Source organism: Undibacterium sp. RTI2.2, assembly GCF_035018705.1.
In the GTDB taxonomy this organism is placed as follows: Bacteria; Pseudomonadota; Gammaproteobacteria; order Burkholderiales; family Burkholderiaceae_D; genus Undibacterium.
The window spans coordinates 1-57,671 of record NZ_JASJXN010000021.1; the positions used below are offsets into that span (position 1 = coordinate 1).

Genomic DNA, 57,671 nt, shown 5'->3' on the forward strand with positions numbered 1-57,671 from the left:
AAAAAGCATCATTTTATTTTTTAAAAATTCAACCTTTGCTGAAACGGCTCTGATTAAGGCTGTCATGCAAAGGTCTCACAGAGACTTTTTAAAATCTATGACTCAATTTGCATTTGTTTTTCCAGGGCAGGGTTCGCAAGCCATTGGCATGTTAAACGGCTTTGCCGATAATCATATTGTGCAGCAAACAATTACTGAAGCGTCGGATGCATTGCAGTTCGATTTGGGTAAATTGATTGCCGGTGGCCCAAAAGAATTACTTGATTTAACGACCAATACTCAGCCTGTGATGCTGACAGCAGCGGTAGCTTGTTACCGCGCCTGGATTGCGGCTGGCGGTGCCATGCCTGCGTTGGTCGCAGGACATAGCTTGGGTGAGTATTCCGCTTTAGTTGCTTCCGGCGTGATCGCGTTTAAAGATGCAGTGCCATTGGTGAGATTTCGTGCGCAGGCCATGCAAGACGCTGTGCCCGTTGGTCATGGCGGTATGGCCGCTATTTTGGGATTGTCAGACGAAGATGTAATCGCGGCTTGCGCCGAAGCGATCATAGGTCACGCAGATGAAGTGGTCGAGGCGGTGAATTTTAATGCTCCGGCACAAGTTGTTATCGCAGGTAATATAGCTGCGGTTGAGCGGGCTTGTGAGATTGCAAAGACAAAAGGCGCAAAGCGCGCCTTGCCTTTGGCTGTTTCAGCGCCATTTCATTCTTCATTGCTGAGGCCTGCGTCTGATAAATTGCGGGATTGTATGGCAGGTTTGAATTTTTCTGCGCCGGTTATTCCTTTGATAAATAATGTCGATGTGGCGATTATTAATGACGTTGCTGCAATCAAAGACGCGCTGGTGCGTCAGGCAGCAAGTCCTGTGCGCTGGGTTGAAACAGTACAAAAAATTGGCTCTAGCGGATTGACGCATGTAATTGAATGCGGACCGGGCAAAGTGTTGACTGGTTTGACCAAGCGCATTAATGGTGAGTTGATTAGCGATGCAATCTTTGATCAGGCGTCGTTAGAAAAGGTGATGGAAATTTTAAAATGACACAACAATTAGTAAATCAGGTTGCACTTGTTACTGGTGCATCTCGCGGTATAGGTAAGGCCATAGCCATTGCTTTAGCTACAGCTGGCGCGCGCGTGATTGGTACTGCCACATCTGAATCTGGCGCCGCCGTGATTTCAGAATATCTTGCTGAAGTGGGGCCAAATGCAGGTAAGGGCGTCGCTCTGAACGTCAACGATGTCGCACGTTGCACTTCTTTGGTAGAAGAAATTCAAAAAGAATTTGGCTGCTTGTCTATCTTGGTTAACAATGCTGGTATTACCCAAGATCAATTGGCGATGCGTATGAAAGAGGAGGAGTGGGATAGTGTTATCTCGACTAATCTAAGTTCCGTCGGGCGTCTTTCACGCGCCGTATTGCGCGGTATGATGAAGGCGAAACACGGGCGTATCATCAATATCACCTCAGTCGTCGGTTCTGCTGGCAACCCTGGGCAAATGAACTACGCAGCCGCAAAAGCTGGTGTTGCCGGTATGAGTCGTGCGCTGGCGCGTGAAATTGGTAGCCGTAACATTACAGTTAATTGTATCGCGCCTGGTTTTATTGACACAGACATGACCAAATCGTTGACAGACGATCAAAAAGCGGCAATTCTGCAGCAAATTCCATTGGCTAGATTAGGGCAGCCGGAAGATATTGCAGCCGCAACTCTTTTTCTCGCATCACCTGCAGCGGGTTATATTACCGGTACAACGTTGCATGTTAATGGCGGGATGTATTTAAGTTAATTTCGATTAATTTAGTTTTATTGGTATTTATCGGGTTAATCGCTGCAAATAAGCGGAGATATGCCTGTAAAATGCTTACTTGCTTTTTTTGCGCGCAAACCTGCTAAAATGCGCGCACTTTCTGAAACCACTAATGGAGAATCACATGTCAGATATCGAACAACGCGTTAAGAAAATCGTCGCTGAACAATTGGGCGTCGCTGAAGCAGACATCAAAATCGAATCTTCCTTCGTGGATGATCTGGGTGCTGATTCCCTTGATACAGTTGAATTGGTCATGGCTCTTGAAGATGAGTTCGAAATGGAAATTCCTGACGAACAAGCTGAAAAAATTACTACTGTGCAACAAGCAATCGACTACGCTACTGCGCACGTTAAGGTCTAATATTGGCTTTAAGCCTTTTGAGTTGTCATGTAATCGTCTGCGGTCATCGCTGTATTGCCGCGACGAAATCTAAGCATAACCAGTTTTCAAGTCCAGGAGAAGCGCTTGAGCCGTACGCTTAAACGTCGTGTCGTGGTCACCGGTCTCGGTTGCGTTTCCCCAGTTGGCAATACTATTGCCGATGCATGGGGTGGCGTAACTGCAGGCAAATCCGGTATTGCCACTATTACCAAATTTGATGCAACACCTTTCTCTACGCATTTTGCGGGAGAGGTTAAAGGTTTCAATATCGAGGAATACATCCCCGCTAAAGAAGCTCGCAATATGGATACGTTTATCCATTACGGTGTGGCTGCTGGAATGCAAGCTTTCCGCGATAGTGGTCTTAACGTTACTGAAGAAAATGCTGAACGTATCGGCGTAATCGTTGGTTCTGGGATTGGTGGTTTGCCACTGATTGAAGAAACTAAAGATATTTTGACTGAGCGTGGCCCACGTCGTATCAGCCCGTTCTTCGTTCCTGCCTCAATCATTAATATGATTTCTGGTCACTTATCGATTAAGTTTGGCTTAAAAGGGCCAAATCTGGCGATTGTTACTGCTTGTACTACCGGCTTACATTGTATTGGTTCTGCCGCTCGTATGATCGAGTACGGTGATGCTGACGTCATGATTGCTGGGGGTGCGGAATCTACTATTTCTCCACTGGGTTTAGGCGGCTTTGCTTCTGCTCGCGCACTCTCTTCACGTAATGATGACCCAGCTACTGCATCCCGTCCATGGGATAAGGATAGAGATGGTTTTGTCTTAGGTGAGGGTGCCGGTGTCATGGTGCTGGAAGAATACGAACACGCCAAAGCACGCGGAGCCAAAATTTATGCAGAAGTGCTAGGCTTTGGTATGAGTGGAGATGCGTATCACATCACATCGCCATCAATGGATGGGCCTCGTCGCAGTATGGTCAATGCAATGAAAAATGCAGAAATCAATCCTGATCAAATTAACTACCTAAATGCACACGGTACGTCCACGTCTTTAGGTGATAAGAATGAAACAGATGCGATCAAAGCAACCTTCGGTGATTATGCTTATAAAATAACGGTCAATTCGACCAAATCGATGACCGGACATTTATTAGGCGGCGCTGGTGGTTTGGAATCTGTATTTACCGTTTTGGCGCTGCATCATCAAATTTCACCACCAACAATTAATATTTTTAATCAAGATCCAGAATGCGATCTCGATTACTGCGCTAATACGGCTAGAGAAATGAACATCAAATTTGCGATGAAAAATTCTTTTGGCTTTGGTGGTACAAACGGCACATTAATTTTTGGTAAAGTTTAAATCACTATTTTTGTAATTGATTTGCAAATCTAATTTGCCAGTTTAAATGAAATAATTCGGCACTTCAGTTCTTAGGAACGAAGTGCCGCTTTCTTTTGGTGACTCATGTCGATAAGCCTGTCTGCCACTATTGCACCATCACGCTGCTTATTATTAGCGACCGCCTGTATGTGTGTTCTGGTAACTGGTATCGTTGTGTGCAGTGTATGGTCGTTTGGGTGGCAACTAAGTTGGCATTTATTTTTTCGGTTGTTATTAATATTCGTAAGTCTAGTATTAATAGCTTATCGATTTATGGCATTCTTAAATAATCGTTTTTCAGTAAAAATAGATATTGCCGCTTCTGGCAGAATTATCTTGCGACGCTTTATAAAACAATCCGACGCATGGCAGTCATATGTGGTTACCATGACTGACGCAACTACTTTATGGCCGCATTTGTTACTGCTACATTTGCAGTCGCAAGATGATCAGGGACGGCGCATACATATTGTTCCCATTTTGCCTGACTGCGTTGATGCGCGCACCTGGCGTAAATTATCCGTAGCGTTGCGCTGGATTGCTATTCATCAGCAGGCGCAGAAAAATACAGCAGCACAACCTGGGAACTTTTAACCGGTGTATGTGATCTACACAGCATATCGCGTTTAAATTCTCCCGAAAATAGGAAACAGTGAGTGACGACAGAGCGCGAGATTGATCAACTACTTGTTGAGCGCGTCCAGCGTGGTGACAAAAAAGCATTCGAGCTATTGGTTTCTAAATATCAAAGGAAACTCATGCGGCTTGTGTCTCGTCTCGTCCATGATCAGGCAGAAGCTGAAGACGTGGTGCAAGAATCTTTTATTAAAGCTTACCGCGCGATGGGGAATTTTCGTGGAGATGCCGCTTTCTACACTTGGTTGTACAGAATCGGTGTGAATACTGCTAAAAATTATCTGGTGACGCAAGGACGGCGTGCACCAACTTCGACAGATGCTGATATCGAAGAGGCAGAAACTTTTGTCGACGCGGACGGACTAAGGGATATCAATACACCAGAGTCTTTGTTGGCCAGTAAGCAGATCGCAGATACTGTGAATAATGCAATGCTTGCCCTGCCAGAAGAATTGCGTAATGCGATTACTTTGCGTGAAATTGAAGGTTTGAGTTATGACGAAATTGCAGAAGTCATGTTGTGCCCGATTGGCACCGTGAGAAGCCGCATTTTTCGGGCAAGGGAGGCGATCGCTGAGAAGTTGCGTCCCATGCTGGGGACAACTCTGGATCAGCGATGGTGAAGCCAGACTAAGGCAGCGTCGAACACTGATAAGACAGACTGACAAAGTAGATTTGAATATATTAAGTAGTAAAAATTGCGGATAAGATCATGAAGACAGATACCACTAAACAAGAGCGCATTTCAGCTTTGCTCGATAATGAGCTAACTGATGCACAACTCGATATGGCGCTTGCCAGCCTGAGCGCTGCAGATCACGCGGAATCGAAAGAAGCATGGGAAATTTATCATCAGATTGGTGATGTATTGCGCTCTGATGATTTGTCGTTTAACTTAAGTGCTGATTTTTCTTCAAAAATGAAAGCGCTGCTAGACGCTGAACCTGTCGTCCTCGCGCCACAGTGCCAGCTAAGTCAAGTAAGTTCGACTCCAGCAGAGCCAACGCTGAGCTTCACCAATCGCTCGCGTTTTTCTCGCTACATGACAATGTCGGGTGTTGCTGCAGCTGTGTTGCTTGCGTTTGTATTAGTGCCGCAAATACCATCCAATTTAGGTGGTGATAACTTGCAAGCTAATCTCAATACTCAAGCCAATGTCGCCCAGATGAATGCGCCAGTCAATACGCCAAGCTCAGCGTTACAAAATTCATCTCTGACAAATGGAGATTTAGTACAGCTGGTTTCTAATACCACCGCACCGGAAGTAAAAGCTAAATTATCCGATCAGATAGAAATGTTGCGTGATCCTCGGCTGGATAGTTATTTACAGGCGCATCAGAAATTTTCTCCGCCTATAGAAAATGGTACGCAGTACGCAACCCGTGCTAACGTCCCTTATTCCAGTTCTGCAGCTCCCGCTTCTTTAGTATCGGAAAAATAGACACTATGCTGTTGCCGCGTTCAAGTTTTCCTTTATTTTTGCTGATTGCAGGTATTGCTGCGAGTCCTTTGCTATATGCGCAAAGTCAGGAAGCGCAGGACATACCAAGCCTGCTGCGTAAGATGCAAAGTTCAGCGCAAAAGCTTAATTATTCTGGCACCTTCGTATATCAGCAAGCGAATCAAATGCGCACCTCGCGCATTACGCATTTGTTGGAAGCCAATAACGAGCTAGAAAAACTAGAAATTTTGGATGGCAAGCCAAGAGAATACGTTAGACATAATGACGAGGTAACTTGTTATCTGCCTGAAAGTAAAACCATACAGGTTGAAAAACAAGTTACCCAAGAAGTATTCCCTTCTTTGCTCACCAGCAATGCACAATCCTTGCCAGAATCGTACTCGATTAAAAAAGCTGAACTTAGTCGCGTAGCAGGCTCCCAATGTCAGGTATTGAGCTTCGAGCCTAAAGATATTTATCGCTATGGCTATCGCTTGTGCATGGATCAGACCTCAGGTTTGTTATTACGTGCACAAACCGTTAATGCAAAAAATGAAGTTATAGAGCAAATTGCCTTCACCCAGCTTTATTTGGGTGATATCGATAAGAGCCGCGTTAAGCCAAGTTTTCAAAATACGGCACAATGGCATGTTGAAAACCTCACAGTACAGCCTAATATTAATTCTGGTTGGGTAGTCAAGGCTTTACCCGCGGGATTTAAGAAAAACCGTGAGATGAAGCGCTTGATTCCCGTGTCAATTGCACCAAATAGTTCAACTACGGCAGCGGCATCCGCTGCTAGTCAGCCTAAACCTCATGAAGTCATACAAATGATTTTTTCTGATGGCATTGCTGCGATTTCGGTCTTTATCGAGCCAGATACTCAAGGCCGGACTGAGGGTAGTTTGCAGCAAGGCGCGGTTACCATCATGGGTAAGCGTCATGGAGATTATTGGTTGACCGCTGTAGGCGAGGTACCATTTGCTGCAATTAAACAAGTCATAAACTCCATTGAATTTAAACCTAAGTGATGATGCCATGAAAATAACACCACGCTTTCCCGTCAAAAATTTTGTTTCCACCGTCATTTCCACTTTAACGATCAGTGCCTGTTTTGGCTTTATCGCCCCAACCGTGATGGGTGCGACATTGGCCGAGGCTACACCCGCATCTGCAACAGCTCCCCTAGTTACTGGCTTACCTGATTTTACGGACTTGGTAGATAAAACCAGTCCCGCCGTAGTGAATATCCGCACTACAGAAAAAATCCAGCAAGGGCAAATGGAAATGGGCGGGGATGACGAGCAGATGCAAGAGTTTTTCCGTCGCTTCTTCGGTATGCCCATTCCCAAGCAGCAACCTGCACCAACACCAAAAGGTCGTAAAAAAGCACCTCAGCAGCAAGAAGAAGAAATTCCGCGCGGCGTAGGCTCTGGTTTTATCATCTCGCAAGATGGGTACGTTCTGACCAACACCCACGTAGTTGAAGGCGCTTCAGAAGTCTACGTTAAACTCACCGACAAGCGTGAATTCAAAGCCAAAGTGATTGGCTCAGATCAACGTACTGACGTCGCCGTATTAAAAATCGAAGGTAGCAAGTTGCCACGTTTGTCGATTGGCGATTCAGACAAAATCAGAGCAGGCGAATGGGTACTGGCAATCGGTTCCCCGTTTGATCTGGACAACACAGTTACTGCCGGGATTATCTCTGCTAAGGCCCGTGATACCGGAGATTATCTGCCTTTGATCCAAACGGACGTTGCCGTCAATCCTGGCAATTCAGGCGGTCCGCTGATCAATATGCGTGGCGAAGTGATCGGTATTAACTCCCAGATTTATAGTCGCTCTGGCGGTTATATGGGCATCTCTTTCGCGATTCCGATTGACGAAGCTATGCGTGTCGCCGAGCAGTTAAAGTCTGGCGGCAAAGTCACCCGCGGTCGCATCGGTGTGCAGATTGGCGAATTATCTAAAGATGTTGCAGAATCTATCGGCTTGTCCAAAGCCCAAGGTGCTTTAGTTAGCCGGGTTGAGCCAGGCGCACCGGCAGACAAAGCGGGTATTCAGGACGGTGACGTCATCCTTAAATTTAATGGAGTAGCTATAGAAAAATCTAGCGATCTGCCACGTATTGTTGGCATGGTGAAGCCGGGTTCAAAAGCCACCATCTCCATTTGGCGTAAAGGTGCCGCACGTGAGTTATCCGTTGTGGTGGCGGAAGCAGAAGCTGATAATAAAGTCGCTGCGAAAACGGATAAAAAACCTAAGCGTGAACAAGCAACAAACGTCTTAGGTATTTTTGTCACCGACATGACCGACGCGCAAAAGAAAGAATTGCCAGGCGCCAGCGGTGTGGTTATCGATTCTGTTGAAGGCCCCGCAGCGCAAGCAGGTCTGCAACAGGGTGACATCATCCTGACCTTGAATAATGTCGATGTCAAAGATGCTAAGCAATTCGCTGCTATGGTCGCAAAACTTGATGCGAAAAAAGCTGCTGTCTTGTTAGTCCGCCGGGACAATATTTCTAAGTTCATCCCGATTCGTCCTGCTGCTCAGTAATTTGATTTTACGTTCGTCACCACATTAACAAAAACTGCCCGCACTCGTGTGGGCAGTTTTTTTGTAAGTGCTTGAACCCAGATTTTCCATTGGACCGCTACCACTTCGCAGAAGCGCAGACGGCGTGCGCTCTTCAGAGGGATAGCACCACCGCGATTTGAGTGGAAACGCTACAGCGACAATCGCACCTTTGGCGAACTGCCTGACGTTGTTGCTCCTCCTAGCAAGATGCAGCTTGCGTCGTCGTCGCGTCTAGCCAGTCAGTTCGCCAAAGGCAAACTTGTCGCTGTTCCAATGGAAAATCTGGGTTGAAAGACCTCTGTAGTAGTCACTTAGACCGAATCTATCCACTTATAATGACGTCAGAATTGTTTGGCAGTTTTTCGCCAGTTACATAATGATTGGCTTGAATGCTGAAAATATACTCTAGGTAAGTATATTTTAATTGTCCAATAGATCATTGGGTAATCTGGCGTATTGATAAAAATAATCGGGGAGTATAGGTAATATTCCTCTCAGATCAAAGTAAAATGACCGAATTCACCCTTTATTCCCGCAGTTATTGCCATCTTTGCGACGACATGCTGGCGCAGTTGCAAGCGTTTTCCAACGAGTTTAACTTCACCGTACATGTGCTGGATGTTGATGCCGACGATGCTTTACTCGCTTTGTATGATGAGTTAGTACCAGTACTCGTGGGTAAAAAAGCCGATGCGCCGGAGCAGCAGATTTGCCATTATTTTTTAGATCAAGCCAAATTGAAAGCATTTTTTGATGAGTAAAATCGACTCCACCTTCTCACTGTTTGATTATGAAGGCGAATTAATTTGTGGTGTGGACGAAGCGGGGCGCGGTCCCTTAGCTGGTCCTGTGATGGCTGCGGCAGTGATCCTTGATCCTGCGCATCCGATTGCTGGTTTGCGCGATTCTAAGAAACTGAGTGAGGCCAAGCGCGACCAGTTAGCGATTGAGATTAAGCAATATGCGCTGGCCTGGTCTATTGCCGAATGTTCTGAGCAAGAAATTGATGAGCTTAATATTTTGCAGGCCACCATGCTGGCAATGCGCCGCGCGGTAGAAGGTTTAACTATTCAGCCGACACTGGCACTGATTGACGGCAATCGTTGTCCTGTCATGTCGGTACGATCAGAGGCGATCGTCAAAGGCGATGACAAAGTACAAGCTATTTCAGCCGCCTCGATTTTGGCAAAAACGGCTCGTGACCACCGTCTGGCGCAATTGCATTTGCAGTATCCGCAATACGCTTTGGATCAACACAAAGGTTATCCTACCGCCTTACATTTGGCCTTGTTGCGTGAACATGGCGTCTCGCCAATTCATAGAAAATCTTATGCGCCGGTAAGAGCGTTGTTAAACTCTAGTTTCCAAAAGACTGCCCCCAATTTCTGACTCAATGAAATCAATTACTTCCCGCGATAATCCGCTCTTTAAAGAACTGAAGCTGCTTGCCACCAGCTCGCAAGCGCGTCGTAAGTCTGGCCGTACTTTGCTAGATGGCGTGCATTTATGTCAGGCATATTGGCAGCATCTGGGCGCACCGCAAATCTGTATTATTTCTGAGGGTAGCGTCCATCACCCTGAGGTGGAATCAATACTCTCGCTGTGTAGCGAAAAAGCGCAATGTATTTGCCTGCCTGATGCTTTATACGATGCGTTGAGCCAAGTTGAACACGGCATTGGCGTCATGTTTATCATCGCCACGCCTGATCCGGTATTCCCGGCACTGCTGCAAGAATCCTCAGTCTTGCTCGATAATTTACAAGATCCTGGCAACTTAGGATCGATCTTGCGCAGCGCCGCTGGCGCAGGTATTCGCAATGTCTTTTGTAGTCCCGGTACCGCTTTTGCGTGGTCGCCTAAAGTGATGCGGGCGGGGATGGGCGCACATTTTTTGCTAAATATTTTTGAGAATGTTGATCTGCACAGTTTGCTCAACAATACCCGCATACCGATTCTGGCAACCAGCTCGCATACGACACAGACGATTTATCAGGTGAATTTAAATCAGCCTGTCGCATGGCTATTCGGCCATGAAGGGCAGGGCGTAGCAGAGGATTTGATGGCGCTGTCAAGCCACACCGTTACTATTCCGCAGCGGGCAGAAATCGAGTCGCTGAACGTGGCTGCCAGTGCGGCAATTTGTTTTTTTGAGCAAGTCAGACAATCGCTGTAAATTGTAAGGTTACATAAAAAATAGAGCGCCAATTTCGCGCTCTATTTTTTTGATTTTTTTGATTTTTTGATCAAGACTACCTAACAGGCATCAAGGATGCAGCCGATACCAATAATGATAACAACGGCTAAACCCCAGTTTTTCATACACCCGGATGGCTGTTGCATTTGTCGCTACGACTTGCAGATAAGCATCGCTGGCACCGCCTGATTTACCCCATGCCATGAGTTTGCTGCAAAGTTGTTGTGCCAACCCTCGCCCGCGAAAATCGGGATGCGTGACGACATCAAATAATCCCAACTGTGTACCAGTGATCACGCCAAGTCCGCAGCAGACTATTTGGCCGCCTTCTCGCAATACCGCAAAAGCGCATTGACCTTGGATCGCTTGCAGCATTCGCAGATGGATTTTTTGTCCTACTGCCTCATAACCAGATAGTTCTTGGAAAGCGCTCAGCCACGGTTTTACCTCAATGAGGAAGTCCTGTTCATGAGCATCATCGCCCATATCGTTGATACGACTTTCAGCCAAATTGACTGTCATCACCAGCGACAAATCGGCAAACTGATAGCCTTGCTTTTCTAAGCTCTGGTCAACCTCGGGCGACGTACAAAAAGACGCCAGGCGGAAAATAGGTTTTAGCTTGCGTGCGTGGAAAATTGCTTCGATGTGCTTGATCTGTGTTTCTGGCAAGCTCGTGATCCTGACTAAGGCATTCGCAGAATTGGCGCGCTTGGTATACCCCTCAGAAAAACGCAGCCGCCAGCCGCCAAAGTCTTGTTGCTCCAGTGCAGGCCATGCGGCAAACGCCGCTTGTTCTATCGTGTGCATAAAAATATCTGTTTTTGGTTTTCTCGGCAGAAAATCAGCTACAGGTTTTCCTTTGATGATTTTTATACTCCCAGTGAGTACATATTAAGTGTCCATATAATCATTGGACACTGTGGCATATTTATTAAAAATAATGGGGAGTATATTGATTTGTGCCGGAATTTTTTGGTATTAAACCTACGAGTTGGCTTGAAAATGAGTGCGTAACGCAGAGGTACAAAGAACGCAGAGCTGATTTACTCCCTGCGTTTTTGCTTCTACTCAGCGCCATGATTACTTGACTTTAAGCTACTTAGTAAATCCTCACATCCGATTTAATCTCTTGCAAAATTGTGGTGGAGATTTCTTCGATTGACTTGGTGGTGGATGATAACCAGCGTATGCCTTCACGCTTCATCATCGCTTCGGCTTCGTTGACTTCATAGCGACAATTTTCTAAAGACGCATATTTGCTGCCAGGGCGGCGCTCGTTGCGGATCTCGGATAAACGCTCTGGCGCGATGCTCAAGCCAAAAATTTTTGCCTTATACGGTGGCAGGTTGGACGGTAATTTGCCACGCTCAAAATCATCCGGTATCAAAGGATAATTCGCTGCTTTAATCCCGTATTGCATTGCCAGGTAGAGACTGGTCGGAGTTTTGCCCGAGCGTGATACGCCGACCAGAATGACATCGGCTGCCGACAGATTTTTATGCGATTGACCGTCGTCATGCGCTAATGAAAAGTTGATTGCCTCGATCCGGTTTTTATATTCTTCCGAATCGGTCATGTTGTGGCTGCGACCTATGGTGTGGCTGGATTTCACGCCCAGCTCGTGCTCCAGTGGCGCGACAAAGGTCTGGATCAAATCCATATGCATGCCCTTGGATTTAAATACCACTTCGGCCAGATCCGTTTTAACCAGGGTAGAAAAAATAATAGGGCGATTGCCGTCAACAGCCAAAGCCTCATTAATTTTGCGCGCCGCGTCATGCGCTTTGTCTAAGGTGTCGATGAAGGGTAATCGAACTTGCTTAAACTTTAAGTCAAATTGGGTTAAAACTGAATGACCAAAAGTTTCGGCAGTAATACCCGTACCATCCGATACAAAAAATACGGTCCGGTTAGCGGGTGGAATGGGCGGTTGTAGTGGATCAGGCATGGAGTCTTTGCTCGGCTGGGTGGATGACTTGTTTGCACAGCGATTTATTTCGCCGCACAAAAATTCTTTCTATACTTATAACAAAAAAGACGCTAAATTCTAACTTTACGTGGGCAAATTAGCTGGCACTCCATGTAAAATGGCAGCCAGCAAGTTGCACGCAATAAGTACTTTTCTTTCAGCTCCTCTTTGTCTTCGCGCATTGATACTAAGAATAACAAAAAAATAGCGATGGACGAAGTAGTTTGCACTAAGTAAGAGCATTCAGAGCAGTAAAGACTCGTATCGATTAGCATGTCCCATGACTAGTACAGATTTCTTACCATCAAAAAGAGGTTGTTATGTCCAACGCAGCAATTACCGAGGCAACTTATGTCGCCTCGTTTGAGCATTTACGAATGACGGATGTTGAATCCGTCGGCGGGAAAAATGCATCTTTAGGCGAAATGATTAGCCAGCTGGCAACGGCAGGTGTCCGTGTTCCGGGTGGTTTTGCCACTACAGCACAGGCTTTCCGTGATTTTTTATCGTATAGCGAAAACGGCGGCGCACCATTGGCGCAGCGTATCGCTGATCGCCTCGTCAGTTTAGATATTGAAGACGTCAAAGAACTGGCAAGAGCGGGTGCCGAAATCCGTCAATGGATTATTGATACGCCGTTTCAGCCACGTTTGCAAAAAGAGATTGAAGAGTTTTATAACCGCTTGGTTGCAGACTCGGCGGCGGAAATGTCATTTGCTGTGCGCTCCTCAGCCACGGCAGAAGATTTACCAGATGCCTCATTTGCAGGTCAGCAAGAGACTTTCCTCAACGTGGTCGGCATCGACAACGTGTTAGAAGCGATGAAGCATGTTTTTGCATCGCTGTATAACGACCGTGCCATTTCCTACCGTGTACACAAAGGCTTTACGCATGCTGAAGTTGCCTTGTCAGCGGGTGTGCAGCGCATGGTACGTTCTGATCTGGGCGCGGCTGGTGTGATGTTCACGATTGATACCGAGTCCGGTTTTAAGGACGTGGTTTTCATCACATCCAGCTACGGTCTGGGTGAAACAGTAGTGCAGGGCGCTGTCAATCCTGATGAATTTTATGTCCATAAGCCGATGCTGGAGCTGGGTAAATTGCCAGTGATCCGCCGCAATATCGGCTCCAAGCTGATCAAAATGGAATTTACTGGCGAAGCCAAAGCAGGTCGCTCTGTTAAAACAGTCGATGTCCCTATCGAGCTGCGCAATCGCTATTCGCTCAACGATACTGAAGTGGTTGAGCTGGCCAAGTACGCTGTCATCATCGAAAAACACTACGGTCGTCCTATGGATATCGAGTGGGGCAAAGATGGTCGTGACGGCAAACTCTACATTTTGCAGGCACGTCCAGAAACCGTTAAATCACAACAAAAATCAACCGATGCGCAGCAACGCTTTAAGCTCAAAGGTACCGGCACAGTTATTACATCTGGCCGTGCCATTGGGCAGAAAATCGGCGCAGGTCGCGTCCGTGTGATCCATGATCCATCCGAAATGGAACGTGTACAACCAGGTGACGTATTAGTTGCCGACATGACCGATCCTAACTGGGAACCCGTCATGAAGCGTGCTGCAGCCATCGTGACTAATCGCGGTGGCCGTACTTGCCACGCAGCGATTATTGCGCGTGAGCTGGGCGTACCCGCGGTGGTTGGTTGTGGTGACGCGACAGAACTGCTGAAAGACGGCACGCTGGTCACCGTATCTTGTGCCGAAGGTGACGAAGGCAAAATCTACGACGGTTTGCTAGAGACAGAAATCACGGAAGAAATGCGTGGCGAATTGCCTAAGCTCCCACTCAAAATTATGCTCAATGTGGGCAATCCGCAATTGGCATTTGATTTCCAATCCGTACCAAACGAAGGTGTGGGTCTGGCGCGTTTAGAGTTCATCATCAACAACAATATCGGTGTTCATCCAAAAGCGATTTTGGAATATCCGAATATTGATGCAGATCTGAAAAAAGCAGTCGAGTCGGTTGCTCGTGGTCACGCTTCTCCAAGAGCGTTTTATGTCGATAAATTAGCCGAAGGTATCGCTACCATTGCCGCTGCGTTCTGGCCAAAAAAAGTCATCGTGCGTTTGTCTGATTTTAAATCGAACGAATATAAAAAGTTGATCGGCGGATCACGTTACGAGCCGGATGAAGAAAATCCGATGTTAGGCTTCCGCGGTGCAGCGCGTTATCTGGCAGGTGACTTTGCTGAGTCGTTTGAGATGGAATGCCTGGCAATGAAACGTGTCCGTAACGACATGGGACTGACTAATGTCGAGATTATGGTGCCTTTCGTCCGTACTTTAGGACAGGCCGAAAAAGTCATTAATTTGCTCGCCAAAAACGGCCTCAAGCGCGGTGAAAACGGCTTGCGCATTATCATGATGTGCGAGGTCCCATCTAATGCGATTTTGGCAGAAGAATTCTTGCAATTCTTTGATGGCTTCTCGATTGGTTCCAACGATCTGACTCAGCTTACGCTGGGCTTAGATCGTGATTCTGGTATGGAGTTACTGGCGGCTGATTTTGATGAGCGTGATCCTGCTGTGCGTGCTTTGCTGTCACGCGCTATTGCTGCCTGCATCAAATTGAATAAGTACGTTGGTATTTGTGGTCAGGGTCCATCCGATCATCCTGACTTTGCAGAATGGTTGATGAAGGAAGGTATAGAGTCGATTTCACTCAATCCTGATTCTGTCATTGATACCTGGCAAAAACTGGCGGCTGTGAGCAAATAAAAAACTCACCAATTTCAGTCGTCAGTAGCAAAATAAAGCGTGAGCCTGTATCAAAAACAGGCTCACGCTTTTTTGTTGGTGCGCCGCAACAAGACTGATTTTAGTGGTTGTAGTTTACGGAATTTAGACTAGACTACCGATGCCTTAACAGTAATAAAAATAAAATCAATACTCCAACAAAATTCATAAAAATAGCCCTCGCTGCCAAAAGGTAGCGAGGGCTTTTTTTTACAGAATTTGGTGAGTAAATTCTCAACGCGATTACCGATGACCGTTTGAAACAAATCGCGCAGAATACGACGATTCACCGATGTTGGCGATATTGAACCTGAATAGTGATGAAAAAAGATAAGGAGAAAAAACGACTATGAACGCATGGATGATGTGGCTGGTGTTGGCGGGTTTGGTGGTGATACTAGAATTGTTTACCGGCACTTTTTATTTGTTAATGATTTCTATCGGCATTGTGGCTGGTGCCTTGGTTGCTTTCTTCAATTTTGGTGTCTCCACACAATTGATTATTGCCGCTTTGGTGGGTGCGGTTGCTACGGTTACGCTGCACAAAAGTAAGTATGGTTTTACAAAAAACGTGGATGCGGCACGTGATCCGAATGTGAATATGGATATTGGTCAGCGCATACAAGTCGATGAATGGAAGGATGCTGGCAACGGTAAATTTAATGCACGCACCATGTATCGCGGTGCAATGTGGGATGTAGAGTTGCAGCACTCCGCTGGGTATCCTGGCGTATATGTGATTGATGAAATACAAGGAAGTCGTTTAATTGTAAAACCGTCGTAAAACACGGCAATGCCGTCGCAAATATTTAGTCGTAATGACTTAGTAGCCGCACTTGTTAGCGGTGCTTAGTAGCAATACTTAGTTGCTGTAATTAGTCACTATATTGAGTCATCTTAATTTGTCTGTAACCGATGTGAATTTTATGGAGTGTATATGGGTAGTTTTAGTGGTGTAGCTTTAATTCTGTTTGTTCTGGCAATGGTCTTTGTCATCAAAACCATTAATGTCGTGCCGCAACAGCATGCTTGGGTAGTCGAGCGTTTGGGTAAATATCATGCAACTCTGGGGCCAGGTTTAAACATTGTTGTTCCTTTTGTTGATCGCATAGCCTACAAACATATTTTGAAAGAAATCCCGTTGGATGTGCCACCGCAAGTCTGTATCACGCGCGACAACACACAGTTGCAAGTGGACGGTATTTTGTATTTTCAAATTACGGATGCGATGCGCGCATCGTATGGGTCTTCCAATTACATCGCTGCGATTACGCAACTGGCACAAACCACCTTACGTTCTGTCATCGGTAAGATGGAACTGGACAAAACATTTGAAGAGCGCGACCACATCAATACAACGATCGTGAATGCGATTGATGAGTCCGCCGCCAATTGGGGTGTCAAAGTCTTGCGTTACGAAATCAAAGACCTCACACCACCCAAAGAGATTCTGCATGCGATGCAGGCGCAGATTACTGCCGAGCGTGAAAAACGTGCCCTGATCGCCGCGTCGGAAGGTCGTAAGCAAGAGCAAATCAATATTGCAACCGGTGAGAGAGAAGCCTCCATCGCCAAATCAGAAGGTGAAATGCAAGCATCGATTAACCGTGCGCAAGGTCAGGCAGCCGCTATCCTCTCTATTGCAGAAGCGAGTGCAGAAGCGATTCGTAAAACTGCCGCTGCGATGCAATTACCAGGTGGCTCTGATGCCGCTAATCTTAAAGTTGCAGAGCAATATGTAGCGGCCTTTGCCAATTTAGCTAAGACCAATAATTCCATCATTATCCCAGCCAATTTGGGTGATATGAGCGGCCTGATCGCCACCGCAATGCAAGTCGTCAAGTCCCAAAAAGTCATCGCAACAGAAGTGCCGCGACGACCTTCTTAATCTTCTTATGGAGCGTGACAGGCTCCCTATTTTTCCACAAAAAAAGCAAACAGTAGTTCAGCTAGCGCTTATCCAGTGCTAGTCAGGCCGCTGCATTTCCAGAAAATCGGGATTCATAAAAAAAGGATTCATCATGCTTGAAATTATTTTGGCAGTCTCCGTACTTGCCCTCATTATTTTGGTGTACGCCAGCAATATGCTGGTGTATATCTCCAACGAAAAAATCGGTATCGTAGAAAAGAAATGGTCACTGTCAGGTTCCTTAGAACATGGATTTATCGCCTTAAGCGGTGAGGCTGGTTTTCAGCCCGAAGTCTTACGTGGTGGCTTCCATTTATTCTTCCCATTCCAATATGCGATTCATCGGCATGATCTGGTAACGATACAGCAGGGCACGCTGGCCTATGTATTTGCCCGCGACGGACAAGCGATGGCGCCGACACAAAATCTAGCCTGCAATAAAACGGCAAATGACTTTACGGATGTGCGTGGATTTTTGACCAGCGCAGGTCAAAAGGGCTTGCAAAGAAAAATTCTGCGCGAAGGTACTTATGCGATCAACCTTGCTCAATTCGTCGTCTTGAGTTCTGAAAAAGTCTACGCCTTGCCTCTGCCAGGCGACACCAATATCAATAGCGAAGGTCAGGTCGTTGGTCAATTGGCAGAAATGTTAAATGAACTAAGAAAGCGTAGCGGCTTTCAGCCTCTGGTGATCCGTGACGATAAACTGGCTGTCATTACTACGCATGAAGGCCAATCTCTGCCAGAGGGCACCATCGTTGCACCCGTGGTTGGTGCCGATCCCCATCACGCTGCCAGCTATCACCATGATTATCAAAATCCTGAAGTTTTTATTGATGCTGGTGGTTATAAAGGTCGTCAATTACAAGTCTTGGTGGAAGGTACTTATTATCTGAATGCACGTTTCGCCAGTTATGAAATCGTAGAGAAACGCGTGGTCGCAGTGGGCTATGTCGGTGTGGTTGTCTCTTACACTGGCAAAGCCGGTAATGATGTGACAGGTGAGGCGTATCGTCATGGTGAACTGGTGGGCAGTGATGAAAAAGGTGTACAAGCTGCGCCGCTATTGCCTGGAAAATACGCACTCAATCCCTATGCTAAACGGGTCATCGATGTCCCAACGACGAATTTCATTTTGAAATGGCAATCAGGGGCTGTTGGTTCGCATGAGTTAGATAAGCATTTGAGCGAAGTGTCCTTAATTACCAAAGATGCGTTTGAGCCTGATTTGCCATTATCTGTAGTCGTCAATATCGACTACAAAATGGCACCGCTCGTGATTCAGCGCTTCGGCGATATCCAAAAATTGGTTGAGCAAACGCTGGACCCGATGGTTGCTGCTTATTTCAAAAATATTGGGCAAGGCAAAACGCTGATCGAATTATTGCAAGAGCGTTCCGATATCCAAGAGCGCGCTAAAGCAGAAATGCGCAAAAACTTTGAAGGCTATAACCTGACTTTAAATGAAGTCTTGATTGGCACTCCACGCGCCAAAACAGGGGACACGCAAATTGAAGTCATCCTAAAACAACTGCGTGAACGTCAAGTCTCCAGAGAGCAATTAGAAACCTATAAAACCAAAGAAACTGCGGCAGTACAAGAACGTATTCTGCGCGAGGCAGAGGCCAAAGCGAAACAACAAACGGCCATTACCGAATCAGAATTAGCCGTCAAAATCGCCGAAAACCAAGGTAGTGCAGCAGTGCAGAAAGCGATCAAAGCAGCTGAAGAAGCACGTCAAACGGCGTCTGGTGCAGCGGATGCCAAACGGACTCTGGCCAATGCCGAAGCGTATCAGCTACAACAAGTCGGTGAGGCACAAGCAAAAGCAACTCGCTTGAATGTAGAAGCCTACGGCGGTCCAGAACTGCAATTCCAGCAAACCGTCTTACTGCGCTTTGCTGAGGCGATTGAAAAAGGTCACATCGCCATGGTGCCCAGCATACAAACCGGTGGCGCAAGTGCGTCGGCAGTGGATGCATTTCTGGCCTTGGCAGCGAAGGATTTATTGAATAAGTCTGAGAAAAAAGAAGCGATCATTATTTGATCACCTAAGCTCGATCTGATTGCAGTAGATCACAAAAGCACCGCATGACTTTGAAAAGAGTCATGCGGTTTTTGTTGTAATTCAGGAGTGAAAAAAATCACTGAGTGGTTCTCATACTTTGTGACGGAAACATCTTTCACTTAATACCACGAATAAGAAGAGTATTTAATATACTCCCTATCATTTTTATGAAATATGCCTCATTGTCCAATGATTATATGGACAATAAATTATACTAGCTGGGAGTATTTAATACTAGTCTATGGCAATGATATCTAAAACTTGGCTGAACTGATGCCTGAGACAGCAAATCAATTGACTTGTTTCTAATCTATTCACGATGTCTTGCCCACATTGATTGAAGCAAATTTTTGTCAAAAATATCATGATCTGACTTAAGATATGGCTTGATTGCAACTACACCATTCTTGTTTTGCTTTTCGGCCTTACAGCCTTACAGCCTTAGCAACTCAATCCAACTTTGCCGACACACGTAATTACTTCATGAGCCAATCTCGCAAAATTATTCTCGCCATTGCCGCCTTCGTTGTTGCGGCGCTGGTCGCATCAGGTGCTTATATTTTTTCTACCAGCAAGGCAACAAAGCCAGAGCAGGGGAAGGCTGATCTAGTTGATATCGCTCCATCGCAAAACAAGTTGCCGAAAGAGTTAGGCGATATTCTGGCAGCGTACAGAAAAGTGATCGTACTGCTCGGCGATGAAAAATCACTCAATGCCAAAGAGAAAACTGCTGCCAACCGGATTGGTCAAGCCTTGTTTCATGAAAATCTGGGGCGACTGGTTGCGGTCGATGATTATCTAGATTCATTAAAAAAACTCAAAGCGCCAGAGCGCGAAGCCGCGTATGACACGATACTGAACTTTATCGAGTCTGGTGAAGGTTTGTTCGATGCCGATCGCCTCGCTTTCCGCGAAGTCTTACTCAAGCTGCAAAAAGCGATTGCGACTGAACAGACTTTGCCCGCGATCAAATTACATAAACGCGTCGGTGACGATTTGGCTGCCTTAGACGAGATAGAAAGAGAATACGATAAAGAATTAAAAGATATTTTCTCCCGGTTTGAAACCCGCTCGATAGAGCTAAAACGGGAGCGTTGGGATGATTACCTCAACAAGCTGCGCAAACTTTATCCGCGTGAGCAGATCCTTAAAGACTATGGCGTGATCTTGCCTTACCCTGAGATTCCGGAGCCGGTTGATCCCGCCGCTGCCAAAGACAAGGATATTTTTGGGACTGGTTTGCCTGCCAAAACAATCGTCTTGACGTTTGACGATGGTCCACATGCGACATATACCGACGAGATCGCAGCGATACTCAAACAATACAATGTGCCTGCGGTATTTTTTCAGGTCGGGCGCAACGTTGGTACCGTTGATGCGCAAGGTAAGGAGAAGCTGAATAAAAATGCGGATATCAGCAAAAAATTATTGGCATCCGGGTATGCGATTGGAAATCACAGCTTTAGCCATGCCTTGCTCTCGAAAGAAAATGGCGATAGTTTGCACGCCGAGATCGCACAAACCGACCAGTTATTAAAAGCGATTGATCCCGCGCGCTCGTCCTTGTTCCGCTTTCCGTATGGTGCCAAAAATAAGGAAGGCATGCAGATCTTGTCCAGCCTTGGTTTGCGTTCAGTGTTGTGGAATATTGATTCCTTGGACTGGGCCGACCCCGTCCCCAATTCGATCGCGAACCGTGTATTGGCGACAGTCGATAAAGAGCAACGCGGTATTATTTTATTCCATGATATTCACGAGCGTACCGTCAAGGCATTGCCGCTGGTGTTGGATAAACTGATCGCCGATGGGTATCACTTTGCTGGATGGAATGGCAGCGAATTTAAGGTAGGGAAAGAAACTACCGCGCCAGTAGAAAAAATTAGTATTACGACCGATTATCAAAATAGCTGGGCAGTCGTCATCGGAATCAATGATTATGCTAAGTGGCCCAAGTTGCAGTACGCGGTACAAGATGCGAATTCGATTCGTGACATGCTGATTGGCCGTCTGGGATTTTCCAGCGACAAAGTCATTACCCTGACCAATGCCGACGCCACCAGAAACAATATCCTGAGCGTATTTCATGACAAGCTAGGTCATGGACAACTGAAAAAAGATGACCGTGTTTTTGTATTTTTTGCCGGCCACGGTGCTACCCGCAAACTGAGTTCCGGTCGCAATTTGGGCTACATCATTCCTGTTGATTCCGATCCTGAACAAATCTCCGTCGATGCGATCCCGATGACGGATTTGCAGAACATCGCCGAGAGCCTGAATGCCAAGCACATCCTGTTTGTGATGGACGCCTGTTACAGCGGCCTTGGCTTAACCCGCGGTGGCGGCACCAGCAGTTTCTTGCGTGAGAATGCCAAGCGGCTGGGTCGTCAGATGCTGACTGCCGGTGGCGCGGATCAGTTAGTCGCTGATGGCGGGCCAAACGGCCATTCGGTCTTCACCTGGACGCTGCTACAAGCCCTTTCTGGCAAAGCGGATCTTAATGGTGACGGCATGATCACAGCGACCGAGCTAGCAGCTTACATCGCACCTGCAGTGTCTAGTGTATCGCAACAGACTCCCGCATTTGGCAGCCTGCCAGGATCAGAGGGCGGTGAATTTGTATTTGAAGTGCGGAGCGAATCCGAGTTCTTAAACGCCAAGACAGACCAGTTATCCGCAGATGCGATCGCACTCAACAGCAAGATTGATGGCGCCCGTAACAAGGTCGGTACAGACGCACCAATCGTGATTAAAAATCTGAATGGCGGCGAGCAAAAAATCGCTGCGCCTAAACCGGTTGACGCGTCATCGCGGCAGCTAGCGCAACGTGCCAATGATCAGGGCTTGCAACTTTATCGGGAAAAACAATACGCGCAGGCAGAGGCGGCCTTCACAGAGGCGCTCAAGTACCGACCTGACTTTGGTTTGGCTGCGAATAACCTGGGTTTCGTTTACTTTAAACAAGAGAAGTTTGCCGAGGCGGCACGCTGGTTTGAAAATACTTTGCAAATCGATCCTTCGAGAGCCATCGCCTATCTCAATCTTGGCGATGCAAGAGCAAGGCTGAATGACAACGAAAAGGCAAAAGCCGCCTACAACACCTTCTTGCAGCTATCGCCGAATAGTCCCAATGCCGCGTATGTGAGAGAAGCGTTGAAGAAGTTGAATTAATCTTGATGGAAGCGGGGGCTGATTCAATAAAGTTGAATCAGCGAGCTTAAATCAGCGTACTTAAATCCGCAAAATTGAACTTATAAAATTCAATCCGCGCATTGGTAAGCAAACCAAACACATCACTCCTTCTCCCGCGAGCGGGAGAAGGCTGGGGTGAGGGCAGATGCAAACGGCAATGCAATTTATCTCAAATCACCAGCACCGGATTTACCACCAGCATTTGGAAACTCGACACACGTAGGGTGCGCCATGCGCACCGTTGGTCGTTAAATCTAGCAGCTCAAGTTTATCGGTGCGCATGGCGCACCCTACCTATTTTCTTGTCGCTGCAATGTAAATCCTGTTTCTTCAACCAAAAATCAGATCAGGTATGGATCAAACGACCACCGCCAAAAGACCAATTCTCCCAGGTAGTTTCTTTAAAACAGACCATCACGTTTTCCGGATTGTGATCCAGCGCAGTCAGTCGTTGTATCAAATCGTCGAGTAATTTTTTCTTGATTTTCACACTGCGCCCGACCGACCACAGAATTTCAATGAAGACAAAATCATCAGTGCGGGGAGATGTCAGATCTGGGTACGTGCTATCAAAGCGAAAATCATCCGCATCCAATTCCAATACACGATGGAACTTGTCAGTCACGGGCACGCCAGATGCCACCAGCGCAGCATGAACGGAATCTAAAACGCCGGATTTGAATTCACTCGATTTTGGCTTGCGGACAGTAATGGTGACTAAAGGCATGATCTTTCCTCTCATGAAAAAAGATCACTATACCCGTAAGTTCAAATTTGCTTTGGAGCGACAAACTTAGGTGCGAAAACTGTTCAGGCAACTCATGATGATTCTGCGCGTCGTTCAAAGTGCAGTAAATCCTGCCATTCACCGTGCAATTTGACGCTGCGAATTGACCGGCCAAATTGGCTAAACCCATTTTTCTCTAACACTTTTGCCGAGCCGATATTCGCTGGACGGACGACCGCCTCAATACGCCATAGTTTGAGTGGGCCGAAGGCTTCTTTCAATAACAAATCGATGGCACAACTGGCGATACCTTTACCGGTCGCCGATTGCGCCATACGGTAGCCGAGTGTCGCTTTGTTGTAATGTGCTCTGACAATATTGGTGAGATTAATTCTGCCAACTAACTGCGGCTGATTAGTGCCCGAATCCGTCGCCCAGATCAGATATTGAAACGACTTATCCTGCTCGCGCTCAACCTCTGCAGCATGCAACGTAGCCCGCACCTGTGCCAGATCATAATAGGCGTCGGTGCGACTGTGCACCCATTGCTCAAAGTAGTCGCGGTTCTGCAATTCAAATGCAAGAACGGCGTCAGCATCTGCAATGCGAGCGGGTTGGATGATGACTGTCATGGAATTGGATTAAAAGTGGGGTAGGTTGTGCTGTACAAAAATGCAATGTCAAATGATCGCGTCAAATAGGGTAATTTTAATATACTCCCCCTTATTTTATCTAAATATGCCTTATTGCCATTTGATTATATGGACAATTAAATTTACTGGGTGGGAGTATGTTAATGATGTTTTTTTATTGTGCCGGTTATCACGTTCTGATAGCTTGCTATTTCGCGCAGAAAATATCCCAAGTAGGTACGATTAGCGCAGCGTAATCGTACGCATGTTGAACCCAGATTTTCCATTAGACCGCTACCACTTCGCAAAAAACGCAGACGGCGTGCGGTCTTCAGAGGGATAAGTGGGAACGCTACAGCGACAATTGCACCTTTGGCGAACTGCCTGGCGTTGTTGCTCCTCCTAGCAAGATGCAGCTTGCGTCGTCGTCGCGTCTAGCCAGTCAGTCCGCCAAAGGCACACTTGTCGCTGTTCCAATGGAAAATCTGGGTTGAATACTCCAATCACATCAACGAATACCTGATTCGTGTCTAATTGCTGTTGTATATTTTTACTGATGGAGGTGTCAGGTGAGCAATGATGTGCGTTCGATTACGTTGCGCTAATCGCACCTACCAGGTTGACTTAATGAAGCTAATTTCTTTACGACACAGCCTCCAAAAATTCCTGCTGCTCCAGCCAGTCCGCCTCGGTTTGTTCTAGCTCTTTTACTAGATACGCCTGATCTAGTAAGAGACCTTTTAGTTTCTCTTTATTGGCATCGCTATAGATATCGCTACCTTCAAGCTGGGCTGAGATATCTTGTTTCTTGGCGTTGAGCTTGGCCATTTGCTCTTCCAGGCGTTTGATCTTTGATTCGATCGGTTTGCGTTGTGTGGCGAGCTTTTGTCTTTGCTCTGCGTCTCTGCGTTTTTTTTCTTTATCTTCGACCTGATCTTCTACCGGGATCGGTTTTGCCAGTGGCAAACTGTCTTGCTTTTCTTTAGTTTTGGCTGGCAAACTTGGGGCGGCTTCTTTGGCTAATTTATTTTTGAATAGCCAGTCTTTATAGTCGTCCAGATCGCCATCAAACGGTAACAATTTTCCATCGGCGACGATGATGAATTGGTCGGTAGTGGCGCGTAATAAGTGGCGGTCATGTGAGACGACGATCAGCGTACCTTCAAACTGGGCGAGCGCTTCGGTCAGTGCTTCGCGGGTTTCCAAGTCCAGATGGTTGGTTGGTTCATCGAGCAGCAGCAGGTTAGGGCGCTGCCAGACGATCATGGCTAATGCGAGGCGGGCTTTTTCGCCACCGGAGAAAGGTGCGATGGGGCTGGTGACCATGTTGCCGGGGAAATTGAAGCCACCGAGGAAATTACGTAATTCTTGCTCGCGTACATTGGGTGCGATGTGGGCGAGATGCCAGAGTGGTGATTCGTCGTGGCGTAACATTTCTACCTGATGCTGGGCGAAGTAGCCGATCTCTAAGCCTTTGCCTGTTTGCATATCGCCGCACAAAGGCGCGATGTCGCCGACGATGGTTTTGATCAGAGTAGACTTACCTGCACCGTTGACGCCTAATAAGCCGATTCGCTGGCCGATTTGTAGCGAGAATTTGACGTCGGAGACGATGGTTTTTTCAGTGAAACTGTGATCAGTTTTTGATTCAACCCGGTAGCCGCAGTTGACGTCTTCCATGACCAACATAGGATTTGGCGCGCTGAGTGGTTCGCGGAATTGGAATTTGAATTCAGCCGCAGCCCGCAGCGGCGCGAGTTCTTCCATCTTAGCCAATGCTTTAATGCGGCTTTGCGCTTGTTTGGCTTTACTGGCCTTGGCGGCGAAACGATCAATAAAAGATTGCAGGTGATCGCGTTTGCGGGTTTGTTTTTCTAAGGTACCTTGTGCCAGGATTAACTGGGCGGCGCGCTGCCGTTCAAACGCGGAATAGTTGCCTGAATAGCGCTTGAGTTTGCGCTCATCAATGTGCACGACGACGTTGACAACGACGTCCAGAAAGTCGCGGTCATGCGAAATGATGAGCAGGGTGCCTGCGTAGCGTTTTAGCCATTCTTCCAGCCAAATAATCGCGTCCAGATCCAAATGGTTGGTGGGTTCATCGAGCAACAATAAATCGGATTTGCACATCAGGGCTTGCGCCAGATTTAAACGCATGCGCCAGCCACCGGAGAAGCTGGCAACGGATTGTTCCATTTGTGCCAGCGTAAAACCGAGACCCAGCAATAATTGTTCGCCGCGTGAGCGCACGGTATAGGCATCAGCATCGGCCAGTGCACCGTACATTTCGCCAATGGCGAGGCCGTTTTCTGCGCTCTCGGGTTGTGCTTCCAGCGCGGCTAATTGTGCTTCTAGTTTGCGTAAGGTGGTGTCACCATCAATCGCATAATCAATGGCGCTGCGTTCCAGTGCGGGTGTTTCTTGTGCGACGTGGGCGAGTTGCCATTTGGCGGGAAATTCGATGCTGCCTTGATCTGGATGCAGCTCTCCGCGCAACATGGCGAACAGGCTGGATTTGCCCGCGCCATTAGAACCGATCAAGCCTATCTTGTCGCCGGGATTGAGCGTGACATCGACGCTATCGAATAGAGGTTTGGTGCCGCGCGCCAGGATGACTTGTTGAAGACGTATCATTATTTACTTATTTCTAAAATTTCAAAAAACGGGGAGTATGTGATTCTAAGTGTTGATCGCCCAAGTATTATCTGGACGATCTTCATTTTAATGTTGATACTTATAGTGAGTATCTTATTTTTGGCAGTGCGATATTAGCTGCTTATTCACTACTTATTCAATGCTTATTCATTATTTAGCTGACTGGCGTTGATGAGAAATACCATGTCGTCACCCGCGCTGGTAGATAGCCAGGTCAGATCGAGGTCAGCAAATGCTTGCTCTGCAAAGGCTCGTTCATTGCCGATTTCTACCATCAGGATGCCGTTTTTGGTCAGACGTTTGCCTGCGCCTGCGACGATTTTACGCACCAGATCCATACCGTCCTCACCACCAGCCAGGGCGATTTGTGGCTCATGCAAATATTCTTGTGGCAGTTTACTCATAGAGCCGGAATTAACATACGGCGGATTGGTAATAATCAGGTCGTATTTTTTGTCTGGCACATTGGTGTATAGGTCTGACTCAATCAGGGTAATGCGGTCCTGTAGTTCGTAAGTATCTACATTGCGTTGGGCGACTGCCAACGCGTCTTTAGAAATATCGACGGCATCAACTTGCGCATCCGGAAAGGCGTCAGCCAGCATGATGGGCAAACAGCCAGAGCCGGTACAAAGTTCCAAAATTTGCGTGATTGTGTCCGGCTCTTGCACCCATGGTGAAAAATGCTCAGGGATCAGTTCTGCGATGAATGAACGCGGTACGATGACGCGCTCATCGACGTAAAAATTATACGTGCCTAGCCAAGCTTCATTGGTGATGTAAGACGCCGGCACGCGATCGGTCGAGCGACGATGAATTACAGTCAGACAGGCTTCGACCTCCTCTGGTAGCAAACGCGCATCCAGAAACGGATCAATTTTATCAATCGGTAATTTGAGCGTATGCAGCAGCAGATAGGCGGCTTCATCTAGCGCGTTAGCACTGCCGTGACCGAAAAATAATTTTTCCGTATTGAAGCGAGTCACCGCATAGCGTAACAAATCACGCAAAGTTAAAAATAAAGTAGAGGGTAGTTTGCTCATGTCAGCAGGTTTTCTAAGGTGCGGCGATAAATGTTTTTGAGTGGATCGATAAAGCGGACTTCGATGTGTTCATCAATCTTGTGGATACTGGCATTGGGCGGACCAAACTCAACCACTTGCGGACAAATTTTGGCGATAAAGCGTCCGTCGGAGGTGCCGCCAGTGGTGGACAATTCTGTCGTCAGGCCGGTTTCAGATTGAATCGCGGCACCGAGTGCATCACTTAACTCACCTTTTGGCGTGAGGAAGGGATGACCGCCGATCGTCCATTTTAAATCGTAGTCCATACCGTTTTTGTCGAGGATGGCATGCACGCGTTGTTGCAAACCTTCTGCTGTACTGGCGGTAGAAAAACGGAAATTGAAATCAATGACGGCGGTGCCAGGGATGACGTTGGAGGCACCAGTACCGGAGTGAATATTCGACATTTGCCATGAAGTTGGCAGGTAATACTCGTTACCTGCATCCCATACCTCTGCCACCATCTCTGCCAGCGCAGGGGCAACCAGGTGAATGGGATTTTTTGCCAGTTGCGGATAGGCGATATGACCTTGCACCCCTTTAATAGTGAGCTTGCCGGACATCGTGCCGCGTCTGCCGTTTTTAATGGTGTCACCCAACAGATCAACTGAGGTTGGTTCGCCAACGATGCAATAATCCAGTTGCTCACCACGGGCTTTGAGTTGTTCACAAACGACAACGGTACCGTCGGTTGCCGGACCTTCTTCGTCGCTGGTGATCAGGAAAGCGATGGAGCCTTTGTGATCTGGATGGGCTTCAATAAATTCCTCGCAAGCGACTACAAATGCGGCAATCGAGGTTTTCATATCCGCTGCGCCACGGCCATATAACTTGCCATCTCTGTGGGTAGGCGTAAATGGTAACGACTGCCATTGATCAACTGGCCCGGTTGGTACGACGTCGGTATGACCGGCGAATACCAATAAGGGTTGTGCAGTGCCTTTACGCGCCCAAAGGTTGGTGACATCACCGGACTGTATTGTCTCGCACTGAAAACCAAGAGGTGTCAGCAAAGAGATCAGTTCATCCTGGCAGCCTTTGTCTTCTGGTGTGACAGAAGAGAGCGCGATCAGTTTTTCTGTCAGCGCAAGTGTTTTACTCATGGCGATTATTTGAAAAGAGGTTGGTATTGTTGGGCCGAAAATCCGACTTCGATATGCGTGACTTTGGCGCTGGAGGATGGTATTCGCAACACAGGACGTTTAATGATGGAGGGCGATGCAATCATCAGTGCAATCGCTGCATCGATATCGCTGACCGAGGCTTTTTGCTCATCTGTGAGCGCGCGCCAGGTTGTGCCTTTGCGATTGATTAGTACGTCAAGACTGGTGTGCTGAAGCCAGCCTTCAACAGTTGCGCGCTCTAGTCCCTGTTTTTTAAAATCATGGAAATCGAAAGTAAAATTGTAACTAAGAGCGTACTCCTGCAACCAGGCGCGTGCCTTTTTGACGGTATCGCAATTCGGGATGCCATATAAAACGAGTGATTGCATGTTCTAATTTTTCTATTATTTCTTTGTATAAACTTGGCTATGAATTTGTTTATACGTTCAGTGTAAATTCGGTGAAAGACGCTTCTTCTTTTTGTTCTGGTTCTGGCTCTGGCGCGGTTGGACTTGGTCCGGCTTCGTTATTGAGCAACCACAATAAGTTATTAGCAGAATCGGCATTGGCCAAACCTTCTTCCTGACTGATCAGACCTTCTTTAATCAGGTGCATTAACGCACGTTCAAACGTCTGGGAGCCTGGCGATAAACTTTTCTCAATCGCTTCTTTAATCTGGAAAATATCGCCTTGCTCGATCAACTCTGCTACATAGCGCGTATTGAGCATAATTTCTACTGCCGGGCAACGACCTCCATCGACAGCACGTATCAGGCGCTGCGACACAATGGCGCGTACTGAAGAAGACAAATCTAATAACAGTGCGTTTCGATTTTCCATCGGGAAGAAGCTGATAATACGATTCAGTGCCTGATAACTATTATTGGCATGCAGCGTCGCCAATACCAGATGACCTGATTGGGCATAAGCAATCGCTGCCAGCATGGTTTCAAGATCACGAATCTCACCGATCAAAATACAATCCGGTGCCTGACGTAGAGAATTTTTTAAGGCGGTTTTCAAACTGTCTGAGTCAGTGCCAATTTCGCGCTGATTGACGATGGATTTTTTACTTTTAAACAGATATTCAATCGGATCTTCTAAGGTCAGAATATGACCAGTTCTGATTTCATTACGATGATCCAACATAGAAGCAATGGTGGTGGATTTTCCCGAACCGGTGGCACCCACGACCAGGATCAAACCACGCTTTTCCATAATCAGTTCGGACAAGACCAGCGGTAAGTGCAGCGTATTTAATGCAGGGATATTTCCCGGTACAAAACGCAGTACCGCTGATACTGTGCCGCGCTGACGGAAAGCAGACAGGCGGAAACGACCGATACCCGGCGCGCCGATACCGATATTAAGTTCATTCTCTCGTTCCAGTTGTGCCATGTGCTCTGGCGATACCACTTCATTAAGCAGCGACAGAATATTCGCCTGATCCATCTTTTGCTGGTTAATCGGCAGAAGATTGCCATTAATCTTGAGATGGATAGGCGAGTTCATGGCGAGAAACATGTCTGACGCATGTTTTTCTTTCATCAACTGGAATAAGCGATCCATTGCCATGGTGTGCCCCTATACAAAAAGGAAAAGAGTAAAAACTTAAAAAGTCGATGTATTTCTTTTTACAGAGGCACACCGAAACAAGGATCTAAACGAAAAATTAAACGCCGCGCAGCAACTCGTTAATACTAGTTTTGGAGCGCGTTTGCGCATCAACACGTTTGACGATCACTGCACAATACAAGCTGTATTTGCCATCTGCAGAGGGCAGGTTTCCAGAGACTACAACAGAACCAGAAGGAATGCGACCATAGCTGACTTCACCTGTGGCGCGATCGTAGATTTTGGTTGATTGGCCAATATAAACACCCATGGAAATCACGGAGTTTTCTTCAACGATGACGCCTTCTACGACTTCAGAACGGGCACCGATAAAGCAATTGTCTTCAATGATGGTTGGATTAGCTTGCATTGGCTCTAAAACGCCACCAATTCCTACGCCGCCTGATAAATGTACGTTTTTACCGATTTGCGCGCAGGAGCCGACGGTTGCCCAGGTGTCCACCATCGCGCCCTCATCGACATACGCACCGATGTTGACGTAGGACGGCATTAATACAACATTTTTACCAATAAAACTGCCGCGACGTGCAACGGCAGGTGGTACCACGCGGAAACCGCCTTTAGCAAAATCTTCTGCGGTGTAGTCAGCAAACTTAGTCGGTACTTTGTCGTAGAACTGCATGTTATCGCCGGATGGCATCACGATGTTGTCTTCCAGGCGGAAGGACAGCAAGACCGCTTTTTTAATCCATTGATTAACTTGCCAGTTACCGACGCTGATTTTGTCAGCGACCCTCAGTGTTCCAGCATCAAGCTGGGATAAAACATGGGCAACGGCTTCGCGTAATTCTGCAGGTGCCGATTTAGGTGAAAAACTGGCGCGATCTTCCCAAGCCTGGTCAATGATTTGCTGTAATTGTTGAGTCATATTATTTTTTCAGTTTTTATAAAAGAGAGTGAATAGGTAGGTCGTTGATTCAATTAAAAGATCAAAATAAGAACCGATATTTTAGTTAGGACTTATGCAAAATCGCCCCATAGCTGTATTTAAAGTACTGTCGTCGTCGCTACGCCTTGTTGGGACAATTTTTCGTAAGTCCTTTTAGTAGTTAATTCGATTAATCAGTTCAGTAAATCAAAGACCGGCAAGTTTTTTGGTGAAAGCGACAATACGTTGTGCTGCTTCCATACATTCTTCGACCTCGGCTACCAGCGCCATGCGAATACGGTTTTGTCCCGGATTGCTACCATGTGCATCCCTTGCTAAATAGCTGCCAGGTAGCACAGTCACATTATATTCTTGGTATAAGCGCTTAGCGAAGTCTGTATCTGAAATGGATAACAGCTTATCGACCCTAGCCCACAGATAGAAGGCAGCATCAGGCAAATTCACGTCCAGAACTTCTTGTAAAAGTGGTGTGACTTGCGCAAATTTTTGACGGTATTTCTCTCGATTTTCTTGTACGTGTAATTCATCATTCCAGGCCAGAATCGATGCCGACTGTATGCTAGGGCTCATCGCGCTGCCGTGATAAGTACGGTATAGCAGAAAGTTTTTGATAATACTTGCATCACCAGCGACAAATCCAGAGCGCATGCCAGGCACATTAGAGCGTTTAGATAAACTGGATAAGGTGATTAAGCCTCGGTAGTCATTTCTGCCTAAAGCATGCGCTGCTTGTAAGCTGCCTAGCGGTGCCTCTGGCTTAAAGTAAATTTCGGAATAGCATTCGTCTGCGGCAATCACAAAACCGTATTTGTCTGATAAATCGAATAATTCTTTCCAGTCTGCTAGTGTCAACACGGCACCAGTCGGGTTACCGGGGGAGCAGATGTACAGTAATTGCACCCGTTTCCAGATATCGTCTGGAATACTTTTATAGTCGGGAGCGAAATTGCGTTCAGGATCAGCGTTGGCAAAATAAGGTTCAGCACCGGCCAAGTATGCTGCGCCTTCATAAATTTGGTAAAACGGATTGGGGCACAGAACGATAGGTTTGCCGTACTGGTTATCGCTGGGATCGATGACTGTTTGCGCTAAAGCAAAAAGCGCCTCGCGTGAACCATTTACCGGCAAAATCTGAGTGGCAGCATCCAAAGCAGGTATTGCATAACGACGTGCCAGCCAATTTGCAATCGACATTCTTAATGCATCCGAACCCGCAGTCGACGGATATGCGCTTAGGCCGTCTAAATGATCTGTCACGGCCTGACGGATAAATGCTGGTGTCGGATGCTTAGGCTCACCAATACCTAAGCTGATTGCTTTGTAGGCTGGATTTGGTTTGACATCCGCGAACAGAAGTTTTAGCTTTTCAAAAGGGTAAGGTTGAAGTTTTTGCAGGAAAGGATTCACTGTAAATTCACGAGTAGTGGTGGAATTGCGATCTAAAAATGATGTTTTCATCATCTTTTGCTAGAAAAACTAAAGAATAACGCCATATTATAGCCTTCCACGTTGCGTTGCGGCATAGGGAACGCCTTAGTTGGGCATCATCAAAAACGGAATTTCACACCTTCAAAATGTTATGATGATTGAAAAAGTAATGTGTAAAACATGGGACTGGAAAAAATCGATTCAATTTTTGTTTGTAAATGCAAATTGGATATGAGTTTTCAGGCGGAATTTGAACATTAAAGACAGTAAAATTTTATAACGTGCGTTTAACTTCCATTAAATTGTCGGGATTCAAATCTTTTGTCGATCCGACCAACTTTCAGGTTCCAGGCCAGCTCGTAGGCGTGGTCGGTCCCAATGGCTGTGGTAAATCTAATATCATCGATGCCGTACGCTGGGTTTTGGGGGAGTCAAAAGCTTCCGAGCTCCGTGGTGAGTCGATGCAAGACGTTATTTTTAACGGATCTACCCACCGCAAACCTGCTGGTCGCTCTTCTGTTGAATTGGTTTTCGATAATAGTCTGGGTAAAGCAGCCGGTCAGTGGAGTCAATATGCAGAGATCGCCGTTAAACGCACGCTAACGCGCGACGGCACATCAACTTATTACATTAACGGTCAGCCAGTTCGTCGCCGCGATATCCAAGACATCTTTATGGGTACTGGCTTAGGGCCACGCGCTTACGCGATTATTGGCCAAGGCATGATCTCGCGGATTATTGAGGCGCGACCTGAAGAGTTAAGGATATTTTTAGAAGAAGCGGCTGGCGTATCTCGCTACAAAGAGCGGCGTCGCGAAACCGAGAATCGCATTCATGACACTCATGAAAATCTAGTGCGTGTAGAGGACATTCTGCGCGAGTTAAACGCTAATTTAGAAAAACTCGAAGCCCAGGCAGTTGTCGCCAATAAATACAATGAGTTGCAAGGCGACCAGGAAGAGAAGCAAAAACTGCTCTGGTTATTGCGTAAAAATGAAGCGGCAAATGAGCAAACTCGCTATTTCGCAGAAATAGAAAAAACCCAGATAGATTTAGAAGAACAAACCGCCAAGTTACGCCATGTTGAATTAGAGCTAGAGCAAATGCGTCAGGCGCATTATGCGGTTGGCGACAAAATGCATCAGGCACAAGGACACTTGTACCATACCAATGCTGAGATTGGTAGCCTGGAAGCGCAGATCAAGTTTGTCATTGAATCGCGCAGCCGTTTACAGAGCCAGCTCAATTCTTTGACGGCACAGCGTGATCAATGGCAACGTCAGGGGCAACAATTTCAAGATGATCTGGCTGAGGCCGAAATTCATGTGGAAGAACTCGGTGAACGTTCTGAGCAGGCGCAAGAAATCGCCCAGCAGCAGAACGATAAAATCCCAGCGTTAGAACAAGTCTGGCGTGAGGCGCAACTCAAAACCACAGAGTCGCGTGCCAAGATCATGCAGTTGCAACAGCAGATCGAGCTGGAATCGGCACATCAGCGCAATGCCTCGAATATTCTGAACACACTGGCTACCCGTAAAGAACGTTTGCAGCAAGAAAAACAAGGCTTGGCAATTCCAGATAACGTGCATCTGGAAAATCTGTCCTTGCAATTGGAAGAGAAAAAACAAGTACTAGAAGAGTCGTCCATGCAGTTGGAAGAAGCACAAGAGCGCTTGCCAATTATTGAGGAAGAACGTCGCGCGGCGCAACAACAAGTCAACCAAGATGCCGCCGCTTCAGCACAATTAGATGCGAGGCTGCAAGCGCTGAAACAGTTGCAAGAGAAGGTTTTGAGTCAGGGCAAAGTACAACCTTGGTTGGAAAAGCATGAACTCAGCGGTTTGCCAAAGCTCTGGCAAAAACTACACATTCAACAAGGTTGGGAAACTGCGCTCGAGGCTGTGTTACGTGAGCGGACCTCAGCGTTGGAAATGTCCAATCTTGATTGGGCTAAAGCATTCTTTAATGATGCTCCGCCAGCGAAGCTTGCTTTGTATTCTCCGCAGGTGAATACGCCAACAACCGAGTCAGTTGCTGGTTTGCAGCCTTTGCTATCTTTGCTTCAACTAAATGATGCTGGCGTACGCGGCTTATTGCAGGACTGGTTACATCAAGTGTATGCGTCTGATGATGTTGCCAGTGCGTTCCAAAACCGGGATAAATTGCCATTAGGTGCGTGCTTTATCACCAAGCAAGGCCATGTCATTAGCAAGACTAGCGTACGGTTTTATGCAGCGGATTCTGAACAAGATGGTGTGCTGGCGCGTCAGCAAGAAATCGATAATATTAGCAAGCAATCTCGTGCTCAACAAATGCTGGCAGATGAATCCAAAACGCGCACGGTGCGGGCGGAATCTGCTTACACGCAAGCGGCACAAAGCTTGCAAGAGTTGCGCCAGCGGGTCACTAGCCTGACCCAGACGGTGCATAGCTTGCAAATCGAATTTATGAAGCTGTCAGAAGTGCAAGCGCGTTTTAATCAGCGTAGTACGCAAATCATGAGCGACCTGACAGAAATCGCGGCACAAGAAAGCGAACAGCAACAAGCGAAAATTGAATCCGAAGAGAAGTTTGAGATGCTAGATATTGATCTCGCCGAACTGCAAGAAAATCATGAGCAAGCTCAGACCAATTATCTCGAAAAAGAACAGCATTTAACGGACGCTCGCCACCGCTTACGTGATTTAGAATTAGCTGCACAAGAAAGTGCGTTCTCAGAAAAAACCCATCGTAATAAAATGGAGGAGTTGCGTCGCAGTATTGCCACGGCCGTAGAGCAATCTGCCCAGCTATTTGCAAATATGCAGCAAGGTCATCTTGAGTTAGAGGAAATGGATGACCAGACTGCCCAAGCTGGTTTGCAGTCTTTGTTGGAAAAACGGAGCGACCAAGAGCGCGCGCTATCGGATGCGCGTCACGAGCTTGATCAACTGACGCAAAAATTACGTCAGGTAGAAGAGAGCAAAATGCAGGTAGAGCGCAGCCTGCAACCACAACGCGACAGAATCGTGGAGTTGCAACTCAAAGAACAGGCAGCGCGTTTAAATCAAGAGCAATTCGCAGAACAATTGCGTAATTTTGACGTAGATGAACAAGCTCTTTCACAAAAATTGCATGACGATATGAAACCATCGTATCTACAAGGTGAAGTCACCAGATTGACAAACGCGATCGCTGCATTGGGCGCCGTGAATATGGCAGCGTTAGATGAGTTGGCGCAAGCGACTGAGCGCAAAACTTTCCTGGATGCGCAATATGCCGATTTGAACGAAGCTATTACGACCTTGCAAGATGCTATTCATAAAATCGATATTGAAACGCGTGATCTTTTGCAAGATACATTCAATAAAGTGAATCTCCATTTTGCCGAATTATTCCCGATTTTATTTGGCGGTGGACAAGCGAAATTGATTATGACTGGCGATGAAATTCTGGATTCGGGTGTGCAGGTGATGGCACAGCCACCAGGTAAGAAAAACGCCACAATTCACTTATTGTCCGGTGGTGAAAAAGCGCTGACTGCAACGGCATTAGTATTCTCGATGTTCCAGTTAAATCCGGCACCGTTTTGCTTGTTGGATGAGGTTGACGCACCGCTTGATGATTCAAACACGGAACGTTTCTGTAACATGGTGAAACGTATGTCCGCTAACACACAGTTTTTGTTCATCTCCCATAATAAAATTGCGATGGAAATGGCGCAGCAACTGATAGGCGTCACCATGCAAGAGCAGGGAGTTTCTCGTATCGTTGCGGTGGATATGGAGTCCGCCGCACATTTCGCATCTGAGGCGCAAGCAGCATGACAGATCTACAAATTGTTTTACTCGGAGCCGGTGGTGCCTTTTTAGTGGGCATCGTTGCATACAATAAATGGCAAGAATATAAAGCGAAGAAAAGTGTTGATCAGGCATTTGGTGCAGGACACGATGACGTCCTGATGAACCGGGATGCCTATCCGGAATATCCAGATAAATTGGCAGAACCTCGTTTTAAAGAAGAGACATACAAAGAAGATGTATTCAACTCGCCGCGCCATGAACCTAGTTTGGATACTGATTTTGCAGAAGAAAATTCAGATTTTGGACAGCAAAATGCTATCACTGATCGCACAGCTACTTCATCATTTGGCGCCGCCGAAAAAGAATTGCCCGTCGATGAATTGATCGATTGCATCATTCCTTTAGAGTTTGATGCGCCAGTGCGCGGCGAAAAATTATTGAGTGAAATCCAAGGCCTCAAGTATGTTGGCAAAAAGCCGGTACATTTCATTGGATTAAGTCATGATGGTGTGCGCGATGTGATCGCTCATGGTGGAATTTATACCGCCTTATTTGCTGGCGTGCAAATGGTCAATCGTAGCGGGCCTATCAATGAATTAGAGTATTCAGAATTTGTGACGAAGCTGCGCGAAATTGCAGACCGACTGAACGCACATTCAGATATTCCTGATATGAACCAGGTCATGTCCAATGCACGCGAACTACATCAGTTTGTGTCTGAGCACGACGCACAATTGAGTGTCAATGTATTGGCCAACGGCGCGCCATGGGCTGTTGGTACTTTACTTGCTGCGCTAGAAAAACAAGGGTTTGATATACGTCCAGATGGTCGCCTTGTAATGCCAGACGGCGATGGCGGCAATTTATTTACCTTATCCACCAATGTCAGCGTCAGCGAAACGGTTACTGCTCGCCTTACCTTATTACTCGATGTGCCTTGCGTTGCACCATCGCGCGACGGTTTTGGTGCGATGGCTGCCTGTGCCCGTTCATTATCTACGCGTCTTGGTGGTACGGTAGTCGACGACGGTAATCAAGCAATTTCTAAAGTTGCCCTAGATGAAATTGCAGGTCAAGTCAGTGAGTTTTATGCCGCTATGGCGGAAGCGGATATTGCTGCTGGCTCGACTCGCGCACAGCGTTTATTTAGCTGATTTATTTTAGCTAACTTAGTCAACAGACCCTAAATTCACTTTATGCAAAATGATTTATTTGGCGGTTCTCCGTCAAAAGCGGCGTCAGCTGAATCGCCCTCATCTCCCTCATCTAGCTCAGCCTTGCCAGAGAATACTCCCGCTATCCTTGCCGCTAAGTTGCGGGCAGATATCACCCGACATGCACATGCTTACTACGTTTTAGATGCGCCAACTATTCCTGATGGTGAATACGATAAATTATTTTTAGCGTTGCAAGCATTAGAACAAGAATACCCTGAATTACGGACGCCAGATTCACCGACTTTACGCGTTGGCGGCGCTCCTTTGCCTGAGTTTACGCAAGTCCAGCATGCTACACCGATGCTATCCCTGAATAATGGTTTTGAGGAGCAGGATATTCGTGCTTTTGATCGTCGTGTCAGCGATGGTCTGGATACACAGCAAGCAGTGGAATACGCAATTGATCTGAAGTTTGATGGTCTTGCCATTAATCTTCGTTATGTAGATGGCGTATTCACGCAGGCGGCGACTCGTGGTGATGGATTTACGGGTGAAGACGTAACGGAAAACATCCGCACCATTCGTAGTATTCCTCTACGTTTAAATGTAAAAGAACCACCTAAGGTATTGGATGTGCGCGGTGAAGTTTTGATGTTTAAAAGCGATTTTGAAAAACTCAATCAACGTCAGCGTGCAGCCGAGGCTAAAGAATTTGCGAATCCACGTAACGCGGCCGCGGGTAGTTTGCGTCAGCTAGATTCTAAAATCACTGCGCAGCGTAGCCTCAGATTTTTTGCTTACGGAATTGGCTCCCTGGAAGGTGCAAGTTTGTCCGGCTTGCAGCTATATTCTCATCGAGCTTTATTGGAATGGTATAAATCGATGGGCATTCCTGTTTGTGACGAACAGACCATCGTGCGGGGTGCGGACGGGCTCTTAGATTTTTACCAGCAGATACAGCAACGACGATCACAATTGCCATATGAAATTGACGGTGTCGTCTACAAAGTTAACTCGTTCGCGCAGCAAGATACTTTAGGCTTTGTATCGCGTGCGCCACGCTTTGCGATTGCACATAAATTTCCGGCACAAGAAGCTTTAACCACCGTGTTAGATATTGAAGTCCAGGTCGGGCGTACTGGTGCAATTACTCCAGTGGCTCGTTTAGCGCCCGTATTTGTCGGCGGAGTCACCGTGACTAATGCGACCTTACATAATGAGGAAGAAGTGCGTCGCAAAGATATTCGTATTGGCGACACCGTGTCGGTGCGCCGTGCTGGCGACGTCATTCCTGAGGTGGTCGCGAGCATCTTAGAAAAACGTCCTATTGACGCTAAAGAATTTGTAATGCCGACACAATGCCCTGTTTGCGGGTCAACAATTGTTAAACTGGAGGATGAGGCGATTGCCAGATGCTCCGGCGGGTGGATAAAATGTATTGCTCAAAGAAAAGGTGGTTTGTTCCACTTTGCTTCACGCAAGGCTATGAATATTGATGGCGTCGGCGAGCAATTAATCGATCAATTGGTCGATAAGCAGGTAGTGACAACAGCAGCAGATTTATATAAATTAGGTTTAACGTCCTTAGTAGCGCTGGATAGAATGGCCGATAAGTCCGCGCAGAACATTCTGGGGGCGCTGGAGAATTCTAAAGCCACGAGTTTTGCCCGTTTTATTTATGCATTAGGGATTCGTCATGTTGGTGAATCAACTGCAAAAGATTTAGCGGCGACTTTTGGTAATGCCGATGCATTAATCGACGCGACCGAAGAGCAGTTACTGGCGGTGTCTGATGTAGGCCCCGTGGTTGCGAAGTCGATAAGATTATTTTTTGCTGATCCGCTCAATGTCGAGCTAGTGCAACAGTTACGGGCATCTGGAATACATTGGCCAGAAGCAGCACAAAAAGAAGTCGGCTCTTTACATTTGCTTGGGCAGACGTTTGTGTTAACCGGAACTTTGCCAACACTAAGTCGCGATCAGGCAGGTGCTTTGATAGAAAGTGCGGGTGGCAAAGTAGCTGGTTCGGTATCAAAAAAAACCAGTTATGTCGTTGCCGGAGATGATGCTGGTAGTAAGTTGTTAAAAGCGCAGGAATTGGGTATCCCTTTACTGACCGAAGCGGAATTGCTTCAACTCTGTTCAAGGAATTAAGATGAGAAAGATTACAAAAGCAGTATTCCCGGTTGCAGGTTTAGGTAGCCGTTTTTTACCTGCGACAAAAGCGCAACCAAAAGAAATGTTGCCTATCGTCGATAAGCCACTGATTCAATATGCGGTAGAAGAAGCGGTTGAGGCAGGTATTACCGAAATGGTGTTCATCACAGGTCGTGCCAAACGTGCGATCGAAGATCATTTTGATAAAGCTTATGAGTTAGAAAGTGAGTTGGAAGCCGCAGGTAAACAGGCTTTGCTGGACCTGGTCAGAAACGTTATTCCAAAAAATATCAATTGTATTTATATTCGCCAACAAGCTGCTTTAGGTTTGGGTCATGCCGTTTTGTGTGCCCGCCCGGTGATTGGTGATGATCCTTTCGCTGTGTTGCTGGCGGATGATTTGATGGATGCAGATGAAGGTTATCCCTCCGTTATGACGCAAATGGCTCGCTTGTATGAAGAAGAAGGCGGTAGTGTGATTGCAGTGCAGGATGTGCCGCATGAATTTACCCGCCAATACGGTATCGTCAGCGGTACGCCGTATAAAGATCGCGTAGAGAAAATGCACGGCATTGTCGAAAAACCGAAACCAGAAGATGCGCCATCTAATCTGGCGGTAGTTGGACGTTATGTTTTGTCAGCGCGTATTTTTGGATATTTAGAAAAGCTGGGTAAAGGCTCCGGAGGAGAAATCCAGCTCACTGACGGCATCGCCGCAATGCTGAAGGATTATCCTGTGTATGCCTATCGTGCTGCCGCGACTCGCTATGATTGTGGTTCTAAACTTGGTTATCTCAAAGCCAGCGTTGCCTTGGGTTTAAAGCATCCAGAGACCGGAGCAGAATTTTCTGAGTATCTACGTAGTCTTAAATCTACTTAAGCTTCGCTTTGATATCAGGCCAAACGTGATGTTCAATTGCGTTTGGCCTTTTTGTTTCTACCAATTTTTTTAAATTAACCCGAGCTGTTGAAAGCCAAGGAGTCTTTTTATGATTCATCCGATTTTAAAAATGGGCGACTCTCGTCTTTTACGCAAAGCAGAGCCAGTGAGGCAATTTAATACAGAAGAGCTAAACAGCCTGGTCAAAGACATGTTTGAAACCGTGATCGCGGCTAACGGCGCTGGCTTGGCAGCGCCGCAAATTGGAGTTAATTTGCAGTTAGTGATTTTTGGTTTTAAAGATAATCCACGTTACCCAGACGCCCCAAGAGTGCCGGAAACAGTCTTACTGAATCCCGTGCTAACGCCATTGTCTGATGAGACCGACGATGCCTGGGAGGGATGTTTGTCAGTGCCCGGAATGCGCGGTCTGGTGCCACGCTGGAGTAAATTACGCTATGAAGGCTTTGACCAATTCGGCAATCCCATATCTCGTGAAGTCGATGGATTTCATGCGCGTGTCGTGCAACATGAATGCGACCATTTGGATGGCGTCTTATATCCAACGCGAATTAAAGATTTGACGAAGTTTGGTTTTACCGAAGTCCTGTTCCCAGACATGGATCCAGGCGACGATGATTGAAGCTTCGGTGGTAGGTTTAACGTACTACGAAAGCTTTTTCATCGGTCTTAATCAATATACTCCCACTGGGTATTATTAGGTTGTCCATATAAAACCTGGGCAATAGGCGGTTTTTCAATAAAAAATAGGGGAGTATATTATTCTTGCTAGGGTTGATCGGGTATATAGTGTTAGTTAAACCCAGATTTTCCATTAGACCGCTACTACTTCGCAAAAAAAGCAGAGGGCATGCGGTGTTCAGTGCGATAGCACGACCGCGATTTGAGTGCGAGCGCTACAGCGACAATTGACCCTTTGGCGAACTGCCTGGCGTTGTTGCTCCTCCTAGCAAGATGCAGCTTGCGTCGTCGTCGCGTCTAGCCAGTCAGTCCGCCAAAGGCACACTTGTCGCTGTTCCAATGGAAAATCTGGGTTAAAACTGCTCGTCGTCACGCAAGTAGCGCCACTGACCTTCGGGTAAATTTCCCAGCCTGACTTTCCCTATGCGTACCCGTTTCAAGCCCAGCACTTTTAAGCCGACCATCTCGCACATGCGGCGAATCTGGCGCTTTTTACCTTCGCGCAAAACAAACTTAAGCTGATCTTCATTGAGCCAACTGACTCTGGCAGGGAGCAATTTTTTACCATCTAACATCAAGCCGTGATTGAGACGCTTTAATTCTGCATCGGGTAGGGTGCCTGTTTTGCCATATTGAACGCGAACCAGATATTCTTTTTCTACCAAGGTGTCTTGCCCGATCAGTTGCTTGGCAATTCGACCATCCTGGGTCAATACCAATAAGCCGACAGAGTCGATATCCAGACGCCCTGCTGGCACTAGGCTTCTGAGTTGGGTTGGATGGAATTGCGTATCCACCGCGCATTCAGTCCAACGCGCTTCTGGTTTGATCAATGCAATCGCCGGTGTATAGCCATCTTCAGCTTGACCGCTGACATAGCCGACCGGTTTATTGATGAGGATGGTGACGCGTTTTGATTGTTCCGCCGCGGCTTGACGCTCGACTGAAATTTGCTGGTCTGGCAGCACCTTAATGCCGAGTTCAGAAACTACTTTGCCGTCCACTCTGACCCATCCGCGCGCGATCCATTCGTCGGCTTCGCGGCGTGAGCAGATGCCCAATTCAGACATTCGTTTCGATAGGCGTACAAGTTCGGTCATGGTAAAGATAATCAATTAATAGTGATGAAAATAACGTTAAGTAAGTCTTAATTAAACGCGAGGTAGTCGTTTAATGGCTCAATAACAGGTAGGGCGTTGCATTAAAACAGAGACGCTAGAGATTTGTTTAGTTTTTAGAAAATATCCATTTGATTCAGCCTAAATCCGTAACGCATCCAATAGCTCAGTCTCAAATTGTAATTGGTTTTTAGCTCTTTGTAGCGAGGCACCATCGACCAGAAAAACGTCTTCTACCCGCTCACCAAGCGTCATAATTTTGGCTGTATGCAAATTAATTTTATATTTGGTTAATACGTTTGCAATCGAGTACAGCAGACCGTTTCTATCATTGGCTGAGATTGATAATAAATAGTATTGACCACGCTCATCCGGCCTTAGATCCACGCTTGGTACTATCGGGAAGGTTCTGGACATGCGTGATAACCGGCCACGGTTCGGAGGTGACAAGGCAGTCTGCTGGGTGAGCACCGTTGCCAGTTCATGCTCGATTAAATTAATGATGTCACGGTAGTTATTTGCAAAGGCAGGCTCAATCACCAAAAAAGTATCGAGCGCATAGCCACTTTTAGTTGTATGAATTTTCGCGTCTAAAATGCCAAAATTTTTGCTATCAAAATAATTGCAAATTCGGGCAAATAAATCAGCTTGATCTTGAACATAGACAGTGACTTGCAAGCCTTCGCCAATTGGTGATAAACGACAGTTGACGACTGGAACTGTGCTGTTAATTTTGTCATACAGTGAGCGCGTTTGCCAGGCGATATCGGAGGAGTCATGACGTAAAAAATACGCCATATCCAGTTGCTGCCAAAGCGCCTCATGAGCATCTACGGGCAAACCAAAAAGACGTAAAGCTTTAAGTGCATCCTCCTGCCGATTTTTTAATTCTCTATCTTTAGATGGTGCTTCGCCACCTAAAATTCGCAAGGTAATACGATATAAATCCTCTAGCAGTTTCCCTTTCCATGCATTCCAAACCTTAGGACTGGTGCCACGAATGTCTGCGACCGTGAGTAGATATAGTGCTGTGAGGTGACGTTCGTCCTTCACTATTTTTGCAAATGCCTGTACAACATCGGGATCAGATAAATCCTGTTTTTGTGCGAAATGCGACATCGTCAAATGCTGCTGTACTAAAAATATAATCAACTCAGAATTGGCTTTAGAGATACCGTGATCAAAGCAAAATTTCTTTGCATCTGCCATACCTAAGACAGAATGATCGCCGCCGCGTCCTTTGGCGATATCATGGAAAAGTGCCGCGATATATAACACCCATGGTTGCGTAAAGTTCGCCATTAACTGGCTGCAAAATGGGTATTCATGTGCATGTTCTGTCATCGTAAAACGACGTATATTGCGCACCACCATCAATATGTGTTGATCTACTGTGTAGGCATGAAACAGGTCGTGCTGCATCTGACCAATGATACGTCTGAAGTTAGGCAGGTAGCGACCCAGAATACTCATCTGGTTCATGCGCCGTAACGCATGGGTAATCCCGCGCGGAGACTGCAGAATCTGCAAAAACATCGCACGGTTAAAAATATCGTGACGGAAACCCGCATCAATCAAAAAGCGAGCATGCCACAAGGCGCGCATGGTGCGTGCGGTCATCCCTTTCAATTCAGGGTGTTGCACCAGCAGCAGAAATACTTCTAGTATCGCAGACGGTGTTGACGGAAAAAGCTCATCCCGGGCCATATCAATAAAACCGTTTACTTCATTAAAATGCAGATTGATTGGGCGCGGCACGGACGGTTGGGGAAATAAGCTGGCTTCAATATTTTGCAGCAGGATCATATTGAGTTGCGTAACCGTTTTTGCTGCCCAATAGTAGCGCTGCATTAAATGTTCACTAGCTCTGCGCGAATCAGTAGTCTTAAATCCAAAAGTCTCAGCAATCGCTGTTTGCACGTCAAAGATCAGCCTGTCTTCGCGTCGACCCGCGTGAATATGCAGCCGTATGCGAATATCTTTGAAAGCGCGCTCATTGCGCTTAAGTTGGTGTGCTTCGGTTGGCGTAATCAAGCCACGATCAGCGAGTTCCCGCCATGAGTTACCTAAGTTAGCCGCTTTAGCAACCCATAAGATCACCTGCAGGTCTCTTAGTCCTCCCGGGCTTTCTTTGCAGTTTGGTTCCAGGCTGTAGGCAGTATCTTCGTACTTGACATGCCGCTGACGCATTTCCAGTAGTTTTTCCTGGAAAAATTGTTGCGGGTTTATATCGGCAAGATAGGCTGCTTGTAGTTCACGGAATAATTTACGGCTGCCAGTAACTAAGCGCGCTTCCAGCAAACAAGTTTTAACGGTAAGGTCTACTTTTGCTTCTTGCATGCATTCGTCAACAGTGCGTATGCTGTGACCAATATCGAGTCCAATATCCCAAAAAATCTGCACTAATTGTTCCAGCTTCGCACGCGTCAGACTATCTGGCTGTGCAGACAGGAGAATCATGACGTCTACATCAGAATAAGGGAATAATTCTCCTCGCCCATAACCACCAACTGCGACCAGCGCAGTACTGGTCGGGAAGTTGAATTTTTTCCAAATTTTGATTAAAACGTTATCAACATTGCGGCACAAGTCGTGCAGTAATTGTTCCGCTTTGTGATTTTCTGTGAATGCAGCGATTACCAACTGTTGCGCTGCTTTGAGTTCTTCTTTGAACTCTAATGCGGAAATGTTTGCAACAGCGGCTGTCATTATGCTGGTAGGTTTTGCGTCGAGCCGGCCAAAATAAATGCAGGAGGCGGAGGTGATCCCGCAGATAAGGTCAATACTTCATAACCTGTTTCTGTGACCAAAATCGTGTGTTCCCACTGTGCAGATAAGCTGCGGTCTTTTGTTTTAATGGTCCAGCCGTCACCCATTTCACGAATGTCACGACGACCAGCATTAATCATCGGTTCTATAGTGAATATCATACCAGGCACTAATTTCTCTAATGTGCCAGGACGCCCGTAATGAAGTACTTGTGGTTCTTCATGGAAAACTTTGCCGATGCCGTGACCGCAAAATTCACGAACCACGCTATAGCCAGCTTTTTCTGCGTGTTGTTGAATGATATGGCCGATATCACCCAAATGATTACCCGGTTTTACTTTGGAAATACCTAACCACATGCATTCGTATGTGATCTCATTAAGACGTTTTGCCAAAATCGATGGCTCACCAACCAAGAACATACGGCTATTATCCCCGTGGTAGCCATCTTTGATCACAGTAATGTCTAAATTGACAACATCGCCACTTTTTAATATTTTATCCCCGGGAATTCCATGGCAAATTACGTCGTTGACCGAAGTGCAAATCGCCTTTGGGTAAGGCGTGTAGCCAGGTGGGCAATAGTTTAATGGAGCCGGGATGGTACCTTGGATATTGGCCATGTATTCATGACACAATCTGTCTAATTCACCCGTAGTTACGCCTACTTTGACGAATGGCGTAATGTAATCCAGTACTTCCGAGCCAAGTCGGCCTGCTATACGCATTCCTGCGATATCTTCCGGTGTTTTAATTGAGATAGATGTCATGCTGAGCCAAATAAGATGAATATAAGTAAGCTCCAATTATAGTCGAGGCAAGAGCCGTTCGCTGGCCGATCATTGCGCGCTTGAATTTAGGGCTCATTTCGTAGTACAATAGAAGGCTAGTTTGGATAAATGCATCATCAAGCTAAAGAGAAGCTACAAATCAGCTATGAAAAGTTGATTAAAAAATTATTTATTAATGCACGAATCTGATCAACAAGGGTGTCTGGAATTACATAATATTCCCAGATCACTGACTGGATTCAAGACCTAACCCTGGAGTTAATATGTCTGTAACAATGCGCGAAATGCTAGAAGCTGGCGTCCATTTTGGTCACCAAACCCGTTTTTGGAATCCAAAAATGGCGCCGTTTATCTTTGGTCACCGCAATAAAATTCATATCGTCAACCTGGAAAAAACTCTGGGTATGTATCAAGAGGCGATGCAATACATCCGTCAATTATCAGCAAATCGCGGCACAATTTTGTTGGTTGGTACAAAACGTCAAGCACGCGACATCATGGCAGCAGAAGCGCAACGCGCTGGTATGCCTTTCGTTGACCAGCGTTGGTTGGGTGGTATGTTGACTAACTTCAAAACAGTCAAAACATCGATCAAACGTTTGAAAGATATGGAAGCTTCTGTAGAAGATGGTTCTGTAGAAAAGTTGAGTAAAAAAGAAGCGTTGATGTTCCAACGTGAAATCGTTAAATTGCAAAAAGCAATCGGCGGCATCAAGGATATGGGTGGTATTCCTGACGCAATTTTCGTAGTTGACGTTGGTTATCATAAAGGCGCTATCACTGAAGCTGCTAAATTGGGTATCCCAGTTATCGGCGTAGTTGATACTAATCACTCTCCTGAAGGTGTTACTTACATCATTCCAGGTAACGATGACTCCTCCAAGGCAATCGCTTTGTACGCTCGCGGCGTTGCTGATGCAATTCTCGAAGGCCGTGCTAATGCTGTCAACGAAGTGTTAGAAGCTGTTAAGCCAAGTGCTGATGAATTCGTCGAAGTGGCAGGTCAAGCTTAATTGCTTAAAAGCTACGAACTGAGTTCGCAAGTAAGGTGATGGTAAAGGGGCAACAGTCGTTCGCCCCTTTTTTTAAATAAATTTTGATGTTGGTGCTTATCAATAGATGGCACTATCAATTTAGGAGAAAAACATGGCAGCAATTACAGCAGCGATGGTGGGTGAATTGCGCGCAAAGACAGATGCGCCGATGATGGAGTGCAAAAAAGCTTTGACTGAAGCCGAAGGTAATATGGATCGCGCAGAAGAATTGCTCCGTATTAAACTTGGTGGCAAAGCATCGAAAGCGGCATCCCGTATTACTGCAGAAGGCGTAGTAGCTAGTTACTTAACTGGTAATGTTGGCGCAATGATTGAAGTTAATTGCGAAACTGACTTTGTTACCAAGAATGATGACTTTTTGGCGTTAGTAAACAATTGTGCGAAGTTGGTTGCAGAGCATAACCCTGCTGACGTAGCAGCTTTATCAGCTTTGCCATTGGAAGGCGGCACAGTAGAGTCAGTGCGCGCTGCATTGATCGGGAAAATCGGCGAAAACATGTCAATTCGCCGTTTTGTACGTTTTGATACTGAATCTAAATTAGCAGCTTACTTGCACGGCACCCGTATCGGTGTTGTAGTTGACTTTAATGCCGCTGATGATCAGGTCGGTAAAGATGTTGCTATGCACATTGCCGCAATGAAACCAGTTTCATTGTCCTCTGAACAAGTTCCTGCTGAATTGATTGAGAAAGAACGTTCAGTAGCCTCTCAGAAAGCGGCTGAGTCTGGTAAGCCAGCAGATATCGTTGCTAAAATGGTTGATGGTTCGATTCAGAAGTTTTTGAAAGAAGTCTCGCTGTTGAATCAAACATTTGTGAAGAACGACAAGCAAACAGTCGAGCAAATGTTGAAGGCGGCAAATGCTTCCGTCAAATCTTTCACAATGTATGTGGTTGGTGAAGGCATTGAGAAAAAGCAAGACGATTTCGCTGCGGAAGTAGCTGCTCAGGTGGCAGCGGCAAAGCAGGCGTAAGCAAGAATGCGGGCCGAAAGGCCCGTTTTTTTAAACTGCCCGCTTTTTAAATGTATAGATACAGTGTGCTAATAAGGTGTACTAGTTTGCATTAAATTGCTATCTAGTATTTACATTTAGTGAAGCTATTTAATGCGGCTCGTTTCTCAGCTTTTAGCATGTAAGAAATTAATCGTCTAAATCCATAAGGAGTCCAGAACGTGACAAACGTAACGAACGCAAAGCCAGCTTACAAACGTGTCCTGTTGAAGCTCTCTGGTGAGGCCTTGATGGGAGATGATGCCTTCGGAATTAATCGCGCAACAATTGAGCGTATGGTTGCTGATGTCGCTGAAGTCTCAAGGCTTGGCGTTGAATTGGCGATTGTTATTGGAGGCGGTAATATTTTTCGCGGTGTAGCGCCCGGTGCGCAAGGTATGGATCGGGCCACAGCGGATTATATGGGGATGCTTGCAACTGTAATGAATTCCCTGGCATTGGTGGATGCGATGCGTCAGGCGGGTATTACTGCCAGGGTTATGTCAGCAATTGGGATCGATCAAGTAGTTGAGCCTTACGTCCGCCCTAAAGCATTGCAATATCTGGAGGAAGGTAAAGTTGTTGTATTTGCAGCTGGAACAGGTAATCCGTTCTTTACTACAGATACTGCCGCTGCTTTACGAGGATCAGAAATCGGTGCAGAGATTGTTTTAAAAGCGACCAAAGTCGATGGCGTCTATACTGCCGACCCAAAGAAAGATCCTACAGCAACGCGTTACACCACGATTTCTTTTGATGAGGCAATCTCACGCCATTTGCAGGTAATGGACGCAACTGCATTTGCGTTATGTAGAGATCAAAAATTACCAATCAAAGTCTTCTCAATTGTCAAACCAGGTGCGCTAAGAAACGTCATCATGGGAGCAGACGAAGGCACCTTGGTACACGTATAATTTTATTGAACGTACTACTGAATTGATAAGTTGATGTATAGGAGGGCGGCATGACCGTTGCAGATGTAAAGAAAAATACTGAACAAAGAATGCAAAAAACGATAGAGACGCTGAAGGCGGATTTGTCCAAAGTCCGTACTGGCCGCGCGCATACCGGCATTCTTGATCATGTTCAAGTTGATTACTATGGTACGGCAACACATATTACCCAAGTTGCGAACGTGACCCTAATCGATGCCCGTACTATCGGTGTTCAACCTTGGGAAAAGAAAATGATTTCTGCGGTTGAGAAGGCGATTCGTGATGCGGATTTAGGTCTGAATCCGTCCACGCAAGGTGACATGATCCGAGTACCAACTCCGGCGTTGACAGAAGAGCGTCGTAAAGAAATGGTTAAGTTGGTTAAGAATGAGGGCGAAGATGGAAAAATCGCCATCCGTAATATTCGCCGTGATGCTAACGAGTCACTCAAGAAAATTCTCAAGGATAAAGAGTGCTCTGAGGATGATGAGCGTCGGGCTCAAGATGATATACAGAAGCTGACCGATAAGTTTGTTAGTGAAGTAGACAAGCTACTTGCTGAAAAAGAAAAAGAAGTATTGACGGTATAGATTGCCCCGATATTTCCTTGCTCCTATTTGCCTTGGGCGTTTAATTAAATTTTTTGCTCAAGGCAGAAAAGAAGTAATTCATTCTGGATATTCATGACTCACATTAGCTCTACAAAAGATGTTCCCGTTGTCGATAATGTGCCTAAGCACGTGGCTATTATCATGGATGGTAATGGGCGTTGGGCGACCAAGCGCTTTTTGCCACGTGTGGCGGGACATGCTAAAGGGGTAGATGCAGTTCGTGTCATCGTCGAAGCATGTGCCATCAGGGGCGTGCAATACCTGACTCTTTTTGCCTTTAGTTCTGAAAACTGGCGTCGGCCTGCAGATGAAGTTTCTTTATTGATGCGCTTATTTGTTACTGCGCTTGAGAAAGAAGTCGCAAAAATGCACGTAAACGATATTCGCTTGAAGGTAGTCGGTGATTTAAGTCGTTTTGATGCGTCATTGCAGAAAATGATACAAGCAGCAGAGACGAAGACGGCGAACAATGCCGGGCTCACAGTCACCATCTGCGCTAACTATGGTGGCCGCTGGGATGTAGTGCAAGCCTTTAATCGGTTGGTACAAGAGGGGCAAGTTAGTATGCCGATTGATGAGGATCAATTAGCGCCTTATTTGTCTATGGCGTATGCGCCCGAGCCAGATCTTTTTATCCGTACTGGCGGTGAAACAAGAATTTCTAATTTTTTACTGTGGCAATTGGCCTACAGTGAGCTTTACTTTACCGAGACCTACTGGCCTGACTTTGATGCTGCAGCGCTAGATACGGCCATCACATCCTATCAAACAAGAGAACGAAGATTTGGCCGAACCAGTGCGCAATTGGTAGGACAAACATCGTCATAGCTTTCAGGCGACTTAATGCTTAAAACTCGTGTCATTACGGCATTGATATTATTGGCGATTTTATTGCCGATTCTTTATTCGGGTTCTTTTATTGCGTTTACGATCATCGCAACCTTGTTCTTGGGCGCCGCAATGTGGGAAAACCAACGTCTGTTTCAGAAACCGGCTCCTATTGTTATTGCCCTTATTTGGGCGGGCTTATTTGCGGGCTTAACTGTTAGTAATGCTGCTATTTCTCAACCTATGCTGTTTGCTTTGTCCACTGCATTTTGGGCGGTTAAATTTACTCCCTCGCTAGCCAGAGGTCTTCCGGCTCGTAATAACGGAATTGCTAACTCTCTATTTAGTGGTATGTATAGCGCATCTATTTTTGCTTGTTTTGTCGCGATAACCAGTTTGTTCAATTACTCCCCGATTTTTTTGTTGTCTATCATGGCAACAGTCTGGGTTGCTGATATCGGAGCCTATTTTTCTGGAAAAGCTTTTGGTAAACATAAGCTGGCACCAAGTATTTCACCCGGCAAGTCTTGGGAGGGAGCGATAGGCGGCTGGATTGCTGTACTGCTGATTAGTTTTGCTGCGAGCCAAGTTGATGTGCTTTCTGGTACTTTTCCTTCCAAAGTATTAATCTCGTTTGGAATTTTGGGCTTCGTTGGCATTATGAGTCTGTTGGTTGTCGCCAGTGTTGTGGGCGATTTATTTGAATCCTCATTAAAACGCCGTGCAGGTTTCAAAGACAGTAGTGCTTTACTGCCGGGTCATGGCGGTGTGCTTGATAGGATTGACGCCTTAATCCCCGTATTACCCATTGCTGCGCTCATTGTTTTATGGATGAAGTAAGTATGACGACGAGCGTATCAAGTGTACAAAAACTCTGCGTTTTAGGTTCAACCGGTTCTATCGGAGTTTCTACTCTGGATGTGGTTGCTAGACATCCAGATCGCTATCAGGTATTTGCTTTAACAGCACATAGTCAAGTTGAAAAATTGGCGCTGCAATGTAAGCAATTCAATCCGCAGATTGCAGTGGTTGGTTCCGCTAAAGCGGCTTCTGAATTACAACGGCTACTGCTTGGAAAGAATCTAAAGACTGAAGTCAGCTATGGCTCACAAGCCCTATGTGATGTAGCGAGCTCTGTCGATTGTGATACGGTAATGGCGGCAATTGTCGGCGCTGCTGGTTTGCCCGCATCCTTAGCTGCAGCTAAGGCGGGTAAGAAAGTTCTACTTGCGAACAAAGAAGCCTTGGTCATGGCTGGACAGATATTTATCAATACTGTTCGTGACAGCGGCGCTACTTTACTACCCATAGACAGCGAGCATAATGCGATCTTCCAATGCTTGCCGCACAATTACAATCGACATCCATCTGAATATGGAATCAGCAAGATTATCTTGACAGCGTCTGGGGGGCCTTTTTTAAATCGCAATTTAGAATCCTTATCCGATGTAACGCCTGACGAGGCCGTGGCGCATCCAAACTGGGTCATGGGCAGGAAGATTTCAATTGATTCCGCCACCATGATGAATAAGGGCTTAGAGGTAATTGAGGCGCACTGGTTATTTGCTACGCCTTCAGAGCAAATTGAAGTTTTGATACATCCCCAGAGCGTGATTCATTCTATGGTTTCCTACAATGATGGCTCAGTCCTTGCCCAGATGGGGAATCCGGATATGCGCACACCGATTGCTTACGGTTTGGCCTACCCAGAACGAATTGTATCTGGCGTCGCACCACTTGATCTGGTTAAAATCGCTAAACTCCATTTCGAAGCGCCAGACTTTAAGCGTTTTCCTTGCCTTGATCTGGCTTATGCTGCGTTGAAAGCGGGTCAAACTGCATCAACTATATTGAACGCAAGTAATGAGATCGCTGTCCAAGCTTTTTTGGACGGGAAAATTGGTTTTAGAATGATTGATCAAATTATTGCTCGTGTATTGGATAAGATTGCATTATCTAGCGCCGATGATATCGAATCTATTCTTGAATGCGATAAAGAAACACGAGTAATTACTCAGGCTTTGCTCGCTTCATGATTCAAATACAAACTTTTTTACAAACCGTCCTAGCATTTGCATTTGCGCTGGGTACTCTTGTGATTATTCACGAGCTTGGACATTATTTTGTCGCCAGACTTTGCGGTGTTAAAGTTTTACGGTTTTCTGTCGGTATGGGGCGAGTTATCTACTCAAAAAATTTTGGTAAAGACCAAACTGAATGGGCTTTATCAATTTTACCTTTGGGCGGTTACGTCAAAATGCTTGATGCGAGAGAGCAGGATGTAAGTAAGCTATCTGAGCATGAGTTAAGCAGGGAATTTTGTAGACAGTCAGTTTGGAAACGCATCGCCATTGTTGCGGCAGGTCCCACAGCAAATTTTTTGCTGGCAATTACTTTATTTTCTGGTCTTTACTTGCATGGAGTTTCTGAGCCCAGCAGTAAAATTCGCGTACCTTCGAGTTCTTCGTTGGCTTATCACGCAGGTTTGCGTCAAGGTGACGTGATCACTAGCGTAAATGATGAGAATGTACAAACTTGGTCTGACGTGCGCTGGAAGTTACTACAATTAGGTTTATCTAAAAGTAACGCGCAGATAGTTGTCGCTAGGGTTAGTCAAAATAAACCGGAAATTCTTGATCACGTAACGATTGAACTCCCTTTATCCCAGCTCTCAAGTAAAGATCTGGAAGCCGATTTTTTGAATCAATTAGGTTTTTTCGTTGCTCGTCCGGCGGCAATACTAGGCACAGTAGATCCCGAAGGAGCTGCGAAGCGCGCTGGCTTGCAGGAGAAAGACCAAATTCTTGAAGTTGATGGTAGACCATTATTGGATGGCTTAGCATTTACCGAACTGGTCAGTGCTTCCCCAAATAAAGCGATGCATTTGTTAGTGAAGCGAGGCGAACGAACTTTCGAACTTGATGTCACACCTGAGCAGCAAGTGATTAAGGATCAGACTATTGGCAGAATTAAAGTTGGATTGATGCTCGCACCAGAGATGGTGCAAGTAGAAACAACTTTTTCGGATTCAGTGGTCAAGGGCACAAAAAGAACCTGGGATACCAGTATTTTGAATTTTAAAATGCTGGGGAAAATGGTGACTGGGGATATTTCGTTAAAGAATATTACAGGTCCCATCACGATTGCTGATTATGCAGGTCAGACCTCCAGAACCAGTGTCGTCAGTTACCTTAGCTTTATTGCTTTAATCAGTATTAGTCTTGGCGTCATGAATTTGCTCCCTATTCCTGTGTTGGATGGCGGGCATTTGTTGTATTATTCGCTGGAAGTTTTGACTGGAAGGGCTGTGTCAGAGCGTTTCGGTGAGATTGCACAGCGCGCAGGCGTGGTTTTATTAATGGGTTTGATGGCAGTTGCCTTTTTTAATGATATTTCACGACTAATGTCATAATGCGCAGCTAAAGCAAACTATGCTGCTGGTTGTCGATCTTTCCGGTAGAAATTTGAGATTAAATAACACCCAATGAAATTACATATCGAGCACTTTACTTTGCCAAATACTTTGCCTAAATTACGACGCCACATATTGGCATTAGCGGCTCTTGCCGTTTGTTCAGGAAGTGCATTGGCCGTTGAGCCATTCACTGTAAAAGATATCCGTGTAGAGGGTATTCAGCGGACCGAAGCAGGAACGGTGTTTACTTACCTTCCGGTTAAAGTTGGCGAAGTATTTGATGATGCCAAGAGTATTACTGCAATCAAGTCTTTGTATGCGACAGGTTTCTTTAAAGACGTTCAAATCGAAGTGCAAAACGGTGTTTTAATTGTTTTGCTTGAAGAGCGTCCATCTATCGCTGGCGTCGAGTTCACCGGTACTAAGGAGTTTGAAAAAGATGCTTTGATTAAAGCCTTAAAGGATATTGGCGTTGGCGAAGCAAAAATCTTCGATAAAGCAACTGTGGATCGTGCAGAGCAAGAACTGAAACGTCAATATTTATCGCGCGGTTTGTATGGTGTTCAGATTACGACAACTATCACACCGATTGAACGTAACCGGGTGAATGTAACTTTTGCAGTCAACGAAGGTGATATCGCTCGTATTGCACAAATTACTTTAGTCGGTAATAAAGCGTTTTCCGACAGTGAATTACGTGAATTATTTGCGCTCTCAACACCTGGTTGGTTTAGCTGGTACACCAAGGCTGATCAATATTCAAAACAAAAATTGTCTGGCGATATTGAAACACTACGATCTTTTTATCAAAATCGCGGTTATCTAGAAATGCAAATTGATTCCACGCAAATTTCTATTACTCCAGATAAAAAGAATATTTACATTACCATCAATATTATAGAAGGCGACAAATACACAGTATCTGACGTCAAGCTTGAAGGTGAGGTTTTTGGTCGTGAAGACGAACTAAAATCTTTGTTATCTCTCAAGAGCGGTGATATTTATAACGCGGCGAGATTAACGGATAGTACCAAACGTATTTCTGAGCGTATGGGTAACTTTGGTTACGCTTTTGCGAACGTGAATGCCAATCCGCAACTTGATAAAGAAAAGAAAGAAGTTGCGTTTACAATCTTTATCGATCCTGGTAAGCGAGTATATGTACGCCGCATAAATCTTGCAGGTAACACCCGAACCAGAGACGAGGTAATTCGTAGAGAATTCCGCCAATTCGAAGGATCTTGGTATGACGGTGAAAAAATCAAAATTTCGCGCGACAGGGTTGATCGTCTTGGATATTTTAAAGACGTCAATATAGAAACGCCAGAAGTGCCAACTAGTACAGATCAGGTTGATGTGAATTTGACGATCACTGAGAAGCCGACCGGTAATATTTTGCTCGGTGCAGGTTACTCCGGCGCAGAAAAATTGACTTTGACAGGCTCAATTCAACAAGCAAATGCGTTTGGTAGTGGTGATACGATTGGGCTTGATGTTAATACAAGTCGTCAAAACCGTACTATTGCTGTGACTCATGTCGATCCTTACTTTACTGATGATGGCGTAAGTCGCAGTTTTGACGTCTATCTGCGAACAACCAGACCAATTATTGGTAGTCTTGGTGATTATAAAGTCCAGACTACTGGCGGTAATGTCCGTTTCGGTGTGCCGTTTTCAGAAGTTGATACAGTGTTCTTTGGTCTAGGCTTTGAACGCACTAATGTGCAGACCTTTTCACCGTTCGATGGTGTCCAGAGTCCTCCTCGTTATCTTCAGTATGTTGCTAATTATGGGGACGGTATTAAAGACCCTACTGATCCGCTATATGGTGTAGGTAACGCTGTCACCAATGCGTTTCCATTAACAGCTGCATGGCAAAGAGACAGTCGCGATAGTGCTTTGACGCCATCGATTGGGCGCTATCAACGTGCAAATATTGAGCTTGCAGCTATAGGTAGTTTTAAATACTATCGTGCAATTTATCAGCATCAATATTTTAAGCCAATATATCGCTCGGTTGTTTTGGCATTTAATGGCGAGTTTGATTATGGGCATGGCTTAGGTGGTAATCCGTATCCTTTGTTTAAAAATTTCTATGCTGGTGGTATTGGATCAGTGCGTGGCTATGAACCTTCCTCGTTAGGTAGTAAGGATCCGGCTGGTGATTCTCTCGGTGGCTCAACAAGGTTATTTGGTAATTTGGAATTACAATTACCATTTCCGGGTGCAGATAAATCTTTGAGGTGGTTTACTTTCCTTGACGGTGGTAACGTATTTGATGAAGGTCAAAAAGTACGTGTCAGCGATATGCGATACTCTGTTGGTATGGGTATCAGTTGGATTTCACCTGTAGGCCCTTTAAGATTGAGTATTGGTAAAGCATTGAATGCAAAACCAGAGGATAAAAAACAAGCCTTCCAGTTTCAATTGGGTGCTGGATTTTAAACAAACTGTCTGCTAAGTTTTAACTTGTTTGAGTTTGTATTTGAGATTGTTTTTCGGAGAATATTTTGAGTCAACTTACTACCCCGTCCAAATTGTTGCAAAGCCTGATGGTTTGTGCGGCGTGTTTTGTCAGCGTTGCTCAAGTCCATGCACAGGATTCTAGAGTCGCTATTTTTGATTCTCAACGTGTTATGCGTGAGTCTGGCCCAGCCAAAGCTGCCGAAGAAAAAATCAAACAAGAGTTTTCTAAGCGCGGCAAAGAAGTTGATGATTTGGGCCTTAAAATTAAAGCAATGGCAGAAAAGCTTGAAAAAGACGCTCCCGTTATTTCTGAATCTGAACGGATTAAACGTCAGCGCGAATTAACTGATCTGGATCAGGATTTCAAACGTAAACAACGTATTTTTAGCGAAGACCTGAATCAGCGTAAGAATGAAGAAATCGCTGCTTTAGTAGATCGCGCCGTAAAAGCAGTGAAGCAAATTGCCGAAGCTGAAAAATACGATATCGTCTTGCAAGATGCGGTTTACTTTAATCCACGCGTTGATATCACAGACAAGGTTCTCAAAGCCCTGTCCAAATAAAATATGACCAACATAAGCATTCGGCTGGGGGAATTGGTCGATCGCTTCGGTGGTCAATTAATTGGCTCTCCAGATGTTGGTATCACGGGCATCGCTCCTTTGAGTGATGCTGTTTCTAGCCAACTCAGCTTTTTATCCAACTCCAAGTTACGCTCACAAGTATCGCAGACTCACGCTGCTGCGTTGATTTTGTCTGCGACAGATCATGCTGCTGTCCGTGATTCGTACTCTGGCATTTATATTATTGCGGATAATCCTTATGTCTACTTTGCGCATGTAGCCCAACATTTTGCTTCCCTACGAGCTATTCCTGCTGAAAAAGGCGTGCATCCAACTGCCTTCGTCAGTCCATATGCCATCATTGCTCCTAGCGCCTCTATCGGTGCTCACGCTACGATTGAAGCGGAGGCCGTGATAGCTGAAAACGTGGTTATCGGTGCAGGCTGTTTTATCGGGCGAGGCGTGAATCTTGATGCCAATACACGGGTTCATCCTAATGTCACGATTTACGACTATTGTAGTATCGGTCAACGCGTGATTATTCACTCAGGTGCGGTGATTGGTGCTGACGGATTTGGCTTTGCCAATGAGCGTGGAAACTGGATTAAGATTCCGCAAACAGGGCGTGTGTTGATCGGTGATGACGTAGAAATCGGTGCGAATACCAGTATTGATCGTGGTGCACTCGCAGATACCATCATAGAAGAGGGCGTTAAGTTGGATAATCAAATTCAAATTGGGCATAACTGTCACATCGGAGCGCATACGGCAATGGCTGGCTGCGTCGGGGTTGCAGGTAGTGCCAAAATTGGAAAACATTGCACCTTTGGCGGTGCCGCCATGGTGTTAGGGCATTTAAATATCGTTGATAACGTGCATATTTCGTCGGGGAGCATGGTCACTCGGTCCATTTTAGAGCCAGGGCAATATACAGGTTTTTATCCATTAGCAAAAAATGCAGATTGGGAAAAAACCGCCTCGATTGTTCGTAATTTAAACAGCATGCGCGACAAAATCCGACAATTAGAAAAA

General features: G+C 46.1%; 47 protein-coding genes (1 of these 47 running past the window's edge). 33 read left to right on the forward strand and 14 right to left on the reverse strand.

The window, feature by feature from the left end; translation table 11 throughout:
• The first annotated feature begins 97 nt into the window (after positions 1-97).
• The 12 genes from fabD to QN395_RS12840 all read left to right on the forward strand — a co-directional run bounded on the left by fabD (position 98) and on the right by QN395_RS12840 (position 10,371).
• Entirely contained in the window at positions 98-1,039 is a 942-nt protein-coding gene (gene fabD, locus QN395_RS12785) for an ACP S-malonyltransferase (protein WP_322119313.1), read from the forward strand.
• Positions 1,036-1,788 (forward strand): 3-oxoacyl-ACP reductase FabG, encoded by a 753-nt coding sequence (fabG, locus tag QN395_RS12790; RefSeq protein WP_322119312.1) that lies wholly within the window; start codon positions 1,036-1,038, stop codon positions 1,786-1,788. The genes fabD and fabG overlap by 4 nt, the downstream gene beginning before the upstream one ends.
• A 145-nt stretch (positions 1,789-1,933) precedes the next feature.
• Positions 1,934-2,173: an acyl carrier protein gene (gene acpP, locus QN395_RS12795; RefSeq protein WP_322119311.1), complete on the forward strand. Its 240-nt coding sequence runs from the start codon at positions 1,934-1,936 to the stop codon at positions 2,171-2,173.
• Between the two features lie 105 nt (positions 2,174-2,278).
• The gene (gene fabF / locus QN395_RS12800; RefSeq protein WP_322119310.1) at positions 2,279-3,520 is read left to right on the forward strand and encodes a beta-ketoacyl-ACP synthase II; all 1,242 of its coding nucleotides are present in this window, start codon (positions 2,279-2,281) and stop codon (positions 3,518-3,520) included.
• A 105-nt stretch (positions 3,521-3,625) separates the two neighbouring features.
• On the forward strand, positions 3,626-4,135 hold the full coding sequence (locus QN395_RS12805) for a protein YgfX (RefSeq protein WP_322119309.1): 510 nt from the start codon (positions 3,626-3,628) through the stop codon (positions 4,133-4,135).
• A 62-nt stretch (positions 4,136-4,197) separates the two neighbouring features.
• Positions 4,198-4,800 carry an RNA polymerase sigma factor RpoE gene (gene rpoE, locus QN395_RS12810; RefSeq protein ID WP_322119308.1) on the forward strand — a complete coding sequence of 201 codons (603 nt, stop codon included), beginning with the start codon at positions 4,198-4,200 and terminating at the stop codon, positions 4,798-4,800.
• A gap of 89 nt (positions 4,801-4,889) precedes the next feature.
• Entirely contained in the window at positions 4,890-5,618 is a 729-nt protein-coding gene (locus QN395_RS12815; protein ID WP_322119307.1) for a sigma-E factor negative regulatory protein, read from the forward strand.
• 5 nt (positions 5,619-5,623) lie between these two features.
• Entirely contained in the window at positions 5,624-6,649 is a 1,026-nt protein-coding gene (locus QN395_RS12820; RefSeq protein ID WP_322119306.1) for a MucB/RseB C-terminal domain-containing protein, read from the forward strand.
• Positions 6,650-6,656: 7 nt separating this feature from the next.
• Positions 6,657-8,177, forward strand: coding sequence for a DegQ family serine endoprotease (locus QN395_RS12825; protein ID WP_416200112.1), 1,521 nt, complete (start codon positions 6,657-6,659; stop codon positions 8,175-8,177).
• A 530-nt stretch (positions 8,178-8,707) separates the two neighbouring features.
• Complete coding sequence (locus tag QN395_RS12830; protein ID WP_322119305.1) at positions 8,708-8,959, forward strand: glutaredoxin family protein; 252 nt, start codon at positions 8,708-8,710, stop codon at positions 8,957-8,959.
• Positions 8,952-9,587, forward strand: a complete 636-nt coding sequence (gene rnhB, locus QN395_RS12835; RefSeq protein ID WP_322119304.1) for a ribonuclease HII — start codon at positions 8,952-8,954, stop codon at positions 9,585-9,587. The genes QN395_RS12830 and rnhB overlap by 8 nt, the downstream gene beginning before the upstream one ends.
• 4 nt (positions 9,588-9,591) lie before the next feature.
• Positions 9,592-10,371: an RNA methyltransferase gene (locus QN395_RS12840; protein WP_322119303.1), complete on the forward strand. Its 780-nt coding sequence runs from the start codon at positions 9,592-9,594 to the stop codon at positions 10,369-10,371.
• A 90-nt stretch (positions 10,372-10,461) separates the two neighbouring features.
• On the opposite strand, the gene QN395_RS12845 is transcribed toward QN395_RS12840, so the two are convergent.
• A complete protein-coding gene (locus QN395_RS12845; protein ID WP_322119302.1) occupies positions 10,462-11,202 on the reverse strand; it encodes a GNAT family N-acetyltransferase in 741 nt (246 codons plus the stop codon).
• 292 nt (positions 11,203-11,494) lie between these two features.
• Positions 11,495-12,343: a pyruvate, water dikinase regulatory protein gene (locus QN395_RS12850; protein WP_322119301.1), complete on the reverse strand. Its 849-nt coding sequence runs from the start codon at positions 12,341-12,343 to the stop codon at positions 11,495-11,497.
• A gap of 341 nt (positions 12,344-12,684) precedes the next feature.
• Here QN395_RS12850 and ppsA point away from each other — a divergent pair, with 341 nt between their 5' ends.
• From ppsA to QN395_RS12875, 5 genes are all read left to right on the forward strand, one after another.
• Positions 12,685-15,102, forward strand: a complete 2,418-nt coding sequence (gene ppsA, locus QN395_RS12855; protein ID WP_322119300.1) for a phosphoenolpyruvate synthase — start codon at positions 12,685-12,687, stop codon at positions 15,100-15,102.
• A 367-nt stretch (positions 15,103-15,469) separates the two neighbouring features.
• The gene (locus tag QN395_RS12860; protein WP_322119299.1) at positions 15,470-15,904 is read left to right on the forward strand and encodes an NfeD family protein; all 435 of its coding nucleotides are present in this window, start codon (positions 15,470-15,472) and stop codon (positions 15,902-15,904) included.
• A gap of 153 nt (positions 15,905-16,057) precedes the next feature.
• Positions 16,058-17,008 (forward strand): stomatin-like protein, encoded by a 951-nt coding sequence (locus QN395_RS12865; protein WP_322119298.1) that lies wholly within the window; start codon positions 16,058-16,060, stop codon positions 17,006-17,008.
• A 133-nt stretch (positions 17,009-17,141) separates the two neighbouring features.
• The gene (locus QN395_RS12870) at positions 17,142-19,076 is read left to right on the forward strand and encodes an SPFH domain-containing protein (RefSeq protein WP_322119297.1); all 1,935 of its coding nucleotides are present in this window, start codon (positions 17,142-17,144) and stop codon (positions 19,074-19,076) included.
• A gap of 504 nt (positions 19,077-19,580) precedes the next feature.
• Complete coding sequence (locus QN395_RS12875; RefSeq protein ID WP_322119296.1) at positions 19,581-22,265, forward strand: polysaccharide deacetylase family protein; 2,685 nt, start codon at positions 19,581-19,583, stop codon at positions 22,263-22,265.
• Between the two features lie 367 nt (positions 22,266-22,632).
• On the opposite strand, the gene QN395_RS12880 is transcribed toward QN395_RS12875, so the two are convergent.
• The 9 genes from QN395_RS12880 to dapC form a co-directional block, all read right to left on the reverse strand.
• On the reverse strand, positions 22,633-23,013 hold the full coding sequence (locus tag QN395_RS12880) for a tautomerase family protein (protein WP_322119295.1): 381 nt from the start codon (positions 23,011-23,013) through the stop codon (positions 22,633-22,635).
• A gap of 92 nt (positions 23,014-23,105) precedes the next feature.
• Positions 23,106-23,645, reverse strand: a complete 540-nt coding sequence (locus QN395_RS12885; RefSeq protein ID WP_322119294.1) for a GNAT family protein — start codon at positions 23,643-23,645, stop codon at positions 23,106-23,108.
• 642 nt (positions 23,646-24,287) lie between these two features.
• Positions 24,288-26,279, reverse strand: coding sequence for an ATP-binding cassette domain-containing protein (locus QN395_RS12890; RefSeq protein ID WP_322119293.1), 1,992 nt, complete (start codon positions 26,277-26,279; stop codon positions 24,288-24,290).
• Positions 26,280-26,443: 164 nt separating this feature from the next.
• Positions 26,444-27,343 (reverse strand): 50S ribosomal protein L3 N(5)-glutamine methyltransferase, encoded by a 900-nt coding sequence (gene prmB, locus QN395_RS12895; protein WP_322119292.1) that lies wholly within the window; start codon positions 27,341-27,343, stop codon positions 26,444-26,446.
• The gene (dapE, locus tag QN395_RS12900; RefSeq protein ID WP_322119291.1) at positions 27,340-28,467 is read right to left on the reverse strand and encodes a succinyl-diaminopimelate desuccinylase; all 1,128 of its coding nucleotides are present in this window, start codon (positions 28,465-28,467) and stop codon (positions 27,340-27,342) included. The genes prmB and dapE overlap by 4 nt, the downstream gene beginning before the upstream one ends.
• A 5-nt stretch (positions 28,468-28,472) precedes the next feature.
• Positions 28,473-28,856, reverse strand: coding sequence for an arsenate reductase (locus QN395_RS12905; protein WP_322119290.1), 384 nt, complete (start codon positions 28,854-28,856; stop codon positions 28,473-28,475).
• Positions 28,857-28,905: 49 nt separating this feature from the next.
• Positions 28,906-30,042: a PilT/PilU family type 4a pilus ATPase gene (locus tag QN395_RS12910; protein WP_322119289.1), complete on the reverse strand. Its 1,137-nt coding sequence runs from the start codon at positions 30,040-30,042 to the stop codon at positions 28,906-28,908.
• 97 nt (positions 30,043-30,139) lie between these two features.
• Positions 30,140-30,970 (reverse strand): 2,3,4,5-tetrahydropyridine-2,6-dicarboxylate N-succinyltransferase, encoded by an 831-nt coding sequence (gene dapD / locus QN395_RS12915; RefSeq protein WP_322119288.1) that lies wholly within the window; start codon positions 30,968-30,970, stop codon positions 30,140-30,142.
• Positions 30,971-31,177: 207 nt separating this feature from the next.
• A complete protein-coding gene (gene dapC, locus QN395_RS12920; protein WP_322121592.1) occupies positions 31,178-32,398 on the reverse strand; it encodes a succinyldiaminopimelate transaminase in 1,221 nt (406 codons plus the stop codon).
• Between the two features lie 302 nt (positions 32,399-32,700).
• On the opposite strand from dapC, the gene smc reads away from it, so the two are divergent.
• The 5 genes from smc (at position 32,701) to def (ending at position 41,038) form a co-directional block, all read left to right on the forward strand.
• Entirely contained in the window at positions 32,701-36,225 is a 3,525-nt protein-coding gene (smc, locus tag QN395_RS12925; RefSeq protein ID WP_322119287.1) for a chromosome segregation protein SMC, read from the forward strand.
• A complete protein-coding gene (locus tag QN395_RS12930) occupies positions 36,222-37,355 on the forward strand; it encodes a cell division protein ZipA C-terminal FtsZ-binding domain-containing protein (RefSeq protein WP_322119286.1) in 1,134 nt (377 codons plus the stop codon). The genes smc and QN395_RS12930 overlap by 4 nt, the downstream gene beginning before the upstream one ends.
• Positions 37,356-37,397: 42 nt before the next feature.
• A complete protein-coding gene (ligA, locus tag QN395_RS12935; protein WP_322119285.1) occupies positions 37,398-39,512 on the forward strand; it encodes an NAD-dependent DNA ligase LigA in 2,115 nt (704 codons plus the stop codon).
• Between the two features lies 1 nt (position 39,513).
• Entirely contained in the window at positions 39,514-40,395 is an 882-nt protein-coding gene (gene galU / locus QN395_RS12940; protein ID WP_322119284.1) for a UTP--glucose-1-phosphate uridylyltransferase GalU, read from the forward strand.
• 109 nt (positions 40,396-40,504) lie between these two features.
• Positions 40,505-41,038 (forward strand): peptide deformylase, encoded by a 534-nt coding sequence (gene def, locus QN395_RS12945; RefSeq protein ID WP_323492136.1) that lies wholly within the window; start codon positions 40,505-40,507, stop codon positions 41,036-41,038.
• Positions 41,039-41,450: 412 nt separating this feature from the next.
• Here def and QN395_RS12950 read toward each other — a convergent pair whose 3' ends face one another.
• The 3 genes from QN395_RS12950 to map all read right to left on the reverse strand — a co-directional run bounded on the left by QN395_RS12950 (position 41,451) and on the right by map (position 45,754).
• Positions 41,451-42,197, reverse strand: a complete 747-nt coding sequence (locus tag QN395_RS12950; RefSeq protein ID WP_322119282.1) for a pseudouridine synthase — start codon at positions 42,195-42,197, stop codon at positions 41,451-41,453.
• 159 nt (positions 42,198-42,356) lie between these two features.
• Positions 42,357-44,924 carry a [protein-PII] uridylyltransferase gene (locus tag QN395_RS12955; protein ID WP_322119281.1) on the reverse strand — a complete coding sequence of 856 codons (2,568 nt, stop codon included), beginning with the start codon at positions 44,922-44,924 and terminating at the stop codon, positions 42,357-42,359.
• The gene (gene map / locus QN395_RS12960) at positions 44,924-45,754 is read right to left on the reverse strand and encodes a type I methionyl aminopeptidase (protein ID WP_322119280.1); all 831 of its coding nucleotides are present in this window, start codon (positions 45,752-45,754) and stop codon (positions 44,924-44,926) included. Before map ends, QN395_RS12955 begins: the two co-directional genes overlap by 1 nt.
• 284 nt (positions 45,755-46,038) lie before the next feature.
• Between map and rpsB the strand changes: the two genes are divergently transcribed.
• The 11 genes from rpsB to lpxD form a co-directional block, all read left to right on the forward strand.
• On the forward strand, positions 46,039-46,788 hold the full coding sequence (rpsB, locus tag QN395_RS12965) for a 30S ribosomal protein S2 (protein ID WP_322119279.1): 750 nt from the start codon (positions 46,039-46,041) through the stop codon (positions 46,786-46,788).
• A 133-nt stretch (positions 46,789-46,921) separates the two neighbouring features.
• Entirely contained in the window at positions 46,922-47,803 is an 882-nt protein-coding gene (gene tsf / locus QN395_RS12970) for a translation elongation factor Ts (RefSeq protein WP_322119278.1), read from the forward strand.
• A 200-nt stretch (positions 47,804-48,003) separates the two neighbouring features.
• On the forward strand, positions 48,004-48,735 hold the full coding sequence (pyrH, locus tag QN395_RS12975) for a UMP kinase (protein WP_323493108.1): 732 nt from the start codon (positions 48,004-48,006) through the stop codon (positions 48,733-48,735).
• Positions 48,736-48,785: 50 nt separating this feature from the next.
• On the forward strand, positions 48,786-49,346 hold the full coding sequence (gene frr / locus QN395_RS12980; RefSeq protein ID WP_322119276.1) for a ribosome recycling factor: 561 nt from the start codon (positions 48,786-48,788) through the stop codon (positions 49,344-49,346).
• Positions 49,347-49,439: 93 nt separating this feature from the next.
• On the forward strand, positions 49,440-50,195 hold the full coding sequence (uppS, locus tag QN395_RS12985) for a polyprenyl diphosphate synthase (protein ID WP_322119275.1): 756 nt from the start codon (positions 49,440-49,442) through the stop codon (positions 50,193-50,195).
• A 15-nt stretch (positions 50,196-50,210) separates the two neighbouring features.
• The gene (locus QN395_RS12990; protein ID WP_322119274.1) at positions 50,211-51,035 is read left to right on the forward strand and encodes a phosphatidate cytidylyltransferase; all 825 of its coding nucleotides are present in this window, start codon (positions 50,211-50,213) and stop codon (positions 51,033-51,035) included.
• Between the two features lie 2 nt (positions 51,036-51,037).
• Complete coding sequence (gene ispC, locus QN395_RS12995) at positions 51,038-52,231, forward strand: 1-deoxy-D-xylulose-5-phosphate reductoisomerase (protein ID WP_322119273.1); 1,194 nt, start codon at positions 51,038-51,040, stop codon at positions 52,229-52,231.
• Positions 52,228-53,607, forward strand: coding sequence for an RIP metalloprotease RseP (gene rseP / locus QN395_RS13000; RefSeq protein WP_323492135.1), 1,380 nt, complete (start codon positions 52,228-52,230; stop codon positions 53,605-53,607). The genes ispC and rseP overlap by 4 nt, the downstream gene beginning before the upstream one ends.
• 72 nt (positions 53,608-53,679) lie before the next feature.
• Complete coding sequence (gene bamA / locus QN395_RS13005; protein WP_322119271.1) at positions 53,680-56,055, forward strand: outer membrane protein assembly factor BamA; 2,376 nt, start codon at positions 53,680-53,682, stop codon at positions 56,053-56,055.
• A gap of 107 nt (positions 56,056-56,162) precedes the next feature.
• Positions 56,163-56,639 (forward strand): OmpH family outer membrane protein, encoded by a 477-nt coding sequence (locus QN395_RS13010; RefSeq protein ID WP_322121591.1) that lies wholly within the window; start codon positions 56,163-56,165, stop codon positions 56,637-56,639.
• 12 nt (positions 56,640-56,651) lie between these two features.
• On the forward strand, positions 56,652-57,671 hold the 5' portion of the coding sequence (gene lpxD, locus QN395_RS13015; protein WP_322121590.1) for a UDP-3-O-(3-hydroxymyristoyl)glucosamine N-acyltransferase. 33 nt of this gene lie beyond the right edge of the window; only the first 1,020 of its 1,053 coding nucleotides appear in the window; the start codon lies at positions 56,652-56,654; its stop codon lies beyond the right edge, outside the window.

Excerpts from the sequence above, each read along its gene's own strand:
- fabD (WP_322119313.1), top strand. The coding sequence starts at position 98 with ATGACTCAATTTGCATTTGTTTTTCCAGGGCAGGGTTCGCAAGCCATT.
- fabG (WP_322119312.1), top strand. The coding sequence starts at position 1,036 with ATGACACAACAATTAGTAAATCAGGTTGCACTTGTTACTGGTGCATCT.
- acpP (WP_322119311.1), top strand. The coding sequence starts at position 1,934 with ATGTCAGATATCGAACAACGCGTTAAGAAAATCGTCGCTGAACAATTG.
- QN395_RS12805 (WP_322119309.1), top strand. The coding sequence starts at position 3,626 with ATGTCGATAAGCCTGTCTGCCACTATTGCACCATCACGCTGCTTATTA.
- QN395_RS12815 (WP_322119307.1), top strand. The coding sequence starts at position 4,890 with ATGAAGACAGATACCACTAAACAAGAGCGCATTTCAGCTTTGCTCGAT.
- QN395_RS12820 (WP_322119306.1), top strand. The coding sequence starts at position 5,624 with ATGCTGTTGCCGCGTTCAAGTTTTCCTTTATTTTTGCTGATTGCAGGT.
- QN395_RS12825 (WP_416200112.1), top strand. The coding sequence starts at position 6,657 with ATGAAAATAACACCACGCTTTCCCGTCAAAAATTTTGTTTCCACCGTC.
- QN395_RS12830 (WP_322119305.1), top strand. The coding sequence starts at position 8,708 with ATGACCGAATTCACCCTTTATTCCCGCAGTTATTGCCATCTTTGCGAC.
- rnhB (WP_322119304.1), top strand. The coding sequence starts at position 8,952 with ATGAGTAAAATCGACTCCACCTTCTCACTGTTTGATTATGAAGGCGAA.
- QN395_RS12840 (WP_322119303.1), top strand. The coding sequence starts at position 9,592 with ATGAAATCAATTACTTCCCGCGATAATCCGCTCTTTAAAGAACTGAAG.
- QN395_RS12845 (WP_322119302.1), bottom strand. The coding sequence starts at position 11,202 with ATGCACACGATAGAACAAGCGGCGTTTGCCGCATGGCCTGCACTGGAG.
- QN395_RS12850 (WP_322119301.1), bottom strand. The coding sequence starts at position 12,343 with ATGCCTGATCCACTACAACCGCCCATTCCACCCGCTAACCGGACCGTA.
- ppsA (WP_322119300.1), top strand. The coding sequence starts at position 12,685 with ATGTCCAACGCAGCAATTACCGAGGCAACTTATGTCGCCTCGTTTGAG.
- QN395_RS12860 (WP_322119299.1), top strand. The coding sequence starts at position 15,470 with ATGAACGCATGGATGATGTGGCTGGTGTTGGCGGGTTTGGTGGTGATA.
- QN395_RS12865 (WP_322119298.1), top strand. The coding sequence starts at position 16,058 with ATGGGTAGTTTTAGTGGTGTAGCTTTAATTCTGTTTGTTCTGGCAATG.
- QN395_RS12870 (WP_322119297.1), top strand. The coding sequence starts at position 17,142 with ATGCTTGAAATTATTTTGGCAGTCTCCGTACTTGCCCTCATTATTTTG.
- QN395_RS12875 (WP_322119296.1), top strand. The coding sequence starts at position 19,581 with ATGAGCCAATCTCGCAAAATTATTCTCGCCATTGCCGCCTTCGTTGTT.
- QN395_RS12880 (WP_322119295.1), bottom strand. The coding sequence starts at position 23,013 with ATGCCTTTAGTCACCATTACTGTCCGCAAGCCAAAATCGAGTGAATTC.
- QN395_RS12885 (WP_322119294.1), bottom strand. The coding sequence starts at position 23,645 with ATGACAGTCATCATCCAACCCGCTCGCATTGCAGATGCTGACGCCGTT.
- QN395_RS12890 (WP_322119293.1), bottom strand. The coding sequence starts at position 26,279 with ATGATACGTCTTCAACAAGTCATCCTGGCGCGCGGCACCAAACCTCTA.
- prmB (WP_322119292.1), bottom strand. The coding sequence starts at position 27,343 with ATGAGCAAACTACCCTCTACTTTATTTTTAACTTTGCGTGATTTGTTA.
- dapE (WP_322119291.1), bottom strand. The coding sequence starts at position 28,467 with ATGAGTAAAACACTTGCGCTGACAGAAAAACTGATCGCGCTCTCTTCT.
- QN395_RS12905 (WP_322119290.1), bottom strand. The coding sequence starts at position 28,856 with ATGCAATCACTCGTTTTATATGGCATCCCGAATTGCGATACCGTCAAA.
- QN395_RS12910 (WP_322119289.1), bottom strand. The coding sequence starts at position 30,042 with ATGGCAATGGATCGCTTATTCCAGTTGATGAAAGAAAAACATGCGTCA.
- dapD (WP_322119288.1), bottom strand. The coding sequence starts at position 30,970 with ATGACTCAACAATTACAGCAAATCATTGACCAGGCTTGGGAAGATCGC.
- QN395_RS12930 (WP_322119286.1), top strand. The coding sequence starts at position 36,222 with ATGACAGATCTACAAATTGTTTTACTCGGAGCCGGTGGTGCCTTTTTA.
- ligA (WP_322119285.1), top strand. The coding sequence starts at position 37,398 with ATGCAAAATGATTTATTTGGCGGTTCTCCGTCAAAAGCGGCGTCAGCT.
- galU (WP_322119284.1), top strand. The coding sequence starts at position 39,514 with ATGAGAAAGATTACAAAAGCAGTATTCCCGGTTGCAGGTTTAGGTAGC.
- def (WP_323492136.1), top strand. The coding sequence starts at position 40,505 with ATGATTCATCCGATTTTAAAAATGGGCGACTCTCGTCTTTTACGCAAA.
- QN395_RS12950 (WP_322119282.1), bottom strand. The coding sequence starts at position 42,197 with ATGACCGAACTTGTACGCCTATCGAAACGAATGTCTGAATTGGGCATC.
- QN395_RS12955 (WP_322119281.1), bottom strand. The coding sequence starts at position 44,924 with ATGACAGCCGCTGTTGCAAACATTTCCGCATTAGAGTTCAAAGAAGAA.
- map (WP_322119280.1), bottom strand. The coding sequence starts at position 45,754 with ATGACATCTATCTCAATTAAAACACCGGAAGATATCGCAGGAATGCGT.
- rpsB (WP_322119279.1), top strand. The coding sequence starts at position 46,039 with ATGTCTGTAACAATGCGCGAAATGCTAGAAGCTGGCGTCCATTTTGGT.
- tsf (WP_322119278.1), top strand. The coding sequence starts at position 46,922 with ATGGCAGCAATTACAGCAGCGATGGTGGGTGAATTGCGCGCAAAGACA.
- frr (WP_322119276.1), top strand. The coding sequence starts at position 48,786 with ATGACCGTTGCAGATGTAAAGAAAAATACTGAACAAAGAATGCAAAAA.
- uppS (WP_322119275.1), top strand. The coding sequence starts at position 49,440 with ATGACTCACATTAGCTCTACAAAAGATGTTCCCGTTGTCGATAATGTG.
- QN395_RS12990 (WP_322119274.1), top strand. The coding sequence starts at position 50,211 with ATGCTTAAAACTCGTGTCATTACGGCATTGATATTATTGGCGATTTTA.
- ispC (WP_322119273.1), top strand. The coding sequence starts at position 51,038 with ATGACGACGAGCGTATCAAGTGTACAAAAACTCTGCGTTTTAGGTTCA.
- rseP (WP_323492135.1), top strand. The coding sequence starts at position 52,228 with ATGATTCAAATACAAACTTTTTTACAAACCGTCCTAGCATTTGCATTT.
- bamA (WP_322119271.1), top strand. The coding sequence starts at position 53,680 with ATGAAATTACATATCGAGCACTTTACTTTGCCAAATACTTTGCCTAAA.
- QN395_RS13010 (WP_322121591.1), top strand. The coding sequence starts at position 56,163 with ATGGTTTGTGCGGCGTGTTTTGTCAGCGTTGCTCAAGTCCATGCACAG.